Source organism: Myroides sp. C6-3 (genome assembly GCF_050522425.1).
Taxonomy (GTDB): domain Bacteria; phylum Bacteroidota; class Bacteroidia; order Flavobacteriales; family Flavobacteriaceae; genus Flavobacterium.
Genome location: NZ_JBMVQP010000027.1, coordinates 1 through 53,059, shown reverse-complemented (window position 1 = coordinate 53,059; position 53,059 = coordinate 1). Strand labels below are relative to the sequence as shown.

48 protein-coding genes and 1 tRNA gene are annotated in these 53,059 nt (G+C 37.6%); 18 read left to right on the top strand and 31 right to left on the bottom strand.

The window, feature by feature from the left end:
• The 3 genes from ACPDG9_RS11810 to ACPDG9_RS11800 all read right to left on the bottom strand — a co-directional run.
• Positions 1–809: thrombospondin type 3 repeat-containing protein (locus ACPDG9_RS11810; RefSeq protein ID WP_430527949.1), on the bottom strand; the 809-nt coding region annotated here is incomplete at its 3' end.
• A 109-nt stretch (positions 810–918) separates the two neighbouring features.
• Positions 919–2,112, bottom strand: coding sequence for a glycine C-acetyltransferase (kbl, locus tag ACPDG9_RS11805; RefSeq protein ID WP_430527948.1), 1,194 nt, complete (start codon positions 2,110–2,112; stop codon positions 919–921).
• A 32-nt stretch (positions 2,113–2,144) separates the two neighbouring features.
• Positions 2,145–5,297: a UvrD-helicase domain-containing protein gene (locus ACPDG9_RS11800; RefSeq protein WP_430527947.1), complete on the bottom strand. Its 3,153-nt coding sequence runs from the start codon at positions 5,295–5,297 to the stop codon at positions 2,145–2,147.
• A gap of 103 nt (positions 5,298–5,400) precedes the next feature.
• Between ACPDG9_RS11800 and ACPDG9_RS11795 the strand changes: the two genes are divergently transcribed.
• Together ACPDG9_RS11795 and ACPDG9_RS11790 are read left to right on the top strand one after the other, a co-directional pair.
• Positions 5,401–6,006, top strand: a complete 606-nt coding sequence (locus ACPDG9_RS11795; RefSeq protein WP_430527946.1) for a superoxide dismutase — start codon at positions 5,401–5,403, stop codon at positions 6,004–6,006.
• 177 nt (positions 6,007–6,183) lie between these two features.
• Positions 6,184–7,584 (top strand): SLC13 family permease, encoded by a 1,401-nt coding sequence (locus tag ACPDG9_RS11790; protein ID WP_430527945.1) that lies wholly within the window; start codon positions 6,184–6,186, stop codon positions 7,582–7,584.
• Between the two features lie 48 nt (positions 7,585–7,632).
• On the opposite strand, the gene ACPDG9_RS11785 is transcribed toward ACPDG9_RS11790, so the two are convergent.
• The 4 genes from ACPDG9_RS11785 to ACPDG9_RS11770 all read right to left on the bottom strand — a co-directional run bounded on the left by ACPDG9_RS11785 (position 7,633) and on the right by ACPDG9_RS11770 (position 11,896).
• Positions 7,633–9,531, bottom strand: a complete 1,899-nt coding sequence (locus ACPDG9_RS11785; RefSeq protein ID WP_430527944.1) for an amidophosphoribosyltransferase — start codon at positions 9,529–9,531, stop codon at positions 7,633–7,635.
• 64 nt (positions 9,532–9,595) lie between these two features.
• Positions 9,596–10,522, bottom strand: a complete 927-nt coding sequence (locus ACPDG9_RS11780) for a PfkB family carbohydrate kinase (protein WP_430527943.1) — start codon at positions 10,520–10,522, stop codon at positions 9,596–9,598.
• A gap of 327 nt (positions 10,523–10,849) precedes the next feature.
• Entirely contained in the window at positions 10,850–11,326 is a 477-nt protein-coding gene (rnhA, locus tag ACPDG9_RS11775) for a ribonuclease HI (RefSeq protein ID WP_430527942.1), read from the bottom strand.
• A 6-nt stretch (positions 11,327–11,332) separates the two neighbouring features.
• Positions 11,333–11,896 carry a phosphoribosylglycinamide formyltransferase gene (locus tag ACPDG9_RS11770; RefSeq protein WP_430527941.1) on the bottom strand — a complete coding sequence of 188 codons (564 nt, stop codon included), beginning with the start codon at positions 11,894–11,896 and terminating at the stop codon, positions 11,333–11,335.
• 198 nt (positions 11,897–12,094) lie between these two features.
• Between ACPDG9_RS11770 and ACPDG9_RS11765 the strand changes: the two genes are divergently transcribed.
• The 5 genes from ACPDG9_RS11765 (at position 12,095) to pyk (ending at position 16,563) form a co-directional block, all read left to right on the top strand.
• Positions 12,095–12,331: an acyl carrier protein gene (locus tag ACPDG9_RS11765; RefSeq protein WP_002988156.1), complete on the top strand. Its 237-nt coding sequence runs from the start codon at positions 12,095–12,097 to the stop codon at positions 12,329–12,331.
• A 195-nt stretch (positions 12,332–12,526) separates the two neighbouring features.
• Positions 12,527–13,780, top strand: a complete 1,254-nt coding sequence (gene fabF, locus ACPDG9_RS11760; protein ID WP_430527940.1) for a beta-ketoacyl-ACP synthase II — start codon at positions 12,527–12,529, stop codon at positions 13,778–13,780.
• Positions 13,781–13,793: 13 nt separating this feature from the next.
• The gene (gene rnc, locus ACPDG9_RS11755) at positions 13,794–14,540 is read left to right on the top strand and encodes a ribonuclease III (protein ID WP_430527939.1); all 747 of its coding nucleotides are present in this window, start codon (positions 13,794–13,796) and stop codon (positions 14,538–14,540) included.
• Between the two features lie 98 nt (positions 14,541–14,638).
• Positions 14,639–15,127 (top strand): IPExxxVDY family protein, encoded by a 489-nt coding sequence (locus tag ACPDG9_RS11750; protein ID WP_430527938.1) that lies wholly within the window; start codon positions 14,639–14,641, stop codon positions 15,125–15,127.
• Between the two features lie 5 nt (positions 15,128–15,132).
• Positions 15,133–16,563 (top strand): pyruvate kinase, encoded by a 1,431-nt coding sequence (pyk, locus tag ACPDG9_RS11745; protein ID WP_430527937.1) that lies wholly within the window; start codon positions 15,133–15,135, stop codon positions 16,561–16,563.
• A 211-nt stretch (positions 16,564–16,774) separates the two neighbouring features.
• Here pyk and ACPDG9_RS11740 read toward each other — a convergent pair whose 3' ends face one another.
• From ACPDG9_RS11740 to dinB, 9 genes are all read right to left on the bottom strand, one after another.
• Entirely contained in the window at positions 16,775–17,425 is a 651-nt protein-coding gene (locus ACPDG9_RS11740) for an HD domain-containing protein (protein ID WP_430527936.1), read from the bottom strand.
• 34 nt (positions 17,426–17,459) lie between these two features.
• On the bottom strand, positions 17,460–18,458 hold the full coding sequence (locus ACPDG9_RS11735) for an acyl-ACP desaturase (protein WP_430527935.1): 999 nt from the start codon (positions 18,456–18,458) through the stop codon (positions 17,460–17,462).
• Between the two features lie 79 nt (positions 18,459–18,537).
• On the bottom strand, positions 18,538–19,269 hold the full coding sequence (locus tag ACPDG9_RS11730; protein ID WP_430527934.1) for a lysophospholipid acyltransferase family protein: 732 nt from the start codon (positions 19,267–19,269) through the stop codon (positions 18,538–18,540).
• A gap of 69 nt (positions 19,270–19,338) precedes the next feature.
• Positions 19,339–19,749 (bottom strand): BrxA/BrxB family bacilliredoxin, encoded by a 411-nt coding sequence (locus ACPDG9_RS11725; RefSeq protein WP_430527933.1) that lies wholly within the window; start codon positions 19,747–19,749, stop codon positions 19,339–19,341.
• 90 nt (positions 19,750–19,839) lie between these two features.
• Positions 19,840–20,955, bottom strand: a complete 1,116-nt coding sequence (locus tag ACPDG9_RS11720) for a PepSY-associated TM helix domain-containing protein (protein ID WP_430527932.1) — start codon at positions 20,953–20,955, stop codon at positions 19,840–19,842.
• Positions 20,956–21,083: 128 nt separating this feature from the next.
• Positions 21,084–23,522, bottom strand: coding sequence for a TonB-dependent siderophore receptor (locus tag ACPDG9_RS11715; RefSeq protein WP_430527931.1), 2,439 nt, complete (start codon positions 23,520–23,522; stop codon positions 21,084–21,086).
• A 175-nt stretch (positions 23,523–23,697) separates the two neighbouring features.
• Complete coding sequence (locus tag ACPDG9_RS11710; RefSeq protein WP_430527930.1) at positions 23,698–24,057, bottom strand: YraN family protein; 360 nt, start codon at positions 24,055–24,057, stop codon at positions 23,698–23,700.
• 9 nt (positions 24,058–24,066) lie between these two features.
• The gene (locus ACPDG9_RS11705; RefSeq protein WP_430527929.1) at positions 24,067–24,969 is read right to left on the bottom strand and encodes a S66 peptidase family protein; all 903 of its coding nucleotides are present in this window, start codon (positions 24,967–24,969) and stop codon (positions 24,067–24,069) included.
• A gap of 17 nt (positions 24,970–24,986) precedes the next feature.
• Complete coding sequence (gene dinB, locus ACPDG9_RS11700; protein ID WP_430527928.1) at positions 24,987–26,060, bottom strand: DNA polymerase IV; 1,074 nt, start codon at positions 26,058–26,060, stop codon at positions 24,987–24,989.
• 228 nt (positions 26,061–26,288) lie between these two features.
• Between dinB and ACPDG9_RS11695 the strand changes: the two genes are divergently transcribed.
• Positions 26,289–28,145: a monovalent cation:proton antiporter-2 (CPA2) family protein gene (locus tag ACPDG9_RS11695; protein WP_430527927.1), complete on the top strand. Its 1,857-nt coding sequence runs from the start codon at positions 26,289–26,291 to the stop codon at positions 28,143–28,145.
• 57 nt (positions 28,146–28,202) lie between these two features.
• Here ACPDG9_RS11695 and ACPDG9_RS11690 read toward each other — a convergent pair whose 3' ends face one another.
• Positions 28,203–30,278 (bottom strand): site-specific recombinase, encoded by a 2,076-nt coding sequence (locus ACPDG9_RS11690; RefSeq protein ID WP_430527926.1) that lies wholly within the window; start codon positions 30,276–30,278, stop codon positions 28,203–28,205.
• Between the two features lie 80 nt (positions 30,279–30,358).
• Here ACPDG9_RS11690 and ACPDG9_RS11685 point away from each other — a divergent pair, with 80 nt between their 5' ends.
• On the top strand, positions 30,359–30,826 hold the full coding sequence (locus tag ACPDG9_RS11685) for a CYTH domain-containing protein (RefSeq protein ID WP_430527925.1): 468 nt from the start codon (positions 30,359–30,361) through the stop codon (positions 30,824–30,826).
• Positions 30,827–31,102: 276 nt separating this feature from the next.
• Here the strand turns inward: ACPDG9_RS11685 and ACPDG9_RS11680 are convergent, their stop codons facing one another.
• Positions 31,103–31,612 (bottom strand): septal ring lytic transglycosylase RlpA family protein, encoded by a 510-nt coding sequence (locus ACPDG9_RS11680; protein ID WP_430527924.1) that lies wholly within the window; start codon positions 31,610–31,612, stop codon positions 31,103–31,105.
• Positions 31,613–31,714: 102 nt separating this feature from the next.
• Entirely contained in the window at positions 31,715–32,140 is a 426-nt protein-coding gene (locus ACPDG9_RS11675; protein WP_430527923.1) for a hypothetical protein, read from the bottom strand.
• A 510-nt stretch (positions 32,141–32,650) separates the two neighbouring features.
• Here ACPDG9_RS11675 and ACPDG9_RS11670 point away from each other — a divergent pair.
• Entirely contained in the window at positions 32,651–33,016 is a 366-nt protein-coding gene (locus ACPDG9_RS11670) for an ATP-binding cassette domain-containing protein (RefSeq protein WP_430527922.1), read from the top strand.
• Between the two features lie 288 nt (positions 33,017–33,304).
• On the opposite strand, the gene ACPDG9_RS11665 is transcribed toward ACPDG9_RS11670, so the two are convergent.
• The 4 genes from ACPDG9_RS11665 to ACPDG9_RS11650 form a co-directional block, all read right to left on the bottom strand.
• Positions 33,305–35,287: a M56 family metallopeptidase gene (locus ACPDG9_RS11665; RefSeq protein ID WP_430527921.1), complete on the bottom strand. Its 1,983-nt coding sequence runs from the start codon at positions 35,285–35,287 to the stop codon at positions 33,305–33,307.
• 26 nt (positions 35,288–35,313) lie between these two features.
• Positions 35,314–35,676 (bottom strand): BlaI/MecI/CopY family transcriptional regulator, encoded by a 363-nt coding sequence (locus tag ACPDG9_RS11660; protein ID WP_430527920.1) that lies wholly within the window; start codon positions 35,674–35,676, stop codon positions 35,314–35,316.
• Positions 35,677–35,831: 155 nt separating this feature from the next.
• Positions 35,832–36,293 (bottom strand): thioredoxin family protein, encoded by a 462-nt coding sequence (locus ACPDG9_RS11655; RefSeq protein ID WP_430527919.1) that lies wholly within the window; start codon positions 36,291–36,293, stop codon positions 35,832–35,834.
• Positions 36,294–36,305: 12 nt separating this feature from the next.
• Positions 36,306–38,561: a TonB-dependent receptor gene (locus ACPDG9_RS11650; RefSeq protein ID WP_430527918.1), complete on the bottom strand. Its 2,256-nt coding sequence runs from the start codon at positions 38,559–38,561 to the stop codon at positions 36,306–36,308.
• A gap of 102 nt (positions 38,562–38,663) precedes the next feature.
• Here ACPDG9_RS11650 and ACPDG9_RS11645 point away from each other — a divergent pair, with 102 nt between their 5' ends.
• The 4 genes from ACPDG9_RS11645 to aspS all read left to right on the top strand — a co-directional run bounded on the left by ACPDG9_RS11645 (position 38,664) and on the right by aspS (position 43,464).
• Positions 38,664–39,320, top strand: coding sequence for a metal-dependent transcriptional regulator (locus ACPDG9_RS11645; protein ID WP_430527917.1), 657 nt, complete (start codon positions 38,664–38,666; stop codon positions 39,318–39,320).
• Positions 39,321–39,376: 56 nt separating this feature from the next.
• Positions 39,377–40,441: an NADH:flavin oxidoreductase/NADH oxidase gene (locus ACPDG9_RS11640; RefSeq protein WP_430527916.1), complete on the top strand. Its 1,065-nt coding sequence runs from the start codon at positions 39,377–39,379 to the stop codon at positions 40,439–40,441.
• A gap of 22 nt (positions 40,442–40,463) precedes the next feature.
• Complete coding sequence (locus ACPDG9_RS11635; protein WP_430527915.1) at positions 40,464–41,636, top strand: MFS transporter; 1,173 nt, start codon at positions 40,464–40,466, stop codon at positions 41,634–41,636.
• A gap of 76 nt (positions 41,637–41,712) precedes the next feature.
• Positions 41,713–43,464, top strand: coding sequence for an aspartate--tRNA ligase (gene aspS, locus ACPDG9_RS11630; RefSeq protein WP_430527914.1), 1,752 nt, complete (start codon positions 41,713–41,715; stop codon positions 43,462–43,464).
• Positions 43,465–43,498: 34 nt separating this feature from the next.
• Here the strand turns inward: aspS and ACPDG9_RS11625 are convergent, their stop codons facing one another.
• From ACPDG9_RS11625 to ACPDG9_RS11610, 4 genes are all read right to left on the bottom strand, one after another.
• Positions 43,499–43,999 carry a GNAT family N-acetyltransferase gene (locus ACPDG9_RS11625; protein ID WP_430527913.1) on the bottom strand — a complete coding sequence of 167 codons (501 nt, stop codon included), beginning with the start codon at positions 43,997–43,999 and terminating at the stop codon, positions 43,499–43,501.
• Positions 44,000–44,017: 18 nt separating this feature from the next.
• On the bottom strand, positions 44,018–44,584 hold the full coding sequence (gene pth, locus ACPDG9_RS11620) for an aminoacyl-tRNA hydrolase (RefSeq protein WP_430527912.1): 567 nt from the start codon (positions 44,582–44,584) through the stop codon (positions 44,018–44,020).
• A 130-nt stretch (positions 44,585–44,714) separates the two neighbouring features.
• Positions 44,715–45,323, bottom strand: coding sequence for a 50S ribosomal protein L25/general stress protein Ctc (locus ACPDG9_RS11615; protein WP_430527911.1), 609 nt, complete (start codon positions 45,321–45,323; stop codon positions 44,715–44,717).
• Positions 45,324–45,349: 26 nt separating this feature from the next.
• On the bottom strand, positions 45,350–46,291 hold the full coding sequence (locus ACPDG9_RS11610; RefSeq protein WP_430527910.1) for a ribose-phosphate pyrophosphokinase: 942 nt from the start codon (positions 46,289–46,291) through the stop codon (positions 45,350–45,352).
• A 159-nt stretch (positions 46,292–46,450) separates the two neighbouring features.
• On the opposite strand from ACPDG9_RS11610, the gene ACPDG9_RS11605 reads away from it, so the two are divergent.
• Positions 46,451–46,530: transfer RNA gene (locus ACPDG9_RS11605), tRNA-Leu, on the top strand.
• Positions 46,531–46,805: 275 nt separating this feature from the next.
• Here ACPDG9_RS11605 and ACPDG9_RS11600 read toward each other — a convergent pair.
• The 3 genes from ACPDG9_RS11600 to ACPDG9_RS11590 all read right to left on the bottom strand — a co-directional run bounded on the left by ACPDG9_RS11600 (position 46,806) and on the right by ACPDG9_RS11590 (position 49,888).
• Positions 46,806–47,174: a hypothetical protein gene (locus ACPDG9_RS11600; RefSeq protein WP_430527909.1), complete on the bottom strand. Its 369-nt coding sequence runs from the start codon at positions 47,172–47,174 to the stop codon at positions 46,806–46,808.
• A gap of 78 nt (positions 47,175–47,252) precedes the next feature.
• Positions 47,253–47,885, bottom strand: coding sequence for a LuxR C-terminal-related transcriptional regulator (locus tag ACPDG9_RS11595; protein ID WP_430527908.1), 633 nt, complete (start codon positions 47,883–47,885; stop codon positions 47,253–47,255).
• A gap of 47 nt (positions 47,886–47,932) precedes the next feature.
• Complete coding sequence (locus tag ACPDG9_RS11590) at positions 47,933–49,888, bottom strand: tetratricopeptide repeat-containing sensor histidine kinase (RefSeq protein ID WP_430527907.1); 1,956 nt, start codon at positions 49,886–49,888, stop codon at positions 47,933–47,935.
• Between the two features lie 253 nt (positions 49,889–50,141).
• Between ACPDG9_RS11590 and ACPDG9_RS11585 the strand changes: the two genes are divergently transcribed.
• Positions 50,142–50,921: a hypothetical protein gene (locus ACPDG9_RS11585; protein WP_430527906.1), complete on the top strand. Its 780-nt coding sequence runs from the start codon at positions 50,142–50,144 to the stop codon at positions 50,919–50,921.
• Positions 50,922–51,088: 167 nt separating this feature from the next.
• Positions 51,089–51,535: a hypothetical protein gene (locus ACPDG9_RS11580; protein WP_430527905.1), complete on the top strand. Its 447-nt coding sequence runs from the start codon at positions 51,089–51,091 to the stop codon at positions 51,533–51,535.
• 226 nt (positions 51,536–51,761) lie between these two features.
• Here ACPDG9_RS11580 and ACPDG9_RS11575 read toward each other — a convergent pair whose 3' ends face one another.
• Positions 51,762–52,256: a DinB family protein gene (locus ACPDG9_RS11575; RefSeq protein ID WP_430527904.1), complete on the bottom strand. Its 495-nt coding sequence runs from the start codon at positions 52,254–52,256 to the stop codon at positions 51,762–51,764.
• Between the two features lie 150 nt (positions 52,257–52,406).
• On the opposite strand from ACPDG9_RS11575, the gene ACPDG9_RS11570 reads away from it, so the two are divergent.
• Positions 52,407–52,886, top strand: coding sequence for a regulatory protein RecX (locus ACPDG9_RS11570; RefSeq protein WP_430527903.1), 480 nt, complete (start codon positions 52,407–52,409; stop codon positions 52,884–52,886).
• Positions 52,887–53,059 lie beyond the last annotated feature (173 nt).

Sequence of the window (53,059 nt, the reverse complement as noted above, 5' to 3'; positions counted from 1 at the left end):
AAATGATCAGGAATACCATCTCCGTCTGTATCAGGACATCCGTTGAATTCTGGTAAACCAGGTACATCTGGACACTCATCTAAATGATCAGGAATACCATCTCCGTCTGTATCAGGACATCCGTTGAATTCTGGTAAACCAGGTACATCTGGACACTCGTCATATTTGTCTAAGATTCCATCTCCATCTGTGTCTTTTCCACCAAATTGGAAACGTACACCCACGAAGTGTTGCATATGCGAAGCAACGTCAACATCTGGAGTTCTTGTATCGTCGAATGAATGTTTGTACGTAGATTGGAATGTCAATGCGATGTTTTGAGTAAACCAGAAGTTTAATCCTAAACCTCCATTAACTGTTCCTGTACTTGCATCACCCATGAAAGTATATCCCCCACCCACTAATACGAATGGATCAACAACTTTTGAGTTTAAGATTTCTTTGAAGCTATACTTAACTTCTGCATCAATTCCGTAGTAAGATAAATCTCCAGGGTTGTACTTGAAGTATCCATCAGACTCACTTGAAATGAATTTATCAATTTTATTCACTGATCCTACAACACCTAATGAAAATCCATCACCTAAGTATCTTGATACATTTAAGTAAGAAATTGAAGGTAAAATATTCCAATCTGACGTTTGGAAATAACCCCCCATTCTGTGTGAAAACCCTTTAGCTGAACTAACTTTAGTGTTTACAGCATTCGCACCAATAGTTACAGCCCACGGATGGTCAGCATCTTGCGCTTGAGTCGAAAGACCCGCACATAGTATTGCCGCTGCAATTAATTTGTTGAGATGTTTCATAACTTTATTTTTCTATTTATTGTAATGTTAAAACAAAAATACAATTATATGTGTAGTTAACAAATTTTATTCTTAACAATTATTGTGATTTACTAAAAAAAGTTAATTGTTAAATTACTTTTAATTCCTTACCTACTTCAATAAATGCCTGGATCGCATGATCTAAATGAGCTTGTGTGTGCGCTGCCGACAACTGCACGCGAATTCTCGCTTTACCCTGAGGCACAACAGGATAGAAGAATCCAATCACATAAACTCCTTTGGTTAATAAGCGATCTGCCATCTCTTGAGACAACTTTGCATCGTACAACATAACAGGTACAATTGCCGAATCTCCATCAACAAGATCAAACCCTGCTTTTTGCATTCCTTTCTTGAAATAATTGGTATTCCACTCTAATTGATCGCGCAATTTTGTGTCTTTTTTCAATAATTCAAACACTTTCAACGAAGCACCAACAATCATTGGAGCCAATGAATTAGAGAATAAGTAAGGACGTGAACGCTGTCTCAACAACTCGATAATCTCTTTTTTACCTGTTGTATAACCTCCCATAGCGCCTCCTAAAGCTTTTCCTAATGTACCTGTAATGATATCTACACGTCCCATTGCGTTTTTCGCTTCCATCGTTCCTTTTCCTGTTGCTCCGATAAATCCAGCTGCATGGCACTCATCTACCATAACCAAGGCGTCGTATTTATCCGCTAAATCACAAATCTTATCTAGTGGCGCAACTAATCCGTCCATTGAAAACACCCCATCTGTAACGATAATCTTGAAGCGGTGCCCTGCTTCATTCGCTTTAATCAACTGTTGCTCTAAGTAAGCCATATCATTATTTTCATAACGGTAACGAGCGGCTTTACACAAGCGAACACCATCAATAATAGACGCGTGATTTAAACTGTCCGAAATAATGGCATCCTCAGCACCTAATAAAGGTTCGAAAACTCCTCCATTCGCATCAAAAGCTGCTGCGTATAAGATAGTGTCTTCTGTTCCATAGAAATCTGCGATTGTCGCTTCTAATTGTTTGTGAATATCCTGCGTTCCACAAATGAAACGCACCGATGACATTCCAAAACCATGGGTGTCCAAAGCGTCTTTTGCCGCTTGTATCACTTCTGGATGTGAGGATAATCCTAAATAGTTATTCGCACAAAAATTCAATACTTTTTCTCCTGTAGAAACTGTAATCTCTGCTCCTTGTGGCGAAGTAATAATTCTCTCCTTTTTAAATAAACCATTGTCTTCAATCGACTTCAACTCTTGTTGTAAATGGTCTTTAATTTTTCCGTACATACTTACTCTTTTTAAGCGTTAACTATACTCTTTTACAAATGTATTATATTTAAATCATCCACTCCCATGTATAAAATAACTTTTTTAACCACTTCATATCCCATGGCGACAAGTGAATCCTCGTATTTTGTCAATTGCTTGACGTATTTCTCTTCTGGTTTCCCCGTTTTATAATCTAATAAATACGCTTTTTGACCTTTGATAACCACGCGGTCGGGGATTAAATTGTGCTGTGTTTGACCAATAATCATGCGTTCATTGTATACGACTCCTTCTGTAAAGAAGTCGCGTAGGTCAGGGTGAGAAATAATCTGCTGTATAGCTCCTTTAAAGTTATCCTTCTCACTCTCTACAATTAGTCCTTCTTCTAATGCCCGTTCTATCGCAGCCTCCACATCGTTAGAGGTCTGAATAAACGACATAATCTTATGTGTAATATTTCCATAGGCAATAGCCTCTCCTACTTGTGTATCCCACATCAAGGCCTCTCGTTCTGCTATTTTTATCGCGTTAAAATCAAAAAGTCGATCCACACTTTGGATCAACTTATTCTGATCGAAAGCAGATTCACTAGGAGTTGATAAACGCTGAGGACTACCAAACTCATACACTAGTTGATCCTCCTGGTACATCCCTTGTTGACGCAAATAATGAATAAAAAAGCGCGACATATTATTTTTGTATTCCCCATCTATTTTTAGATCTCTAGTTGTAATAATATGCAATTGCTCTTCTGCTCTAGTTAAAGCGACATAAAGCACATTGATATTATCCAGCAGTTCTTCTTGCTCTTTCTCTGCATATAACTTTTCAGCATAAGCACCGTATTCCTTTACCTCTTTCTTTGCATCTACCAAAGCTTTAGGCAAATCAATTCCCACATCTTGCTCATCAAACGCTACCCACAATTTATCGCGATTTGAGCGATCATAATCTTCCTCTGCAAAAGGAAAAATCACAACAGGAAACTCTAATCCCTTCGATTTGTGAATGGTCATCAGCTGAACGGCATTTTTACCTTCTGGTGTCGGAATACTAAATTTGTGGTTGTTCTCTTCCCAATACAAAATAAAATCGCCTATCCCATACTGATTTTTTATCGTGCGTTCTAAAACGATATCCATAAAATACAAGACGTACGAACTTGTCGCCTGTGTAGGAAAGAAAGCGCGAACGATAATTTCAACGGCTTCATACAGCGATTTTTTTCTACATTGATCAAACGAAATGCAAATCTCTTTTGTTGCTAACCACTGTTCTAATGTTGCATCTGACGTATAACTCAACCCTTCTTCAATGAAATCGTGTACAGCCTCTTGTTTTCGTTTATTAGCGATATAATACAACAGTAGCGTTTTTGATTCTTTATCTTCCTTATTTCGAATGTAACGCAACACATCCATAATCAGTCGCACCTCTGTCGCATGGCTAATTAAAAGAGAATCCGAAGATAAAATGGGGATTTCTTGCTCCGTCAAATAATTCGCTAATGCAATTCCATGAGCGCGTTTACGTGTTAGAACCACTATATCACTATAGGAAAACCCCTGTGCGAGTCCGGTTTCAATTACTTTTAACGTCGCTTCGAGATACAAGCGCTCTTTATCAACTTCATTTTCTTTATCTAGCAAGCGTTCATCCAAAAACTGCAAATTTACATACCCTCCCTCTTTGCTATTTACTTCCTGGTGGCTTTGGTTTTCGTAAATATGCTTGTAATCCTCCTGTGTAAAAAAACTTGAAATTCCCTTAAAAAAGCTATTATTGAAGTGAATCACCTCCGCATAGCTCCTATAGTTTTTCCCTAAGACTACAACTTCCTTATCTGGATTTGAAAAGGGATTATCTGTTTTACTCAGCGCAATAAACTGTTCTGCTTTTCCTCCGCGCCAACGATAGATAGACTGTTTAGGGTCTCCTACCAACATCAAAGTTCCTTTCACCCCAAAATCTTCTCCCGCTAATGCGTTGTCAATCAAAGGAACCAAGTTATCCCACTGCATCACAGAAGTATCTTGAAACTCGTCAATAAAGAAGTGACGGTATCGCTCTCCTAATCGCTCATAGATAAAAGGAGCCGGTTGGTGTTGAATCTCATTGTGGATAATCGCGTTAAACTGGCTAATAGACAGCATATTTTTTTCCTCTTGAATATGTTGCATCTCAATACCTAAAATATTCAAGAGTGATAGTGGTGTAATATTTTTCAAAAACGCTTGATAAAACAAACGCTTGGCAAATAACTGGTAGATATCGGCTAATTGTCGCAACACTTCAGGTAACAGCGCCTCAATGGTATCGCGATCTTTCGCTGCCTTAAGCAGGGTCACTTCGTCAAATTCTACGTATTTGCGCTGGGTACTCTTATCTGTATCATTAATAATCGCCAAGAGATGATTGGGAAATGTTCCACGGGAAAAGGATTTCATGTCCACTCCTTTGTCAATCAGCAAGTCCCAAATCGCTTTTCCCTTTTGCTGGGTATCCTTCGTTATTTCCTCTATTTTTTTACGCAAATAATCACGGGTAGACACAAAGTCATGCAGTGATTTCTGATCGAAAAGCGCAATTTCATCGCGATTGTTTTCATTGAGCAACAAGGCTCCCATTTCTTTCAATTCGCGCGTGATATCCCAACTCTTATCGTTATCAGCTTTGTCAATGGAGAAATCAATTAACACTTTAGTAAGCTCTTCATCTGTGCCTGCTTTGGCAATAACTGAGTCCACCGCTTCTTGTAGTAACTCATCCGAATCTAGAGACACCTCAAAACTCATGGGTAAATTTAAATCAAAGGCAAAAGAGCGGATCACTTTATGCGTAAACTTATCAATCGTGGAAATATCAAAGGAGGCATAATTGTGAATAATATGCTTCATAATACGCGCTGATTTCTCCTTCACTACATGCTCTTTCAACCCCGTTTCTTGCACAATTTGCTCTAACATAGGTTGAAATTTCTTTTCAGTCTCTTTTTGCGCAAAAGCATATAGACAAGACAAAATTCGATTTTTCATCTCCGCCACTGCTTTATTGGTAAAAGTAATCGCCAAGATTTTTCGATACGCATCATCTGATCGATCAACAAGTACGATTTTCAAATATTCTTTTACTAAAGTATGTGTTTTTCCTGAACCCGCAGATGCGTTATATACTGAAAATGAAGCTCTTTCCGCTTTAATCATCGAATTATCCCTTAACGTTTATTAACCCTTAAGATTTTTTATATTCCATAGAAAATCCCTAAATTTGAATAAAAATAACACTAATCTTTAAATAATACGAATTATGGCTTTCGAATTACCACAATTACCTTATGCGTATGACGCATTAGAACCACATATTGACGCACGTACAATGGAAATCCACCATACGAAACACCACAATGCTTATACGACTAATTTAAATGCAGCTATCGCTGGTACTGAATTAGAAGGAAAAACAATCGAGGAGATTTTAGCAAACCTTGATATGGCTAATGGTGCAGTTCGCAACAACGGTGGAGGTTTCTATAACCACAATTTATTCTGGACAGTAATGAGCCCGAATGGCGGTGGAGAACCTACAGGAGAATTAGCAGATGCTATCGCTAAAGATTTTGGTTCATTTGCAAACTTCAAAGAAGCTTTTGCAAAAGCAGGTGCTACTCAATTTGGTTCAGGTTGGGCATGGTTATGCGTTAAAAATGGCAAATTAGAAGTATGTGGTACACCAAACCAAGACAACCCGCTTATGCCAGGTGTTGCTTGTGGTGGAACTCCAATCTTAGGAATGGACGTTTGGGAACATGCGTACTACTTAAACTACCAAAACAGACGCCCTGACTATATTTCTGCTTTCTTCAGCGTAATCAACTGGGCTGAAGTTGCTAAGAGATATGCAGCAGTAAAATAAGACATAAAGAGTGAGCTCTTTAGCTATCAAAAAGGGAAGTATCTTCGATACTTCCCTTTTTTTAGTTGAAAACTTCACAAAATCAATAGATTTCCTTCTAATCTTCTACGTCTTTTTACATTCTATCTACTTTATTTTTTTGTACTTTACCTGTCTATTCTTAACACCCATTATTAGATGCAACTCGATTACGAACCGGAAAGTCTCAGACACAAGTCTAAACGAAACTATATCATCATTGGTTTAAACGTATTAATGCTATTTGCTTTGATTCGCTTTTTACCCTATGAACCACAAGTAAACAAAGGACTTGCCCTATTGGCTTTTGTCGCTGTGTTATGGTTAACAGAAGCACTACACGTAACAACCACTGCGGTTTTTGTTCCTGTGTTGGCTATCGGACTAGGACTAACGGACGTTCAGCCCGCTCTTGTATCATTTGCCGATCCGAATATTTTTCTTTTCTTAGGTGGTTTTGTATTGGCTGGGGCGTTACACGTACAAAAACTAGACTTAATCATTGCCAGTAAGATTATGTACTTGGCAAAAGGGCGATTATCACACGCTATCTTCTACTTATTTCTCGCCACGGCTGTACTATCTATGTGGATCAGTAATACGGCAACTGTAGCCATGATGCTTCCCCTCGTAACAGGAATATTAAGCCAATTAGATAAAACTCAACACCGCAATACTTACGTTTTTGTTTTATTGGGTATCGCTTATAGCGCGAGTATTGGTGGAATGGGAACCATTGTTGGAAGTCCTCCCAATGCTATTGTCGCTTCTCAGCTCAACCTGTCTTTTGCGGAATGGCTCAAAATGGGTTTTCCTATGGTAATTATCCTCTTGCCTTTGATGATTGCCGTAATTTATTTTGTCTTTAAACCGAAATTAAACCTCAAGTTTGAGCATCAAATGGAGGCTATTCCCATGAATGCCGATCGCTGGATTACCTTGGGTATTTTCTTGTTAACGGCCATTTGTTGGATTTTGAGCAGTCAAATCAACCCCCTATTTGCAGCGTTGGTCGGTTTTGATGGTTCTTTCAAGAACTTTGATACCTTCATTGCTTTAGGTGCGTTTATTCTCATTTGCGTGAGTCAAGTCTCTCGTTGGAAGGAACTACAACACAACGTCGATTGGGGTGTGCTATTGCTCTTTGGTGGGGGATTAACCCTGAGTATGGTGCTCAAAGACTCTGGCGCAAGTAAAGTCATGGCCGATGTGTTGGTCTCTCTTATTCACGGTAGTTCTTTCTTTATCATTAGCTTAATCGTCGCTTTTTTTATTGTTTTCTTGACAGAATTCACTTCGAATACCGCTAGTGCAGCGCTGTTGGTTCCCATTTTCTTTTCGATTTCACAAGAATTAGGCATGCATCCCTTGGGACTTTCCATGATTATCGGACTCGGGGCTTCTTGTGCGTTTATGCTTCCAGTTGCCACTCCTCCCAATGCTATCGTATTCGGTACGGGCGATATTCAACAAAAGGAAATGATGAAAGCAGGGATTATCTTGAATATTTTCTGTGCGGTTATTATCGCAACGGTGGCTTACTTTTTTTGGTTGGGATAACAAAAAAGCACCGATCTCTCGGTGCTTCTATATCATTCTTAATTCCTATTAATACGGTTTCTCATCTCTACCTTCGTAGTAGTTGATGAAGGCGCGGTTAACTACGCGATTTCCACCTTTAGTAGGATAATCTCCGGTGAAGTACCAATCTCCTAGATTTTTCGGACAGGCTTTGTGTAAGTTGTCGATCGATTGGAAGACGATTTTAATTTCCGATTTGATTCCCTCTTCCGTTACCATTTGAGCGATTTTTGCAGAGACCTCCTCATCCGTAAAAGGAGCGTAAATCTCTTTTACATAGTTAACTACCTCATCATCTTTCAAGCCTACCTGTGCTTTTGACTTTTGATACACCTCTTCTACAATGTGATACATATTGCGTTCTTTCAGCATCTCGATTGCCGCTTGGAAAGCGATCAATCCTTCTAATTTCGCCATATCAATTCCGTAGCAATCTGGGTAACGCACTTGAGGCGCCGCAGAAACAACCACTATCTTTTTCGGATTCAAGCGATCCAACATGCGGATGATGCTCTTCTTTAACGTCGTTCCACGTACAATACTGTCGTCGATAATCACCAAGTTATCCGTTGGTTTTATCACGCCATACGTTACGTCGTAAACGTGTGCTACTAGATCGTCACGACTACTGTCGTCTGTAATAAACGTACGCAATTTCGCATCTTTAATCGCAATCTTCTCTGTACGCAATTTTACCGATAAAATCTCTTGTAGTTTTGCTTCAGAAAGCGATTCTTTATTCTTTAATATATCTGAAATCTTACGTTGATTCAAGAAATCCTGCGCCCCTTCAATCATTCCAAAGAAAGAGGTTTCTGATGTATTGGGAATATAAGAGAATACCGAATTATCCGTATCATTGTCAATCACGTCTAACACTTGAGGAAAGATTAACTTTCCTAGATCTTTGCGCTCTTGGTAGATATCCGCGTCATTTCCTCTTGAGAAATACACGCGCTCGAAGGAACACGCTTTCAACGGAAGTGGATCTAAGATTTGCTCAAAGTGTACACTTGCATCTTTCTTAACGATAATCGCCTGACCTGGTGTTAGTTCTTTAATATCGTCAAAAGGCACATTCAATGCCGTTTGAATTACAGGACGCTCACTTGCCACAACGACAATTTCATCATTTTCATAGTAGAACGCTGGGCGGATTCCCGCAGGATCTCTAAATACAAAGGCATCTCCATGACCTAACATCCCTGCCATAGTAAAACCACCGTCCCAGTTTTTAGAAGCCCTACGCAAGATACGAGCAATATCTAAACGCTCTCCTATTATTGGCGAAGCGGCTCTTTTAGAAAAACCTTCTTGTTTTATTTTATAGTATAAATCATCAATTTCATCATCTAAGAAATGGCCGATTTTCTCCATTACCGTAATGGTATCTGACATTTCTTTTGGGTGTTGCCCCAAGCGCACTAAGTCGTCAAATAATTCTCTAACATTGGTTAGGTTGAAGTTTCCAGCAACGATTAAGTTTCTGTGCATCCAATTGTTTTGACGTAAAAAAGGATGAACGCTTTCGATGCTATTTTTTCCAAACGTTCCATAACGCACGTGACCTAAGAACACTTCTCCTAAGTAAGGGATGTGTTTTTTTTGCAATTCAGCACTATCCGCATATTCTGGGTGTTCTTCCATTTCTGCATTAATGCGTCCATTGATTTGGGCAAAAATATCCTGAATAGGCTGTGATTTGTTTGAACGCACACGACTAATATAGCGTTCTCCTGGTTCCATATCGAGTTTAATACTCGCTAAACCAGCTCCATCTTGTCCTCTATTATGTTGTTTTTCTAATAACAAGTACATTTTTTGAATTGGATAAAATGCACTCCCATATTTTTCTTTATAATAGGATAGAGGCTTTTTTAATCGTAAAAAAGCAATTCCACATTCGTGTTGTAGTGCGTCGCTCATAGTTAGTTGTGTTGTGTGTTATCATTAAAAAAAGCCCCACGACGAGGCTTAGTATGTTGCATGTTTACGTGAGTTCAATGTCGAACTGGGTTAACATTTTAAATTGCATTAATCTTTTTTTCATTTCGGCTTCTTCTAACTGCTCCATGCGTTGTGTTCCGAATTCTTCTACACAGAAGGAGGCTAAATTAGATCCAAAAATAATGGCATTTTTCATACATTGAAAGGATACATTTCCTCTTTCCGTTAAATATCCTGCAAATCCACCTGCAAAGGTATCTCCTGCTCCCGTTGGATCAAACACTTCCTTTAGCGGTAATGCTGGTGCAAAGAAAACATCTTTCCCAGAAAACAACAAGGCTCCATGTTCTCCCTTTTTAATTACGACATATTGAGGTCCCATCTCGTGAATCACCTCTGCCGCCTTTACTAAAGAGTATTCCCCAGATAATTGACGAGCCTCTTCATCGTTAATGGTAATCACATCTACGTGTTTCAATACCGACTTTAGCTCCTCTAATGCACAATTCATCCAAAAATTCATCGTATCAAGTACCACTAATTTTGGTTTTTGTTCCAATTGATCCAATACCGATTGCTGAATGGCAGGATGTAAATTCCCTAACATCACAACATCTGCGTTTTTAAAATCAGCCGGAACGACAGGATTGAAATTCTCTAATACATTTAATTGTGTATCCAAAGTGTCCCTTGCATTCAAGTCGTTGTGGTATCTACCACTCCAAAAGAAGGTTTTACCGCCTGGGACAACTTCAATACCTGTTGTATTGATATTTTTACTTTCTAATAATTCAATATATTCTTTCGGAAAGTCATCCCCTACTACAGATACTATAGCTGATTCAACTTCAAAATGAGAAGCAGACAGTCCTATATATGTAGCAGCACCTCCTAATACTTTGTCCGTTTTCCCGAATGGTGTTTCTATGGTGTCAAACGCCACTGTTCCGACGATCAATAACTTGTTCATATTTTTGGAAAAGAAATAAGGTGCAAATATATAGCATTCCTTTTTTTTGAACAAAAATTAATCTCTTTTATTCGAAAATTAACTTATAGTCAAGTCTTTACAAACAAGCCTCTTATTAATTTCAACCGATCTTTTTTAGATAAACGATCTTTTTTTATGAGATTGCACACTACGATAGAACAATACCTCCATCGATCGTATCCTCGTTCTCTTTTTATAAAAGTCAGAATGCTAGTTACTTTAACTTCATCGATTGATCATTTTCTCACCAAAATAAAAAGGCTCGATCATAAATCGAACCTTTTTAGGGCTATCCCTTTATATATTTTACTCGCGATTTTGCTCATAATACTCATCCACCAACAAATCCTTTTGTTTCCCTGCCTGAACAGCCAAAAAGTCACAGCGTTCGTTCATCGGATGGTTGTTGTGTCCTTTGACCCATTGAAACGACACTTGATGTTGTCGGTAGATGCGCAAAAAACGCATCCACAAATCGGGGTTTTTTTTGTCCTTGAAGTTTTTTTTCTCCCAGCCGAATACCCAACCTTTGCTTACGGCATCCACTACATATTTAGAATCGGAAACAACCAATACACGGGTTTGTGGGTTTTTTAGTTTTTCTAACCCCACAATGACAGCCAGTAACTCCATGCGGTTATTAGTTGTTAGTCTATACCCTTGTGCAAATTCCTTAAACACCTGACGACCGGCCCACTCCAACACCAATCCGTAACCTCCCGGCCCAGGATTACCTTGTGCAGATCCGTCGGTATATAAAATAACTTGATACGCTTGACTCATTTACTTTTATTTAAATAACAATTGTTCTATGACAATTGGAAAGTGTTTGTATTCTAAAGCCTGTACAGCTTTAGCAATATCTTCAGCGGTATAATTCGGTTCCACAGCCGTTTTAGCCTGTAAAATAGTCGCCCCTTCATCGTAATTTTCATTGACGAAGTGAATCGTAATTCCCGTTTCTTTCTCTTTATTGGCTAAAACCGCTTCATGTACAAAATGTCCATACATTCCCTTTCCTCCGTATTGAGGTAATAACGCTGGATGGATATTGATTACTTGGTTGTGGTATTTTTTTACCAAATCCTCAGGAAACTTCCACAAGAAGCCCGCCAAAACGATCAAATCCGGATCAAATGTTGCTAATTTTTCCGCTAACTCGCCGTTATTCAGCTGGTTTTTGTCAAAAATATAAACCGGAACGTTTCTTTTTTCCGCTTTTTCTATTACTTTAGCATGAGGGTTATTGACCAAAACCAGGTATTGGTTCACAATTGAATTATTCTCAAAGTAATTGATAATATTCTCCACATTAGTCCCTGAACCAGAAGCGAATAGCGCTATTTTTCTCATGATATAAACCGAATTTAAGGTTAAAAAACACTTTATTGAAGTACAAAAAAAAGAATAATTACTGACAATAAACAGAAAAATAGTATTAAGTATTAATTATTTTTATAATTTCGCACTGACAATTAACATGTATAATCAGGATATAAAATAAAGTTTTTTATTTTTGCCCTAGGAAATTAAATTTTAAAATTAAAGATTATGTCAGACATTGCATCAAGAGTAAAAGCGATTATCGTTGACAAATTAGGAGTTGACGAGAACGAAGTTGTAGCAGAAGCAAGCTTCACTAATGATTTAGGAGCTGATTCACTAGACACTGTTGAGCTTATCATGGAGTTCGAAAAAGAATTCGATATTCAAATTCCAGACGATCAAGCAGAGAACATCGCTACAGTTGGTCAAGCTATCTCTTACATCGAAGAAGCTAAGAAGTAATAACTAATAACCCACGTGTTGTTTACAGCACGTGGGCGTTATTATTTTTTGACATACCTACTTATTTTTAGAATAGAAAAAGGACAGATTCACAAGATAGTGATCTGATAAACAAATATAAAGCTACCCAATGTTTCCTTTTACAAAAGTGAAAAATTGGGTTTTTTTAACTTATTAAACCATAATATTTACTTTATGAAATTAAGGCGAGTTGTTGTAACAGGTTTAGGTGCTCTTACCCCCATAGGGAATAACATCCAAGAGTATTGGAACGGTCTTATTAATGGCGTAAGTGGAGCAGCTCCGATTACACATTTTGATGCTACCAATTTCAAAACCCAATTTGCGTGCGAAGTAAAGAATTTCAATGTAGAAGATTTTATTGATCGTAAAGAGGCACGTAAAATGGATCGATACGCTCAATTAGCCATGGTTAGTGCTGATGAGGCCGTTGTCGATTCAAAATTAGACTTAGAGAAAATAGATAAAGATAGAGCTGGAGTTATTTGGGGTTCAGGTATCGGTGGATTAGAAACGTTTCAAAATGAGGTAACAGACTTCGTTAATGGAAATGGAACTCCTCGATTCAATCCTTTCTTCATTCCAAAAATGATTGCAGATATCGCTGGAGGTCACATTTCAATTAAATATGGCTTAAGAGGTCCAAACTTTACTACTGTATCGGCTTGTGCTTCTTCTACCAATGCGATTATTGACGCGTTCAACTACATTCGTTTAGGTATGGCAGACATCATGGTAACAGGAGGTTCTGAAGCAGCGGTAACGATTGCAGGTGTGGGAGGATTCAACGCTATGCACGCTTTATCTACAAGAAATGATAACCCAGAATCAGCGTCTAGACCTATGGACAAAGACCGCGATGGTTTTGTACTTGGAGAAGGTGCTGGGGCTTTAGTATTGGAAGAATACGAACACGCTGTTGCACGTGGAGCTAGAATCTACTGTGAAATCGGCGGTGGAGGTATGTCAGCAGATGCCCATCACTTAACTGCTCCACATCCTGATGGATTAGGGGCTACCAATGTGATGAAAAACTGCCTGAGAGATGCAGGTCTTGAACCTTCTGATGTAGACGTTGTAAACCTACACGGAACATCTACTCCTCTAGGGGATATCGCAGAATCAAAAGCAATTTTAAACGTTTTTGGTGATCATGCGTATGCTATGAACTTAAACTCTACTAAATCTATGACTGGTCACCTTTTAGGGGCTGCTGGAGTGATAGAGGCAATCTCGGTAATTTTATCTATCGAACATGGTATTGTACCTCCTACAATCAACCACTTTACGGATGATGATCAAATCGATGCTAAATTAAACTTTACCTTCAACAAAGCTCAAAAAAGAGAAGTGAAAGTAGGGATGAGCAATACATTTGGTTTTGGAGGACACAACGCTTGCGTACTCGTTAAGAAATTAGACATTTAAGTACAACAACGTAATGTTGAGTAATGTATTAAATAAAATATTTAAAAATTCCCGTTCAAGTCAAAAGGACGGGAATTTTTGTCGTAAGATATCTCAGATCACCAAAGCAAAACCTTTAGATATCAACTATTACAAATTGGCGTTCACACACCGTTCAATGAATATTGTTGATACTCAAGGAAATCCCATTAATTACGAGCGATTAGAGTTTCTAGGCGACGCGATGTTGAATGCTGTTATTGCATCCCATCTCTATTTAGAGGTACCCAGCGGAGACGAGGGATACTTAACTAAAATGAGATCCAAAATTGTAAGTAGAGAAAACTTAAACTCCATTGGCAAAAGCCTCAATCTAATCGATATCGTAGAGAGCAAAATGGGCAATCAACAATTTGGTGAGAATATTCACGGCAATATTCTAGAAGCCTTAATTGGTGCTATTTATTTAGATCAAGGGTATCCCGCTTGTGAGAAATTTATTCACCAACGCTTAATTTCTACGATCACCGACATACACGTCTTAGAAACCAAAATCACGAGCTATAAAAGTTTACTGATCGAATGGTGCCAAAAGACAAAACATACGTTCAAATTTGATGCGTATGAAGACACCTCCAATGAGGATGTAAAATATTTTGGAGTTAAACTATTCATAGACAACAAATTAGTATCTAAAGGAAGGGCTACTTCTAAGAAAAAAGCCGAAGAAAAAGCTTCACAACGAGCTTATTTCGCGTTGCAAGAAAAAATAAACCATTAATTTGGGGAATCAATTAACATTTACTTAATGTTTCTTCTAAATAACTACATATTGTTTGAATTATAAAAGTCGTATCTTTGTATCTAACGAATAAACAAATGGGACCAGTAGTTCTAAGATTAGAAGATTTTGAAGCTGAAAACTATAGTCTGATCGCGATCCACTCTTCGCGCAAAGAGGATTTTAAAGTTACCTATCTTATTAACACTATTCTAGGCCTTTATTTAGAACGTACAACGCATGATGTTGAAATAGAAACGGATCAAGGCTTAGCTTCCTTTTCTTTATTTGAATACGACGATCCAGATTACCATGTGCTATGGAAGCTTGTATCGAATAAAGCCTTTATACTTCCTGAGTCTCAAATGGCTTCTCCCCTTTTTCAATATGTTGTTTCAACCATTAGTAAACAAGGGTATCTCCTACCGGAACACAAAACGGTGGACTACTTTCTAAAAGTTGAAAATACAGATGAACAATTTGAAATTGGTACAGTCATTGAAAAGTTAAAATCAATAAAAGTAATTTCTACTGCATACGAAATTCGAGTAGAAGCGATTAAATCGAAAAACAACCTAATTTTTTAAAAAATATGGTAGCAAAAAAAAGAACAAAAATTGTAGCAACACTAGGTCCTGCATCAGGAACAAAAGAAGTGTTACACGACATGATTAAAGCGGGTGTCAATGTATTTAGAATTAACTTCTCTCATGCTGACTACGCTGATGTACAAGAGAAAATAGATATTATCCGAGAATTAAATAAAGAATACGGTTATACAACTTCTATTCTAGGAGATCTTCAAGGACCAAAACTACGCGTAGGAATTATGGCTGAAGACGTTGTTGTAAACCCAGGTGACACGATTACCTTTTCAACAAAAGAAGAGTTTAAAGGAGACGCAAAACGCGTGTACATGAACTACAAACAGTTTCCAAATGACGTCAATACGGGAGAAACTATTTTGTTAGATGATGGTAAGTTAATTTTTGAAGTTGTTTCTACAAACAACACAGATGAAGTTGTTGCTAAAGTTATACAAGGTGGACCTCTAAAATCTAAAAAAGGGGTAAACTTACCGATGACTAAGGTATCACTACCTGCCTTAACAGAAAAAGACATCAATGATGCTATTTTTGCTATTAAAGCGCAAGTCGATTGGTTGGCCTTATCTTTCGTTAGAACTCCAGAAGATTTACTGGACTTACAAGAAATCGTCAAACAACATTCAGAACACAAAATTCCAATTGTTGCAAAAATTGAAAAACCTGAAGCGGTAAAAAACATCCATAAATTAGTTGCATACTGTGATGGTTTAATGGTTGCTCGTGGCGATCTAGGGGTGGAGATTCCTGCACAAGAGGTTCCTTTGATTCAAAAACAATTGGTTCAAGTTGCAAAAAATGCCCGAATTCCAGTAATCATTGCAACGCAAATGATGGAAACGATGATTTCAAGCTTAACACCAACAAGAGCTGAAGTAAACGACGTAGCAAACTCAGTAATGGATGGTGCAGATGCGGTTATGTTATCAGGAGAAACTTCTGTAGGAAGTTATCCTGTACAAGTAATTGAGAAAATGACACAAATTATCCAAAGTGTAGAAGATTCTCCATTAATCAATGTACCTCAAAGTCCTCCTACAATTAAAACAAATCGCTATATCACAAAAAATATTTGTTATCACGCTGCATTAATGGCGAATGATATCGAAGCAAAAGCAATTTGTACGTTAACGAATAGTGGATATACGGCTTTCCAAATTTCTGCTTGGCGTCCAAACAGTGATATTCTCGTTTTTACGTCAAATAAGCGCATTTTAACGCAATTAAACTTACTTTGGGGGGTTCAGGCTTACTACTATGACAAATACGTAAGCACAGACGAAACAATTGAAGATATCAACAATATGGTGGTAGAAAAGAAACACGCGGTAAAAGGGGATATGGTGATCAACTTAGCCGCCATGCCAATCGTTGAAAAAGGAATGGTGAATACGCTGAGAATTTCAGAGATTAAATAGTGATCGGTGATCAGTTATGAGAAATCAGTTATGAGGGATCAGAATTGAAAAACACGCATCCGAAAATATAAACGAAAAAAGGAAATCAATTCGAATTGATTTCCTTTTTTTATGACCTATTTTGCTTTTTCGCTTCTTTGCTTTTTCAACTTTTCGATTAAGGAGCTCTTGAACTAGTCTGGAAATTCAACTGCTAACAGACAACCCTTAACTATCTATCTCCTTGCCATTCTGCATAAAATTGAGCTAAAAAACCTTCCATATATCGGTGTCTTTCTTCTGCCATGCGTTTTCCTGCTTCCGTATTCATTAAATCTTTCAACAACAATAATTTCTCGTAAAAATGATTAATTGACGTTCCTTTATGCGCCTTGTACTCTTCTTTGGTCATACCAAAGCGAGGTGCTTGTTCAGGATCGTGAATCCCATTGTTTTTAAAACCTCCGTAATTGAAAACACGGGCAATCCCAATTGCTCCAATTGCATCTAATCGATCGGCATCTTGAACGATTTCCAACTCTTTTGACGTAAACTTTTGATCGAAATTCCCACCTTTATACGAGATATTTTCAATGCCTTTGACCACATGGTCTACTACGCTAGCCTCGTACTCCAATGACTCTAACCATTCCTTTGCTTTACGAGGTCCGACTGTCTCATCTCCTAGGTGAAATTTACTATCCGCAATGTCGTGCAATAAAGCGATTAATTGCACCACTTCTGCATGGGCTTCGGGTTCGAATTTTAAAATATTGAGTGCATTATTGTATACACGTTCGATGTGAAACCAATCGTGTCCTCCTTCTGCATCCTTCAGCTCTTCCCTTACATAGGCGATAGTTGCTTCAATTCTTTTTGTCATGTTTTACTGTAAACGGTTCACCGCCAACTATAAACTATTTAATAATAGCAGGTTGTACCCATTTAAAAATATGTTCCTCCTTACCAACACTCATTCTCTCAGCAATACGCAACATACGTGCAGGTAATTTCATTAAATATTCTCTTGCTTTTTCTGCTTCATCATTTAATCCTGTAAGTTTAGCAACTTCCCAACGATCAATTAATTTTTGCATGATCTCCACATAATCAATCGCAGTATATACACCAATGCGCTGTGCGGAATCAGAAAACTGTTCAAATGCATCTCCCATCTTTCCTCCTGATTCGCGAATTAAGTTAGCTGGCATGGTAATCTTGCGTTTCATCATATCGACAAAAGCCAATAACATTTCGCTTGGATCTACTTTAAAGATGCGATCAACGAATTCTGAATAGGCATGGTGGTGACGCATTTCATCTCCAGCAATAAGACGACAAATTTTAGCCAATTTGTGGTCACCATATTGTTTGGCTAATTTCCCTACTCTATTGTGTGAGATATAGGTAGCTAGCTCTTGAAAACTCGTGAATACAAAGTTTTTATAGGGATCTCTATCCGTTCCTGGATCAAAACCATCATTTAATAAATACTGTGTTGTAATTTCTACTTCACGCATGTTAACGCGACCAGACAAATACAAGTATTTGTTTAGCAAATCTCCGTGTCTATTTTCCTCTCCCGTCCAATGGCGAATCCATTTTGCCCATCCATTTCCACTTTCACCTTCGCGTTGATTAACGCCATCGACATCCATTAACCACGATTCGTACGTCGGCAAAGCCTCTTCCGTAATCGTATCTCCTACCAAAACAACCCAAAAATCATAGGGCAATTCTTTGGCAAATTCTCTTAATTCTCTGACTTCTTCTAAAAAATTTTCACTTTCCGAGTTAGGCAGTAAGTCAGAAGGTTGCCAAATTTTCTCCACCGGTATTAGATAATCATCAACGAAGCTATCTATATTTTTTTCCAAGAAGTGCATCACTTCTAGACGAACATTGTGTGTTGACATTTCAATTTGTTTTTGCTTCGCAACTAGCTCTTGGGTTTGGTTTAGTTTGTTTGGGAGTAACTGCGAGAATTAGTATTCATTATTCTATTTTAGACTTCACTAGTTCCTCTGTTTTAGCAAATAAATCTTCAAAAGAGTAATCGCTAATTTTCATTGGTTTATGCGCGTAAAGGCTAATTTTGGCTCCTAATCCTAGTGGAAATTTCCCAAATCGGAATAATTTCCAAGAATTATTAATCGTCAAGGGAACAAGATAAGCATCTGGCGAAAACTTACATAACATTTTAACCCCATTTTCGGAAAAACGTTTAGGATGTCCATCGCGACTTCTCGTTCCTTCAGGGAAAATAACGGCGGCCCTGTTGTATTTTGTTATATATTGGCCTAATCCGCGAATAACGGTTAGTGCCTGTTTAGCATCTTTTCTGTCAATGAGAACAGATCCTCCGTGTTTTAAATTATAAGACACACTAGGGATTCCTTGTCCCAGTTCTTTTTTACTGACAAATTTGGGGTGATTTTGTTTAAAAAACCAAATGATCATTGGTATATCAAACATACTTTGATGATTGGCAACAAAGACAATCGGTTTATCTGTAGGCAATTCCTCTTCTTTGGAAACACGATAAGAAGTTCCTAAAATACCGGTACACAACATGATCCACCAGACCATACAATCGACCACTTTTTTATGTGCTTTATATCCAAACAGGGTAAAGGCCAACCATTGTACACCGTGAAAGACCAAGAGTACAAGTAATAAACAGATAACAAATAGTACTGATAAAGGATATGAAATTATTTTTTGCATTAGCTCCAAGTATATCTTGAGCAAATATACACTTTAAAAAAAAACCACCTTATAGAAGGTGGTCTCTTTTTAGCAATATTCTTTGTATGCGTCGATCAAATTCTCCGCAATCATCTCTGCAGGATGTCCCTCGATGTGATGTCTCTCCAACATGTGAACTAATTCACCGTCTTTAAACAAAGCCATCGAAGGCGATGATGGTGGAAACGGAAACATATGTTGACGAGCTGCATCAACAGCATCTTTATCAACACCTGCAAATACTGTTACGATTTGCGTTGGTTTTTTCTCACCGTTTAGGCTCATGATTGCTCCTGGACGTGCATTACGCGCTGCACAACCACAAACTGAATTTACAACTACTAATGTAGTTCCTTCTTTACTCAAAGCAGCTTCAACTTCTTCTGCTGTATATAAGGCTGAAAATCCTGCATCAACTAACTCTTGACGCATTGGTTTTACTATTTCTTCTGGATACATACTATTACCTTTAATTAAAATTGCAATAACAAAGTTACACTTTTTCTCCTATTTTGTCCACTTTGAATGCTAAAGTATTCCCAAGATATCCTAGAGTTTCTTTTTGGGTTTCTTTTTCATTTTATTCAACCAAATAAAGATACCTGTAATAGGTAAGGACGTTGCAATTAAACACGTTATAAAATAGATCACCTTAGAGAACAGGCCATAAATATCACCAAAGTGCAACGCTCGAATTGAAGCAGCGATCTTCTCTCCAACAGATTTATCTGTAAAAATTTCTTTCTTGATAACCTCACCCGAGTATTGATCAATAAACACGCGATCATTAACCGTTTCATTCCATCGCGCCAATTCATTTTTATTGATTTCATAAGTTCCGAGAGAATCCTTTGGCAAGCTTACAGTTAAGGTACGGTACTCGTATGCCATTTCTTTATCGGCCATAGCTAGCGCATCTTCTAAACTAATGGTTTTTTTATCTTGTACGACAGATTGTGGTTTTACTTCATCGCGTCCTCCAAAAACCTTAGCTCCCAATACACTACTTAGCCCATTTCTATACCATTCAAATGACCAACACAGTCCTGTTAGAGACATGATCAATACAAGTAACAAAGTATAAAACCCAAGTGTATTGTGTAAGTCGTGATTGATGCGTTTCCAATTGGCATTCAACTTAATTTTGAATCCTGGCTTTATACTTTTCCATCCCTTAATTTTTTTGGGAAACCACAAAATTAATCCTGAAATAGAAAGGAAACAGAAAATAATTGTCGCAATGCCCACGATAGGGCGTCCAATAGACGAATCAAGCAATAGCCAACGGTGCAATTTAAAAACCGTCATAAAAAACTCATCTGCAGGTCCTTTTCCTGTACCTAGAATCTCTCCCGTATAGGGGTTAACGTGAACAGCCTCTCCTCTTTTCCCTTCTTCTCCTTTACTCACGGTAAAAACAAAAGGTTTCCCTTCTTTACTTACCAAGGTAACACGTTGTACTTTTCCCTGCGTTGATGCCTCAACTACTTGTACCAACTCCTCCACGGACTTAACTTCACCAGCAAGGGGAGCGACAAATGCATAGCGATTGGGCGCAAGCCATTCTTGAATTTCTGTCTTAAACGTGTAAATGGTTCCTGTTAAACAAACCACAAATAGTACAAGAGAACTGGCAATACCCAACCAAAGGTGTAGGTCATTCATCAGTTTTCGAAAGGGTGATGTCTTTTTTGTTTTCATGAGGATTCAAAAACGAACAAACACGATTTTATACATAAAACCGTGTTTGCACTTACTATTTCAATTATTAGAACACTAATTAAAGGATAACACTAAAATCTATAGGTCAATTGAGCCGCAAAATTTCTTGGTGCAATTTCATTGATATATCCACCTCTGAAGTAAGAGGTATAACCTCTTTCATTGAATAGATTATTCATAAATACACTTAGTGTTGCGTTTTTGTAAGTATAAGCTGCCTGTGCATTCACCGTAGTATAGCTTGGCATGTCAAAGGGTCTTACGTTTACGTTTGTATTGTGGCTATTATCTAAGGTTCTGCTGTATTCATTCACCGGGCGTTTACCTACAAAATAAACTCCAGCACTTACTGATAAGCCGTTTAAGGTACCTTGATCAAACTTGTAGCTTACCCACCCATTTGCCGTGTGCTCTGGTGCATTCATCGGCGCTGAACCATCTACATATTGTGGACTATCTTGGTATCTAGCATATAAGTTAGCATAACCTAACATTACTTCTAAATTGTTCGTGATTTTACCGTTGATTTCCAACTCAAACCCGTTGCGTTTTAAATCTCCAGCTAAAATGCTTTCCGTTTTAGATTGCTCGTTCGTTTCAGGGTTGATATAAGGCGCAACTAAATTATTTTGGTTGATGAAAAAGTAAGTGAAGTTCACCCCTAAATGATCGTTATACCAGTTTGATTTGAAACCAAATTCAAATTGTTTAATATCTGATGCTCCAGCGTATCCACCTCCGTGTAGTAATTTATTTGATTGTCTCAAACTACTCGTTGTCGTATAAGAAGCGAATGTACTAATGTTTTCTTGTGGTTTGAAGATTAATCCCAACATTGGATTCCAACGTTCAACGGTTGCATTTTCTGTTGTATTTCCATTTAATCGACTGTATCGAATACCTAACATAGCGCTTAATTTATCACCAATAGCGATATAATCTTGTGCCATGAAACCGATAGTTGGTGACATCGTTCTTGTCGTTGCAATATCTCCGTAGATAATATTCTCTGGCAAAGTGTTATCAATAGCGTCTAATACGTTGATATCACTTCTGAAGTCAACTAGTACGTCATTTCCATCTTTATCTTTTCCCCAAACTTTACCTGTAGCAGATCCTCCAATTGTTTTCGTTTGTCTGTAATCAAACCCTATTTGGAAGGTGTGTTTTAACACCCCAGTAAAGATGTCTTTTCCTATTAAATCCGCCTGGAATACCGAGTTATAATCATCTGATTGTCCCATTGAAACCGTGCGTTTAATATTGCCATATTGGCTCCAATCCTCTCCAATTTCTTTTTTCGGTTTTACCGTTGTTACGTTTGTAGAACGACCATGTTCATTGTAGATTGACGCTGTATACGAAGTTCTTAAGCTCAATTTTTCTGTTAATTGTCTTTCAAAACGCGCGACGTAATTTTGCATAGTAATCTTTTTAGAGTCTCCTTTGAAACCTAAAAACTTATTATGCGGCATTTTATACAATTCGTTTGCGTAGTCTGGTCCTAAGTTTACCGTTCCTTTATCCGTAACATAGTCCCCATTTAAGTAGTCCATTTCAACCGTCAACTTGGTTTTATTGTCTATCTTCCACGTTAACGATGGATTGATATAAAAGTGTTCGTTATTAACATAGGTTCTCCATCCGTCGTTTCTTTCATAAGCTCCATTAAAGCGGAAAGAAACCGTTTCTTTTTTATCTAACACTTGTTCGAAGTCCACAGTTGGTCTTACTTGACCATAACTACCAACGCGGAATCCCACTTCTCTGTGATTTTTAAAGTTTGGGGTTTTAGTAACCATGTTAATTACTCCACCTGCAGCACCAAGGCCATTTCCAATTCCCTGTAATACAGCAGCTGATCCTTTAATTACCTCAACGCTTTCTATTCCTTGCATGTCAGCAATCGCAGAAGCCGTTCTAAAGTCAGAATCCATCCCAACTCCATTTCTCAATACAGGCGTTCCTCTAAATCCGCGAATTGACATACTTTCTGCAGGTCCACCATACGTTGAAAACTGAGTTACCCCAGCGACGTTGCGCGCTGCATCTGTAATAGTCAAAGCTCCCTGTTCTTTAATCACGTGTTCAGAAACAATACTAATCGATTGAACCTGATCTTGTAATCCAAGTGGCAAACGCGTGATATATTGAAGATTTTTTACGTTTTTATTACTTCTACCATACACGGTGATATTTTCCAATTGGCTATCAGCCACTAGTAGAAAGTTCACAATTTCTTCATTTTTTGCTAGCGTAATTTCTCTTTGAGAGGTTGAGTATCCAACAAAAGAAGCTTTCATTATGTGCTTTCCTTTTTGAACGTTATTCAACTTAAACTCTCCATTTTCATTGGTTTGAACAGCAGTTTGTCCTTCACCAAGAACAACCGTAGCGAAAGGCAAAGGCTTGTTCACCTCATCCACAACTCTTCCTTTAATTGTGATGTCTTGAGCGAAACTTAGCATCACTCCACAAATGGTAACCAACAAGGTCGTATACGTCTTCATTCTGAAATTGTATTATTTAGACTTATTAAAAACGCTACAAATGTAAAGTGATTCTAAATAACCCACAAACTTTATTTAGACTTTTTTTATATAAGAATTTTACAAGAAACACAGCAAAAGCCCCCAGATATTTTAAAAAACACATAATACTCTTTAAATACCGAAGATATTCTATTCAAAACCAATAAAAAGCTCGTTCGATATGCTCAATTTTAGGTTTAGACTTTTTTATACCAATAGCTACTATATCAAATCGAACCTCTTCTTTTCTGTTAAATTTTGTAGTAAAAGCATTTGCGGCAGTAATTAAGCGTTTGATTTGCGGGGGCTTCAAAAAATCTTGAGGTCGACCAAAATGTGTTGAACTTCTCGTTTTTACTTCTACAAATACTAAAAAAGAATCCACCTCTGCAATGATATCCACCTCTGCTTTTTTATGCACCCAATTTCTCTCTATAATGCGATACCCTTTCTCTTGTAAAAAGTCTGCCGCTAAATTTTCGCCTAACCTTCCTAGTTCTTTCGATTTACTCATCCTTTTGTTCTAACTAAAAGCGACAGTCACCTGATTGTCATCTGCTTTTAGTTCAACAATAGTGCCCATTTTTAAGGCCCAATTGGAAGCACCATGTCCGGCTGGAAAATTAAATACCACTGGGTAATCATACTCTTTTACGACGTCGAGAATAATTTCCTGTGCATTATAACCAAAGGGAATAGAGTTATCGTGCATATCCGTCATACCACCAACAATAAGTCCAGCTAAGTCTTTTAAAATTCCATTTCGCTTGAGGTTTTGCATCATGCGATCGACGTGGTATAAGTATTCATCCAGATCTTCTATAAACAAAATTTTTCCTTTGGTATCCATGCTTGAAGCAGAGCCGAGTAAGCTATATAGGATAGATAAATTCCCTCCTACTAGCTGACCTGAGACCTGTCCGTTTCTATTTTTAGTATGGTGATTAATCACATAGTGCAACGATTCACCAAACAGCGCTTTATAAAGGGATTCTTTCGATTCTGCTTTTGCTAACGGAACACTAAAGGCCATAATACCATGGAGCGTAGCTACGCCTAAATTATGCACATGACTGTGTAAGGTAGTGACATCACTAAACCCAATAATCCACTTGGGGTGCTGCAAGAATGACGTAAAGTCAATCGCATCAATGATACGCACAGTCCCATACCCCCCTCGGGCACACCAAATTGCCTTAATTGTAGGATCGTTTAGTTGCGCATTGAAATCGTCTGCACGTTCTTGATCCGTTCCTCCAAGTTGAAAATTATCCAATCCGATCGTTTTTCCCAGCACTACTTGTAATCCCCAAGTTTGGAGTAATGCAATAGCCGGTTGAGCTTCTTCGACAGCAAACTTCCTAGCCGTACAAACGATGGCCACTTTGTCTCCTTTTTTCAAATAAGGCGGTATAATATGCTTCATAACAGGGTTTTTTACACTTAAAAATCAAACCGCAGCTGTACAGCTACGGGTTTTTTCGCAACTTTTTTATTGTTTAAATTCGTTAAAGATACGCCAATCAATCGGACTGAGTTTTGCAAGTTATCTTGGTATAATAATTCTTTAGCACAAGCAAGTATAATTCCTGCATCTGCTACAAAATAAGGGAATGTCATACTTCTAGTTTGTTGTACAAAATCGGCGTATTTTATTTTCAACGTAATTGTTTTTCCCGCTAGCCCTTGTTTTTTTAATCGAAGGCTTAATTCCTCAACGATATGTGTCAGCTTATTTTCGAGATACACTTCAGAGCTTAAATTTTCATCGAAAGTTCGTTCTGTTCCGACAGATTTGACAAGCCGATCTGGACTAACAGGTGAGTTGTGTATCCCGCGAACAATGAAGTAATACGATTTACCTGCCTTTCCAAAGTGTTCTTCTAGAAATTCCAGTGATTTTTCTTTTAAGTCTCTTCCCGTGAAAATACCAAAATGATACATTCGATCTGCGGTTTTCTTTCCAATGCCAAAAAACTTTTTGATTTCCAAGGCTTCTAAAAAGGCTTCTACCTCTTCGGGGTTAATCGTCTTTTGTCCGTTGGGCTTGTTGTAATCGCTAGCGACTTTGGCTAGAAATTTATTAATTGAGATTCCAGCAGAAGCTGTAAGATGTGTGCGTTCGAATATCTTTTGTCGAATTTCTTGAGCGATTAAAGTCGCACTCGGACACCCCTTTTTATTTTCTGTTACATCTAAAAAAGCTTCATCAAGAGCAAGAGGTTCGACTAAATCAGTATATTCATAAAACACGGCGCGGATTTGTTTGGAAATTTCCTTGTACCGGTCAAAACGCGGAGGTACAAAAATCAAATGAGGACATTTTTTGTGAGCTAAAACACCACTCATCGCACTTCGCACCCCATATTGACGAGCTTCATAACTCGCAGCAGCTACAACTCCACGTTCGCTACTTCCACCAACGACAAGGGCTTTCCCCCTTAGTTCGGGATTATCTAGCTGCTCTACCGAAGCGTAAAACGCATCCATATCAATATGTATTATCTTTCGACTCATCTTCCCATTTAATACCTCAAAATAACCGAAAAAAAACAGTTTTTACAACCCCAAAAAAGCGTGTTTTTTTTTACTTTTTTATATCTATATCCAACTGCTATTCCTTAAATTTGTACATATTTCAAATACTTTTTTGAGCAAGCATACCATATTTATGCTAAAAAATGTTAGTTGCTCTTTTAAATTAGATTTGATTTTGTTGTTTTAATGTAAAAATCACATCATAAAATGAATGAATTTTTAGCACAAGCCTTTATTTTTCTATTTGCTGCAGTAATTTGTGTGCTTATCTCAAAAAAACTGGGAATGGGTTCCGTCTTAGGCTATCTCTTTGCAGGAGTCTTAATTGGTCCTTTTGTTTTGGGATTCGTAGGAAAAGATGGAGCAGATATTATGCATGCCACAGAGTTTGGAGTAGTTATGATGTTATTTCTTGTGGGATTAGAACTAGACCCTAAAGAGTTTTGGAAAATTCGAAAAGAAATAATCGGATTGGGCACCGCTCAAGCTTTGGGTACTACACTCATAACATCCGCAGTTTGTTACTTTGCTATTGGCCTAAATATGGGCACTTCCATTACGATCGGATTTGTTGTAACTATGTCATCCACAGCGATTATTCTTCAAACGATATCAGAAAAAGGATTAAACAAATCCAATGTAGGAAAGTCGAGTTTTGCAGTATTACTCTTTCAAGATATCATGGTCATACCCGTTATGGCACTGATTCCACTATTGGCTGTTTCTAAAAAAATACCGATTTCAACAACCAATAGCAGTATGCTAGATGGACAGCCGGTATTGATGAAAACCATGGCTATTTTAGGTGCTATCACCGTTATTTTCTTAGTGGGAAATTATATTGTCAATCCCCTCTTTAAATCGGTAGGGCGTTTACAAATACGCGAAATTTACACCGCTTCAGCTTTACTCTTAGTCATTGGCGTTTCTCTTTTGATGCAAGAAGTAGGCTTGAGTCCGGCATTAGGGGCATTTATTGCAGGTGTAGTTTTGGCCAACAACCCTTATAAACATCAATTGGAAAGCGATATCGAACCCTTTAAAGCCTTGTTGCTCGGTATTTTCTTTATTGCCGTGGGATCAACTATTAATTTCGAAATTATCGCAAAAGAACCTTTGATTATCCTTTCTCTATTAGTGGGGTCAATGGCGATAAAAGCGATTGTACTATTTGCTATCGGAAAATGGAAGAAATTCCCTAAAGATCAATCTTTCCTCTTCGCCATTTTGCTTTCTCAAATTGGTGAATTTGCCTTTGTAATTTTAGCTTTAGGAAAAACCATTAATATTATTGATCAAACTTGGTATGACTACTTATTGGCAACAACAGCCTTATCCATGGTGGTTACTCCAATCTTAATGCTATTAAACGAAAAGTGGATTAGCCCATACCTCGGATTGACCTCTTCACCTACACAGAATCAACCTTATGACGATTTATCCCATATCAGCGCAGACAAAAAAATCATCATCGCTGGATTTGGAGATTTCGGAAATACCATCGGTCGTTTATTACAAGCAAACGATATTCCGATCTTGGTCTTAGACAATGATGCAGAACGCGTGGATCATTTGAGAAAATTAGGTTTTAACGTGTATTATGGTGATGCAACCTCGATCAATATCCTAAAATCTATTGGGGTTGAAAAAGCAGACTACGTAATTGCAGCGATGGATCCGCCAGATGTCAATCAGCACCTGGTAGAAGTTCTACACAAAAACTTTCCAGATGTTGAAGTAATCATTCGAGCCAAAAACAGAAAGAATGCATACGAATACCTACAAGATGGTTTTACAGAAGTATACCGAGAAAATTTCTTTACTGCGGTTTATGTGGGAACTATTATGCTAGAAAAACTAGGATTAAGTCATGAGGAAGCGAGAACACAGAGTGAACTATTCATTAGTAGTGACCGTGCTTCTTTGCGCAAGCTAGCGAAGAACATTCACAACCTAGAAGATTATATCACAGTATCCCGACTCGAATTTGAACAGCAATCGAACTTATTAAAAGACAGTTTGCGTCACAAGAGAGAAACAAAAGACAATTCAACAACAGAATAAAAAAGGAGGTTTATAACCTCCTTTTTTATTTAGCGCTCTTATTATTTAGCGCTCTTATTATTTTTTATCCTGTGATTTATCCGTCGTTTGTTCCACTACGGTTCCTCCTGTAGGAATAAAGAATTCCATTGGAAAACTTTTGAAGTACTTAAAAGCAGCTAGAGCAAGTTCTCTCGTTTCTTTGAACGGAATATTTCTCGATCGGAAGGCCAATAAGATAGACAAACCAAAACTTACGATAAAGTTCATAAATCCAATTAACCACATCCCAATAAAGGCCCAAACTAACAAAGAAGTTGGTGCTTCAAATCCTGAACCATAAAACCCAATAGCAATATTACCACTCACAAAAGTAATGTGTCGAATATCGATATCTAAACCTATAAAGGTACCAATAGCCCCACATGTACCCATAAACAGACCAAAACAGATATTCGATGCTATTCCTGGCCACTTGGTATCGACCCAATTGGCGATTTTTGTAGAGCGTTGTATACCAAAATTGTGTTTCAACCAGGGGTGTTCTTGGATGCGATAAAACACGCGATTGTGTTTATTTCTGTTTGATACATTACCGGAAATAATACCTGATAAAAACAAGAAAATACCAGCAATCCCTGCGTGAAACAAAGCTTTAGATTCAATAGGATCAGCATCGATTAACATGCCTTTCCACTCCTTTTGAGCTAAATTGATATCGAAAGCAGAATCAACCCCCCACATCAGTAAAAGAGCGATAGGGAAAGCCAAGATTACGTTACCGATAAAAGCGATAAATTGAGAGCGCACTAGTCTTGCAAAAAGCTTAGCAAACCCAATGTGTTTATCAACGCTATCCACATGTTGCTTCTGTCCATCTTCAATGGCTTTAATAATCGCTGCTGCGGTCATAGCAGGTTGCTTTGTTGCTAGGGTAAAGCCCAATAAATAAATCAAACAGAATCCCAAAGCATAATTCAAACTATACAACATCGCGTGACCAAAGATGCTCGCATCCAATTTATGCGCTAATAGCTTGAGAATACACATAAATCCTACCACAATACCGGCTCCCATTGACCCTCTAAACATATGCCAATACTCACCAGCTGTTTTGGTGATATAGTGTTCTCCCGTTTTGGCCGTATGTTGTGTGATTTCATACGAAATCAATTGCGTACTCTCTTTGATTAATCCCGATACATTGTACTTATAACAGTTGTAATCAATTAATTTACGAGCCAATCGAATGGTCTTGGATTTCTTCTCGATCTCAACCTCTTCTCCTTCAATGATAATCAACGACAACAAGACATCTATCCGTTGAAGCTGCTGTCTTAACCGAAGTAAACTCTGGTTAACTTTAATAGATATTCCGTATTTGGAACTATTTTTAAAGGCTTGATTGACAAAATCAATACATTGCTTGTGGAAGATCTTAATTTGCTTACAATTAATATCACTAGGTGTAAGATATACTGTATTTCCTTTTAAAATACTTGAGGCCACTTCCATAAACTCTTTTTCTAAAGCCAGAAAGGGGCTTTCAAAATGAGAATATTCAGGCACCATACTGATAATGGAGCTTTCCATTGCTCTTCCACTCATGCGTTGGGTAATCAAACCAATAGAGTTCAACAGTTCACCCATAACGGATTCATCTGATATTTTAGCAAAAATATCTTGAAAATTGAGTTGATCAAAGAGTTCAAGCAATTGCTCTTCGGGAATTAAATCTACCCATGCCGCATCCGTATGCTTGTAAAACACTTGGTTTAACACATACTCATAAGTGTCCTTTTCCGGTTGATAAGGAAGAACCTTTGCCCACAGTCGTTTTTTTACTTCATAAAAGAAATCGGAATCTTGTAAAATACCCGCATCTGAAATCATTCGGCTAAACCGTCTATTCGAAAGTATATCTTTCAAATACTCCACTAAAGCCAAGCGTTCAACTTCATGTGTTTTTAAATAGGAGGTAAAAGAGTCTATGGAAACTCGATTAATTTTCTTTATATTTCGAGGTCGAAAAATATGTACAAGATCAACTAAAAATGAAATATCTTCACTTGTATATATTTTACCGTCAACTACATATTTATTAAAAAGCTCTTCAATTCCTTGAGGGGATTGTAGTATATATCTTAATTTCATTTAAAAATATATTTTTTTCTTAACAGTTAGGATGAAATGAGACTAACTTGGCATAAATTTACACCTTTATTTTATATCCTATGATTGAAATCGAAAGAAAATTTCTTACCCAAAGAACAAACTTTGAAACCTTAGCACATACTAAAAACACAATTGCTCAAGGGTACCTCAACAGCCATGCGGATAGAACGGTACGTATTCGCATTAAGAACGACAAAGGCTTTCTGACGATTAAGGGCAAAAGTAATGCAACGGGAACCTCTCGATTCGAGTGGGAAAAAGAAATCGATTTAAAAGAGGCAGAAGCACTGCTAAACTTATGTGAAGAGCACATCATTGCGAAAACCAGATATGTTATTCCTGTCGGGTCGCATCTTTTTGAAGTCGATGTTTTCCACGGTCAAAACGAAGGACTCATCCTAGCAGAAGTAGAACTACAAGACGAGAATGAAGCTTTTGAGAAACCCCTGTGGTTAGGAGAGGAAGTAACAGGTAAAATCGAGTATTACAACTCCTATTTATCCAGTCATCCTTTTACGACCTGGTAGAGAAAACAAAAGCCTCATTATAGCGTTTCACTGAGGTATAATGCTTTTACTCCTTTGCAGCTAAAAAAAGCCCTCCATAAACGCGGAGTCTATGGAGGACGATTTTAATTTAGAATTATTTCATCTTTTTTCTTACCCTAAAAACAGGGTAAGAAGAATTTCATATTCATGCGGTCCACATCCTCGAATTGTAGAAAATTTCCCCAACTACCACCACAACTTTACTGTTCGTTCCATTAAGTAACACCTAGTTGTATTCAAGAATAATCCGACAACTTAAATTTCTTCCACAATACGCTCGATCTTAACATCTAAAACGCCTCGGCCGATATTATCCGTTAGATCCATGAAAGCGCGTTTAGAAACATCTACCGCTCTCCCTTTTACGAAAGGTCCACGATCCGTTACCGTAAGCACTACAGAGCGTTTGTTTTTCAAATTAGTCACCTTTATTTTAGTTCCAAAAGGCAGGGATTTGTGTGCAGCTGTATACTTTGTATTATCAAATATCTCACCGCTTGCTGTCTTTCTACCAGAGAATTTATCGTGGTAGTAGGATGCTTTTGTTTCATCACTAACTACCTCGTAGCTATCCTCTTCTACTTCTGCCATAACGATAGAATCTGTCTCGTCAACAACAGGCAAATCCAATATTGCTACTGTATCCATAACTTGACCCAATTGCATCGCAATCGGTCTCGATTTTTCTTTTATTTTACCCGCCTCTTCAAAACTTGATAGCGTGAAGATCACTAAAGCAAAAAGGATATATTGAATGTATTTCATACGATTCCTATTTAAAAAATAGACAGTATAGCTAAACAAGAAGTGTACCAAAATAAAAAAAGAGAGCTTGAGGCTCTCTTTAAATGATTTTATGTGTTTTGATTATGCAAACCAAACTTTCCAAGGAATTCTAGACAAGATTAAAACTAATCCGATCGTGTAAAAAACAGCAAACATTTTAAATTTCTTATTGCTCTCTGTTGCTTTTTTGTGCTTAGACCATCCAATCGTAATCAAGGCAATAGCGATGATATTGATTAATGGGTGTTCTAATGCATACAATCTCAAAGTTGAGTCTTTCATTGCTACACCAAAGTTTTGTACTAATGGCGAAACGAAATATAGGATTAAACCTAACAATAATTGGATATGAGAGAAGATTAACCCAATCAAACCTAATTTGTAGTCTTTATCTGTAAACTCTTTTTTAGAGCTTAAACCTACAAAAGCATTAATCACTACGATTACCAAGAAAATCAATGCTAAATATGCAACGCCTGAATGCGCTGGTTGTAACATCTTATACATATTGTTGTTATTAGTTTATAGACAAATATAAATAAAACAATTGAAATTAAACGCTTTGCTATTTGATTTGCATTCTACTGTTTTAATTGCTTTTTTCAATACGAAAACCTCAGCATATTCCGTTAATCTGAAGGAAAATATGCAAATAGAAAGCACGTAGACCTGCCATTTCTCTACTTAAAAATAGCAGCGAAAAAGAATTTATCTCGATAAAAACAAATACCTTAGGTTCAAATATGTTTTGCATGACAAAAGCGAGTAAAATTCTTTATCCCTATTACCAGTATCCTTTGTCGTTACGGCATCTCTTGCTTGGACAACCGTTATTTGGTGGTGGATACCGGCTACGCTAGGTACGTTTTTAGCCTTACTCTATTTTTGGATGTTTCGTCCCTATGAATTATTCTTTTTTAAGAACAAAGGATGGCAACCCCTCCATTTGATCCTCGCTTTATTAGGTAGTAACTTACTACTCGCTTTCTTGATTTCCTCTTTCAAAACACCCTAACCATGTCAACGCTTTATTTAGACAGCCTTGTTTATCAAGTCAACAACAAGGTCATACTCCATAATATGTACTTCCAGATGCAGACAGGAGAGCTCATTGAGCTAACTGGATCAAATGGAGCAGGAAAGTCAACCTTCCTCGAGGTGTTGTTTGGCACTAAGAAACCACAGCATATCCACCTCAAAGTGGATCAAAAGTTCATTCAAAACTCCAATCACTTTCAGCGCTATTTTGCATTGAAACCACAGTTTAGCTTTTTCCCAAAACAACTACGGCTCAAAGATGTGTTACCTAAATTATATTGGAATTGGGCTGAATTTGAGGCTCATCTGAACCATCCCATCGCTCATTTTTCAACAGGCATTTAACAACTTATACAAACGCTATTTGTACTTAAGTTACCTCAACCGTTTATTTTATTAGATGAACCTTTCGCTGGATTATCCCCCCTGCTGCAAGAACAGCTTCTTGCTGTCTTACAACAAAAAGTCAAAACGAAAGGGATTCTCCTTGTCAATCACATCCCCCATCTTTTGACTCCCATCCGCACAAGATACATACAGCTGCAAAATGGAAATCTTCAAACCCTATAAAAAAGACCCTCAACGAAGTTGAAGGTCTTTGCTAACTAACGCATTCAATTTAAAAGTGATACTCTATTTCTTTTTAAAAATCTCAATTACTCCTTTTTCAGCTTCTTTTCCATATTTTTCCGTTGCCATCTCTCCTTTTAGAACATTCACATGATCAATATCCTCGGATTTAATTGCACTCACCTCACTCGGTTTAATTCTTTTGCCATCGATAACGTAAAGAAATTCTCCTTCACCTTCTTGCATAGAAGTAATACTAAATGACTGCTTCGTGGCTTTATTCCCGCTATTCGAGCCAGAAGTCACAACGATAACACCCTTTTTGCCCTTCTCTCCATATTTCTCAATACTCTCTTCTGTACTATAAATCTTAATCGTTCCCCCTCCCAATCCATTAGGACTTATTTTTTCCAATTCTTCCAAGGACATTTCTTTTCCGTTGTAGATAATTAATTTATCCTTTATTCCCTCCAACTGTTGCATTCTCGATTTTTCCAGCTTTTTTCTTGACCGTTCCATTTCTTTTCGAGAGGCCTCCATGTACTTTCGCGACTTTTCCATTTCTTGTCGAGAAGCTTCTACTTCTTTTCGCGAGGCTTCCATCTGCTTTCTCGATTCTTCCATTTTTTTTCGAGCGTCTTCTTTTTCCTTTCTTGATTGCTCTTTCTTGTTGTCTACTATTTCTTTCATTCTTTGAGCATCTCCCAACAGTGTTTCTTTATCTATAGTGTATGAATACGAGATTTCATCTTCACTGACTTCCAGACCTAATTTGGCAAGCTCCTCCAACGAATAATCTTTACCATTGATATAAATACGTCCCTTTGTTGTACCGTTTTCCGATGTAACAATTTTAAATTGTTTTAAAGATCCCTTACCATTATCCATTCGAACTATATTGTACTTGACCAATTCTTCATCCGTTGCATCATCCGTTTGATATACCACGTTACCATCCGCATCCCTTTTTATAATTTGCACGGAACCCGCTTTTTTCTCAGCAGATTTTTCGACTTGAGACTTGTCCTCTTCTTTCTTTTTTACTGCTGCCGTTTCTTGTTGTTCTAGGGGAAGGCTTTCTCCACTCTCCTCTGTTACTTCACCCGTATGCTTTGTCTTTTCGGGCTCTTGTTCTGTATTACTACCCATTTGTTCTTGATCTACAAAAACGACTTCTGCTTTGGTTTTCACTTGAAAAAGCAAAAAGAATCCCACCACCAAGGGTAGACATAAAACAAACTTTGATTTTTTCATATTTTTAGATTTAGGTTGGTTGAGTTTAATGATTCTTTTTTTGAGATCAGAAGATCCAAAAGAATTGACCAAAGGCATCGCAGATCCTTTCGTTTGTTCAAAACGCACTAAGGTCATTTGATACTCATAGCTATTTTGTACAGCAGAGACCTTTTGGTCCACACTATATTCAAGGTTTAATCGAATGACTTGTTCCAACAAAATCAACAGGGGATTAAACCAAAAAATACGTCGTATGCCGGAAATCAAAAGAAGATCTATAGAGTGCTTTTCTTCTACGTGTACTTGTTCATGTTGGATAATGGTTGCTAGTGTTTCACTTTCTCCATATTGCTTGGGTAAAACAATCCAATTCCAAAACGAATACGCCTCTTGTGTTGTTCCGTCTATTTTGATCTTCGCGTGGTCAGTCCAACGAGGCAATTGCATAACATAACGCGTTAATCGCATCACTTTCGAAACGAAAATCAAACCAAGCACACTACTTATCGTTAGTACTAAATAGGCAAGAATCGTTTGCCAGTTTAAGGCAGCTAGCCAACTCAATTGCTCTTCCACCAGTACATCTTCATTTCCCTGTTGGAGCAAAGCCGACCAATCGATATGCTGTTTTACATATACCGTTTGGGTAAAACGCAAGAGTGGTAGTATAAAACTCAATCCAATTCCCACTAAAAAATAGTAGCGAATAGCAGAAAAGAACGTTTCTTTTCTCAAAACCAAATAATAAAAAGCTAAGACTACAACGAGTAGGCCGTTTACTTTCAATAGATATTCAACGAATGAATGCATAAACTACAGGTTTTGGGCGTTAAAGATTACTTTTTATTGCGTTCTATAATAGACAATATCTCCTCCAATTCTTCTTGGGAAACCTGTTTGTCTTTGACAAAAAAGTTGACCAAATTGCTAAATGAATTATCGAAATACTTATGCATCGTTTCTTCCATGAACATAGCGCGATACGCTTCCATCGTTACAACAGGATAATACTGATGTGATTTGCCATAAGCATGATGAGACACTACTCCTTTTTCTTCTAAAATACGCACTAACGTAGATAAAGTATTATAATGAGGTTTTGGCTCTGGCATTTCTGCCAATATATCATTGATAAAACCTTTTTGCAACTTCCAAAGGATGTGCATGATTTCTTCTTCCTTGTTGGTTAATTTTTCCATTTTTTCTCTTTTGACTCAAACAAACATATAACTAAAAATTTAGTTATCAAACTAATTTTTTAGTTATATGCGTAATTTTAGTTGAATAAAATAAAAAAAGCACCGTAAATCCGTTTGATTTACAGTGCTTTTAAAGAAAAATAACACGTAGTCTCCTACAATGCATTCAAGAGTTGAAGCATTTCTTTTGGACCAACATAAGCATACTGTTGGTGTATGATTTCATAGTTTTCATTTAAAAACACCAAGGCGGGATAAGCATTTTGAGCCGTTAAAGCCTCAGCTAATTCATGCACACCCGATTGGAGTCCTTTCTTCTTAAAGACAAAATCTCTATTTCTAAAGCGAATGTTTTCCTTTGATTCTGCATCAAACGAAATAAAATAGACTTTTTCCTCTAAGGCTTCTTGTACCTTTTCATTGGCAAACGTTTTTTTCTTCATCAACGCACAATAAGTACACCAATTGGTATGGAGAAACACCACAATAGGCTTTGTTTTTGCCTCCTTATGCTTCTCCAAGGTGGAAAAGGTTACTTCTTGTGCTTTCATTCCACTGGTGAATAACAAGATCAACCCGCTTAAAACGAGGATTTTTTTGCTGCTTATCCCTCTCATGGACTAACTAATTTAAAAAATACTATATCGAACACCGATAAAACCTCTAATTCCCTGCAAAGCGGTATAGCTATAATCATTGGGTTCAAAAATAACATCCGTTCTACCAGGAGGCGGAGTAACCCCATTACCTGGCTCCCCGAATGGATCCCACCATCTTGCAATTGTATCTTCTTTTGGAAGTGTATTGAAAAGGTTCTTCACTCCTCCATATACTTGAAATTTATCACCAAATTTTTTCGTTACTTGTACGTTGGCGATAACGGTCCAAGGTGAATATTCAGGTCGATAATCATCTTCTACTCTCGGCAAGCGCATAGGTCCTTTCCAATCACCTGTTAAATCTGCCGTGAAACCACTACCAAAATTATAGCTCGCTAACACATTCCCAGACCATTTTGGCGAGTGATAAATTTGTTCGCGCTGCCCATCTTCCTTTCGATACACATCCATATACGTAACCCCAGCCATTAACTTCAATGGAAAGTCAAAAGCGACATCCATATTCAACGAAATACCTTTTGAAATGGCATGTCCATCTAAGTTCGCGTAAATAATTTTGTATTGATCCGTATCGGTATCCGCGTCAATTTTATTCGTAAAATAGGTATAAAACCCATTGACATCAAAATTAAAAGCTCCAAAATTGGTTGGTACCTTAACCGTATAATTCAAATTGACATTGTAGGATTTTTCAGGATCTAAGGCTTCCGCAAATACAACCTCCCTTGCTCCAGTTAAGGCACGGTGATCTTCGGTAAACACGTTAACTACCCTAAATCCTGTTCCAAAGCTCGCGCGCAACGCGTGGTTGGAATTCGGTGCAAATTTATATCCTACACGAGGCGAGTGAATACCTCCATGTGTTTTGTCATAGTCAAAACGGTACCCAAGCAATAGTTTGTTTTGCTTGTTCAACGACCATTCATCCTGAATAAATAATCCAGGAATTGGCGTTTCTTGGGGTTGGTTTTTAACTAACCCGTTTTCATCGTAAATTCCCGTTGCACGTGTATTGTCATCGTAATACGTATACTTAAATGAACCACCAACTAACAAGCTGTGATCTCCAATCGTTTTATCCCAATAAGCTTGTGCAAAAGCTACTTGTTGTTTCGCATCGTACGACTCGGGGCCATACATCGAATTTTGATTGTGATAGATATAGGAAAACTGGGTGTAAATATTTTCTGTCGTTGGCAATTGATACATTCCTATTGCCTCAAATCGATTGGTAAAAATACTCTCAGCATATACTTCCTCTCCTCCCCTGTGCTTCTTGCGATCCCAGTTGGTTTCACCTCCCCAACGATCTTCATATACATAGCGCAACGCCAAACTCGCTATGCGATTTTCTGGACGTTGCAAACTAAATTTATTAAACAACGAAACGCGTTCTTGTTGGGTTACATCTGTAAATCCATCGCCGTTTTTGTCTTTTCGCTCACCGAACTTAAAGTAATTCCCTCCAAATAGCCCATTGACCTTTTTGCCTAATTTGTATCCAGCCCCTACATCGAGGTTATTTTCTAACCATGTTGTACTGAAAGCATCCACACTTAATCTAGCTGCATGTTCTGGGTCTTTGGTAATTACGTTAATAATTCCTCCCATCGCTTCTGTTCCATATAGCGAAGAAGCAGGACCTTTCACGACTTCTACACGTTCAATCATATTAGTGGGAATTCCAAACAATCCATAAACCGTAGAAAGAGAAGAGACAATTGGCATTCCATCAATCAAAATCATGGTATAGGGCCCTTCCATTCCATTGATGTGGATATCGCCCGTATTACACACGTTACAATTCAATTGAGGCTGTACTCCATTAATCATTTGTACAGCATCAAATAAATTTGACGTTGGATTCTTCTCAAAAAAAGCTGGCGTATAAATCTCAACTGGCGTAACTGCATCAGATTTTAAAACGGGTTTTAATGAACCTGAAATTACGATTTCCTCTAAACTAGAATCTTCTTGTAGCTCAAAGTTTAATGTAACAACTTCTTGATTCTCTTTCACTATGATTCTTTTCGAAGCTTTCTTAAAACCCACAAACTCCGCATTTACAAGATAAGTACCTGGTTGAACTCCTTCAATTTTATATTTTCCTTGATCATTTACTGTTGTTCCTTTTGAAGTGCCTTCGATAGAAACACTAGCGTACGACAAGGCTTCTCCTTGAGAAGTAACTTTCCCTTGAATAGTTTGAGCTTCAACTGAGCCACCAATGACAAGAAGAAACACAAAACTTATTAATACTCGCATAAAAAAATATTTACTGTTATATTAAATTAAAATTTAGACAAAGCTAAAAATATTATTTAAATAAAAAAAGATGTAAATTTGTATTTCATAAAAAACAACTCCATGCTTACGTATTCAGAAGAAAACTATTTGAAAACTATTTTCCATTTATCACAAGGCGAAGAGAATGGAATTTCTACGAATGCAATTGCTGCACGAATAGAGACCAAAGCCTCTTCGGTAACGGATATGATCAAGAAATTGAATGAGAAGAAACTAGTTACTTACCAAAAGTATCAAGGAGTTCGCTTGACATCAGAAGGGCTTCTAGCAGCTAAGATGATTGTGAGAAAACACCGTTTATGGGAGGTTTTCTTAGTGGATAAACTAGGCTTTAGTTGGGATGAAGTTCACGATGTAGCAGAAGAACTAGAGCATATTAAGTCGGAAAAGTTAATTAACAAATTAGAAGCGTATCTTGGTTTTCCGACAGAAGATCCACATGGAGACCCTATTCCTAATGCAAAAGGGGAGATTAAGCAGATCAAGAAGAAAATTCTAGCTGAAATAAAAGTTCAACAAGCAGTCATTTGCGTTGGAGTAAAAGATTCATCAGCAGAATTCTTACAGTATTTAGACAAGCAAAAAATTGCCTTAGGCAGTGAGATTGTAATTTTGGAAATTGAGCCTTTTGATCAATCGTACTTAGTAGAAATTAACGGTACAAAAATTACGATTACTAAAAAGATTGCCAACAATCTTTTTGTTCAACTGAAATAACTATAAGGCTTACTGATCAGTAAGCTTTTTTTTTTCAACCACTCAAAAACAACAGTATGCATTTATTATTTCGTTCACTTCGATTAAAAAATCACACCTTAAAAAATAGAATTATTGTTTCACCGATGTGTCAATACACTGCTACGGATGGTTTTGCGACCGATTGGCATTTAGTCCACCTCGGTCAATTTGCTACAGGCCAAGCGGCGGCGATCATACAAGAAGCAACAGCGGTTGTTCCTGAAGGGAGAATCACGTATGGTGATTTGGGCATTTGGTCTGATGACCATATCCCTAAATTACAACAGATTACACAATTCATTCGAGAACAGCATTGTATTCCAGGTATTCAGCTCGCCCATGCAGGTCGCAAAGCAAGTTGCGAAAAGCCGTGGATTACGAGAGATCAGATTTTACCTCATCAACACAATGGATGGCAAACGGTAGCGCCCTCAACCCTCCCATTTAACGATCACGATCACCCTCCAGTTGCTTTAACAAAAGTGGAGATTCAACAAACGATAGAAGCCTTTAAACAGGCAGCCATTCGCTCAATTAAAGCCGGTTATGAGATTATTGAACTCCATGGTGCTCACGGCTATCTCATTCATCAATTTTTCTCTCCCTTAATTAACAACAGAACAGATGAATACGGAGGAAGCTTTGAAAATAGAATCCGATTTTTGGTAGAGCTAGTCGATGCGGTTCAACAGGTGCTTACGACACAGAGTTTATGGGTTAGAATTTCGGCTACAGATTGGGCTGAAGGCGGTTGGACCCTTGAAGAAAGCGTTGCACTTACTAAAATACTACAAGATAAAGGCGTAGAAGTGATTGATGTAAGCACAGGCGGTGGTGTAAGGCAGCAGAAAATCACAACGGGACCAAATTATCAAGTCCCTTATGCAGCAGCAATCAAAGCCAATACAACCGGAATTATTGGAACTGTAGGAGAAATTAAGACAGGTCCACAAGCAGAGGCCATTTTACAGCAAAATGAAGCAGATTTAATTTTCGTTGGACGCGAATTTTTACGAGACCCACACTTTGCTATGACCGCCGCTCGCCAATTAGGAGTAGAAATTCCGTGGGCCCCTCAATACGAAAGAGGAAAAGAATAATTTAAATTTTACACTATATTCAATGAATAAAAGCTTATTAGCACTTGCTGTTGGTGGATTAGCCATCGGTATGACCGAATTTTCGATGATGGGACTTCTTCCTGAAATCGCGAAAGACTTACAGATATCTATTCCAAAAGCAGGAAATTTTATATCAACTTACGCCCTTGGTGTGGTTGTTGGAGCTCCTTTACTTGTGATGTCTTCCAACAAATTTGCTCCACATAAGGTTTTAATGGCTTTAATGCTGTTATTCTCCGTTTTTCACGTTCTTTTTGTACTATCTCCTTCTTATCCCATCTTAATCGCAACGCGCTTTATGTCGGGATTACCTCATGGTGCTTTCTTTGGGGTAGGATCAGTTGTTGCAACGCAACTAGCGCAAAAAGGAAAAGAAGCTCAAGCTGTTTCGATTATGTTTGCGGGATTAACCACAGCCAACTTAGTAGGGGTTCCGCTTAGTACGTGGATCGGTCAACACTTTTCGTGGCGTGAAGCCTATATGTTAATCGCCTCTCTTGGGGTAGTAACGACCTTGTCTATTTACTTTTGGATTCCAAAACTACAAGCAGATACCACGACCAACACCAAAAAACAAATGGCCTTTTTCAAAACGCCTATTGCTTGGATTTTAGTCGCTCTAATTTCTATTGGAACAGGAGGGCTATTTGCTTGGATCAGTTATATTGCACCGATGATGACGAATATTGCTTTGATTCCTGATGCGAATATTCCCATTATTATGACTTTGGTCGGACTAGGGATGTTTCTCGGTAATTTTGTAGGTGGAAAAATTGCAGATACGTTTTCACCAGCGAAGGCCGTTATTTTTTCATTCTCCTTAATGGCCCTGTGTTTACTCATTGTTTATTATACAGTTCATATTCAATGGATGGCTTATGCGATGTCCTTAGTAACAGGATTAGTTGCCTTTACGATAGGATCACCGTTACAAATGTTATTAATTAAAAATGCCAAAGGATCCGAAATGCTAGCCGCATCAGCAGGACAAGCGTGTTTTAATATTGGTAATGCCTTGGGTGCCTTTCTAGGAGGTATTCCCATTACAATGGGGTTCGGTTACAATTCGCCTGAATGGGTAGGCGCAGGTATGGCACTCTGTGGTGCAATGTTAGCCTATCTATTTATCCAATTCAAAAAAAGAGAGGAAGCTTTGCCACAAGAAATTCAGTAGTTTACAACTACATTCTTCAAGCAAATGACCTCCGATTCACAATAAGTTTATAAATTTGCAGAAATAATTTTTTACCATGTATAGAACTCATACTTGTGGAGCTTTAAGCGCTTCTGATATAAATACAACTGTTACCCTTTCAGGTTGGGTGAGTAAACACCGTGACAAAGGTTTTATGATTTGGGTTGATTTACGCGATCGTTATGGTATTACACAATTGATCTTTGATGCAGAGCGAACAGATAAAACCGTTTTCGAAACTGCAAAAAACTTAGGTCGTGAGTATGTAATCCAAGTAACGGGAACTGTAATCGAACGCGCATCTAAAAATCCAAATATGCCAACTGGGGATATTGAAATTTTAGTTGAGTCACTAACGATTTTGAACGAATCAAGTGTTCCTCCTTTTACTATTGAGGATGAAACCGATGGTGGAGAAGATATTCGAATGAAATATCGCTACTTGGATATTCGTAGAAATCCCGTAAAAAACAGTTTACTTTTCAGACATAAAGTAGCACAGGAGGTTAGAAATTATCTTTCAGCACAAGATTTTTGTGAGGTAGAAACCCCTTACTTAATCAGTTCTACACCTGAAGGAGCGCGTGATTTTATCGTGCCTTCTCGTATGAATCCAGGACAATTTTATGCTTTGCCACAATCCCCACAAACGTTCAAACAATTGTTGATGGTTGGGGGTATGGATCGCTACTTCCAAATCGTGAGATGTTTCCGCGATGAGGACTTACGTGCAGATAGACAACCCGAGTTTACTCAAATCGACTGTGAAATGGCGTTTGTTGATCAAGAGGATGTTATGGATACATTCGAAGGAATGACAAAACACTTATTGAAATCGATTCACGGTGTTGAAATTGACAAATTCCCACGCATGACCTTCGAAGAAGCGATGCGTACGTATGGTAATGACAAACCAGATATTCGTTTCGGAATGAAGTTTGGGGAGTTAAACGCTGTAGCGCAACACAAAGATTTTGGTGTTTTCAACAGTGCTGAATTGGTAGTGGGTATTGCTGTACCAGGCGGAGCTGCTTATACGAGAAAAGAAATTGACGCTTTAATCGACTGGGTAAAACGCCCTCAAGTTGGAGCTTCGGGAATGGTGTATTGTAAATGCGAGGCGGATGGTTCATTCAAATCTTCAGTAGACAAATTCTATGACCAAGAAGATTTAAAACAATGGGCAGCTGTTACAGGTGCACAAGCTGGAGATATTATTTTCGTTCTTTCAGGACCTGCAAATAAAACAAGAGCACAATTAAGTGCCTTGCGCATGGAATTAGGAAACCGTTTGGGCTTGAGAAAACCAGACGAATTTGCTCCGTTATGGGTAATTGATTTCCCTTTATTTGAATGGGATGAAGAATCAGGGCGTTATTTCGCGATGCACCATCCATTTACTTCCCCAAAGCAAGAGGATATTGCCTTGTTAGATACGGATCCAGGAAAAGTTCGTGCCAATGCATACGATATGGTTTTAAACGGGAACGAAATTGGAGGAGGTTCTATTCGTATCCACGATAAAACAACGCAAGAATTAATGTTTAAACACTTAGGTTTCTCGAAAGAAGAAGCAGAAAAACAATTCGGATTCTTGATGAATGCCTTCCAATACGGAGCACCGCCACACGGAGGATTAGCCTTCGGATTAGACCGTCTAGTAGCTATTTTAGGAGGACAAGAAACGATTCGCGATTTCATTGCTTTCCCTAAAAACAATTCAGGAAGAGACGTTATGATTGACGCGCCAAGTGCGATTCGCCCTGAACAATTAGAAGAATTACACATTGCTATCAAAGCAGAATAAGAACAAAAAACGGGAATCCAAAGATTCCCGTTTTTTATTTTTCTATTTTATATAAGACCGCAGCTACGCCATCTAATTCTATATCCTTCTCATAGGTAAGTCCTACTTTTTCCAGAACGCGTATAGAAGCGATATTCGCTTTCATCGCTCGACCAATGATGTAGTTCAATTCAAACACATCAAATCCCATTTTTAAACAGGCTTCCGCACTTTCCGTTGCATATCCCTTTCCCCATTCTTCTTCAAAAAAGCGAAAGCCGATATCTGTTTGTTGAGTATCTCCATCAAACTTCAATCCACACCAACCTATAAATCGCCCTGAATCCTTTAAAATCACGGCCCATCGTCCATATCCATTCACTTGATAATCGCAGTAATGTGCTAGAAATTCTTGAGCTTCCGCCACATCGCGAAACGCAGTATTTCCCGTATAGCAAATCACATTGGGATTCGCATTCAAATCATAAAATGCCTGTGCATCATTGGGATGAAGTTCCCTTAAAATGAGACGCGAGGTGGTTATAATTTGTTTCATTGAATCAAAGACTAACTTCTATTTAGCATTGTACATATTCATGGCATTGTTCAAACCACCTAGAGCAAACTCCTGAATAGCCTTAGAAGAGGTTTCTAGACGCTCTACGAGCTTTTCTTTCTCTTCCTCAGTCCAATCCCCTAACACGTAGTCGATCTGCTGCCCTTTCTTAAATTCATCGCTAATACCAAATCGAAAACGCGGATAATTCGTATGGTTTAAAACCGCCTGAATATTCTTTAATCCGTTGTGTCCACCATCAGATCCCTTGGCTTTGATTCGAATTGTTCCGAAGGGAATATTCAAATCATCTGTTACGACCAAAATATTTTCTAAGGGGATATTTTCTTTTTGCATCCAATATTGAACGGCCTTACCACTTAGATTCATAAAGGTATTGGGCTTGAGCAATAACAGTGTTCTTCCCTTAATTTTCACTTCTGCTAAGCTTCCTAATTTTACCGTTTGCCAGTCTCCTCCTAAATCACGGGCCACCTGATCTACAATTTTGAATCCTATATTATGACGGGTATGAATATATTCAACACCAATATTTCCTAAACCAACAATTAAAAACTTTTTCATTGTACTATGTTACTTATTTTCAGCGTACAAAAATAACGCAAAGCCAAGCCATTCCAAAAGTTATTTTGGACAAATAAAAAAAGCGCCCGTAAAAATACAGGCGCTTTGCAATAATTTATATAAGCTGAAATTATTTTTTCTTTGCAGGAGTTTTTGCTGCTTTCGCTGCTTCTTGAGCTGCTTTCATTGCTGCACGAGAAATTCTCACTTGACAAACTACTGTGTTATCTGGGTGTAATAATTTATAGTTATCAGTTGTAACATCTGTAACATATAATTTATTACCCATTTCTAAGTTAGAAATGTTTACTTCTACGAAGTCAGGTAAGTTAGCTGGTAAAGCTCTAACTTTTAATTTACGGTTGTTGATGTTTAATACACCCCCAGCCATAACTCCTTTAGAGTTACCTGAAATTTTGATAGGCACTTCTAAAGTGATCTCTTTATCGTCGAATAATTGGTAGAAATCGATGTGTAAGATTTTATCAGATACCGGGTGGAACTGAATATCTTGTAAAATTGCATTGATTTTTTTACCACCTTCTAATTCAATCACAACAGTGTGTACATTAGGAGTGTAAACTAAACTTTTGAATGCTTTCTCTTCTGCTGTGAAGTGGATTGCTGATTGTTCTCCTCCGTATACTACGCAAGGAACCATTCCAGCATTACGTAAGGCTTTAGTAGAAACTTTACCTACGCTTTCTCTTTCTGATCCTTTAATTGTAATTGATTTCATTACTTTAAATATTTAGTATTAATAATTTACATTACGAATGTTTTGCTAATCGATAAGTTCGACTGCACGTTGTGCATTGTTTCTGCAAACAAGGGCGCACAACTAAGTACTTTAATTTTGTCACATGGCTTTTTCAACGGAATTGAATCTGTAACGATTAATTCAGTTAACGAAGATTCTTCAATCTTCTCATAAGCACTTCCTGATAAGATTGCATGTGTACAAATAGCACGTACACTCAACGCTCCTCTTTCCAACATCATATCAGCCGCTTTTGCCAATGTTCCTCCTGTATCGATCATATCGTCAACCAAAATAATGTTACGTCCTTTTACGTCTCCAATAAGCTCCATCTTCTCGATTACGTTTGCTTCTTTTCTTTGTTTGTAACAGATTACAACATCTGAATTTAAAAACTTAGAATATGCATAGGCTCTTTTTGAACCTCCCATATCTGGCGATGCAATGGTAAGATTTTCTATATTTAAACTCTTTACATAGGGTAAAAATATAGTAGAAGCATATAAATGATCTACTGGTTTTTCAAAGAATCCTTGGATTTGATCTGCGTGTAAATCCATCGTCATGATTCTCGTTGCACCAGCTGATTCTAATAATTTTGCAACTAACTTCGCTCCAATTGGAACCCTTGGTTTGTCTTTTCTATCCTGTCTAGCCCATCCAAAATAAGGGATTACTGCAGTAATGTGGCGCGCAGATGCTCTCTTAGCTGCGTCACACATCAACAATAATTCCATTAGGTTATCTGATGAGGGGAATGTAGAACAAACAAGGAAAACTCGTCTTCCTCGAATTGATTCTTCAAAAGAGGGTTGGAATTCCCCATCACTATAATGTGATAAGGTTGCTTTACCCAATTCTACACCATATTCCTTTGCGATCTTCTCCGCTAACTCAACGCTTTGCGAGCAAGCAAAAATTTTTGCTTCTGATTCAGGATTTAACATTTTTTCTAATTAGTTGTTATGTTGTTAGTTAGTACCTCCTTATTGTAATTCAGCGATGCAAATTTATAAAATATTAATTGACTAGAACGATTTTTTTGCTTTTTTTCTTTGCTAGCTTATTTTTTTCTGTAAATTTGCACTCACAATTCAACACCAAATGCCCGGATGGCGGAATTGGTAGACGCGCACGACTCAAACTCGTGTTCCTAGGAGTGTGGGTTCGATTCCCACTCCGGGCACTAAAAACCCTGATTACTACGTAGTCAGGGTTTTTTATTTGTGTTTTAGCCGACAATTTGAAAAAAGGGACTAATCAAAAGACAAGCCCTATACTTTTTAAATTTCCCTAATTTGATTCATTTTTGTTTCTTAAACAATCATTAAGCTGAGTAATAATACGTGGTCACACCAACCTAGGAACAATACATCGTTATATTGAAACACATTCTTATTATATAGATTACAGGTTTATTATCTTAATTATCTATCAAAAGTTAAAAAAGAAAGAAACATATTACCTTAAATAACTGACCTTTTCCTTTGTAAATGTTGCACATTCTAAAGTTTGAAAATCTTTTTCAGCAATCGTTTGACTAGTGTTGTCCGTACTTAAATCCAAAATATACAAATAATTAAGCTCATTAATTTTTGTAAGTGTTGCAGTACGTCTTTTTAATTTTTCACACATAAAAGTTCCTGAAGCTAAATAAACATTCCATTTTTTAGCTTGTTTTTGGTTTTCTTGATTGAACACCTTTTCAGTATTTTGAATAAAATAGTTTTTAATTGGTAAAAACTCCTCACTTGAAACGGACTTTAAATAAGAAACAACTCCTCCCTTATTTAAATCTTCAAAAATACCAATCAGGCTATAGCAAGGCAAAAAAAGGAACTACTTATTGCGGGTTCTATTTCTACGCTATACACTAGAATCCCCTTCTTCTATATAGGCAAGATTTTTTTATTTTAACCCATAATACTTAATCACTGCTTCTGTTCTATTATTTACATGTAATTTACCGTAAATATTTTTGATGTGTTTTTTAATCGTTTCTGTACTCACACATAATAGTGCACCAATTTCTTTGTATTGTGCTCCTTTCGAAAGATAATCAAGGATTTCTTTTTCTCTTTCCGTTAAATTGTAACTCTCTTGTATAGCCTTATAATCTTTGAACGAGAGCACCACTTTTTTGGCAATAGCTGCGCTCATTGGAGCTCCTCCATCATATATATCCTGCAAGGCTTCGAGGTACTTTTTGTTGTGTTCTCCTTTGAGTAAATAACCATCAGCACCGTTTTTTAAAGCCTTGAAGATAATATCCTCACAGTCAAAAAAACTACATACCATACACAGGGCACTGGGTCTATTTTTTTTGATGAAGCGAATCACATCAATACCAGATCCATCTTGTAGATGTAAATCAATCCAAAAAACATCAGGATCTATCGAATCAAAGGCCCGATAAAATTGCTTCACGGTCTCGAAGGTTTGAAGACAAGTAAACGAATCCGAATAATCGAGCAGCAATCGTATAGATTCCCTATAATTCTTATCGTCTTCTAAAATCACAACTGTTCTCTTCTCTTTCATAGTACTTTTATTTGAATGAGGTAAGTTGAACTAAAATACCGAAAGAATCAATCCCCTTTTTGGGGAATATCTTTAGAAAAAATCACGCAGGTACCCTGTGCGTTGGATTGTATTTCAAATCTTCCTTCTATGCTTTGCATTCTATTTTTCATATTCTCCATCCCATTTTTAAATCCTTTCATCGCATTTTTATCCAATCCTTTTCCGTTATCTCGAACCTCAATGCTAAAAGAAGACTGTTCATACCGAAAAATCAACTCTACTTGAGAGGCCTTGGCGTGTTTTAAAATATTGTTTAATGCCTCCTTAAGACAGAGGAAAAAACTCTTCCGAATATCATCATTTATTTTCACTACGGGGATTGTACCTTCAGTTCTCGTTTTAATTTTTATTGGAAAGTTTTCTAGTATCTTTCCGGTATAACTCTTACAATACCACGCAAGTTTATCTAGGGTATTATTCTCATAATTCAGCATCCAAATAATATCGCGAACTTTTTCGGTTACTTCCGTTTGCATCAGGAGTAATTTGGCGTGACTCTGTTTTAAATTCGGATCAGTTGTTTGATCAAAAATAAGCTCACTGAGCATTTTAATCCCCGAAATACTCGAACCCAAATCGTCGTGTACATCCCTAGCTATGCGCTTTCGCTCTTCATAAACCCCTAAGATCGTCTGTTTTTCAGCCTCTGTTTCTAACTGTTTGATTTGATATTCAAACTTTCTTTTGTTTCTCGCTTTTAAGCGCAAAAAATAAATCGTGAGAGCCAGAGCGATTCCACTTAATGCGAAACTGAGTAAAAACAAGTTGTTTTTTTGCTTGATATAGCTCAACTTAAGCGCATTTGTCTCTTTTTCTATGCGAATCTCCGTATTAAAATCTTCTATTTTTTGATTTTTATCCACAGAAAACAAACTGTCATTTAATTGTTTTCTCTCTTTTTGAAAGACCAATGCCTGTTGGTATTGTTGCTGTATCTCGTACAAGTCGGCTAATAGTTCTACGGCAAGATACTGTCCTTTTAAAAAGTCTGTTTGTTGGGCGAGTTCTCTAGCTTTAAAAGCATGCATAATGGCTTTATCGAAATGCTGTGTAGCTTGATATAAACGAGCTAAATCCAGATGTGAAAGAGCCATTTCCAAAGGATAGCTGGCTTTTTCACGCACCTCTAATCCCTGTATAAAATACTCCTCTGCTTCTTTATACTGTTGCTGATCAAAATAAATTGTCCCTATTCGATGTTGACTATATGAGACTAGCAGTTCATCGCCTACTTGTTGTCCGATTTCAAGCGCTAAATCAAAATAATCAAGAGCTGCAGCAGGCTGCTTTAAGAGATACTTTATTTCACCTATATCAAAGTAGTTCCTTCCCATACCTGCACTGTCTTTAGCCAGGGTATAGTTCACCGTTGCTTCAGAGAAGTATTCGAGTGCCTCCTCGTATTTTTTTTGATCCGAAAGAACAATCCCAATTCCATTCAGTGCAAGAGCTATACAGGTCTTATCATTAATCCGATGTGCAGCCTCAAGTGCTTCTTTATAAGCGTTAATCGCTTGAACATAATCACCCATATCATAGAAAACCTTACCCAAATTAGAAAGCGTATAGTTCAATACTAAATCTTCTCCCGTCTTTCGTCTCAGCTCAGCACTCTTGAGATAATCTTCCGTTGCCTGTCTGTTTTTTCGTTGACGTGCATGATTATAGCCATGAACATGATAGAGCGTACCTTTTCTCGATTGGTTGTCTTGAGCAAAAGTAAAGAGAAAAGTCAGCAGTTTGTTGCAATCGTCAAATTGCATCTGATCACTATAGTCATACGAGAGATCAATGAGAGACGAAAAAGCATCGGAAGTCATTGCGGCTGGATCAGTAGTATATCGAAACACGATAGAGTCAACTGCTGATGGGGAACTAACGAGAGAAGCTCGAACCGAAGAAGGAGAAAGCAACACCACTAGCAAGAAGCAGGTTACACAAGATTTGATAGATACGTTCATGTAGTAAGGTCAATTATCAATTAGTTGAAAGGTGTTTTTCTTACGAAAAAACAAAATAAGAGGTTTAGATAACAAAGGGGGTGAAATCAATAAACAACCTAAACATATATCAATAATACTGTTTTTTTTGAGACTTAAGCCAATTTTTTAACAAAAAACAAAATATAACAGGGAAATATACCGACTAATGGGTATGTTTTCACCTTGCTTTAGTTCGTAGTATTGCCTAAACAAAAACCTAAAATGTCCATTCATGAAGTATTGTGTTATTCTTTTTTTGTTCTTCGCCGGCCCTGTACTATATGCCCAAGATTCTCTCCCTCTTTCAACGGATAGTGTGCGGTTAACCAAGAACAACATGATCAAAGCAAATCTTGTTCCCTTAACTTGGGGAATGGGTTCCTTGAGCTATGAACGCAAGGTAATTGGGCGTTTGACAATAGGGGTTACGGCAAATTACCGTCCCGAAAATCAAGCTCCGTTTAAAAACACCCTGCAAAAAATAATAGGAAACGAAAACGGCGATCAAGAGGATGGAGGAACTTTTGATATCAACCATTTGAAATACGCTAATCTTTCTTTGGCTCCAGAGCTCAAGCTCTACTTGGGAAAAAAAGGTGTTTTTCACGGTTTTTACATTGCTGCTTTTGCAAAGACGGAAAAAACAACATTGAATTATGAGTATCAGTTCCCAGAATTGCTCTTGCTGGGAGAAGATCCCAATTTACCACTTAAAGGAGATATTAAGGCGCTTTCAGCTGGACTTTACTTCGGCATTCAATGGCATTTAGGCAGTCATATTTATTTAGATTGGCAAATTATAGGTGGAAATTTTGGGTCTGCAACTGTTGATCTAGCTGCGCAAAGAAACATAAGTAAGGAAGAACAAGCCGAACTACTCCATTTTGCTGAAGATTTGAAAGAGAGCTTTGATAAAATAGACTATGAAATAAGTGATAATGGAATCAAACTGAAAGGCAAAATGCCGTGGGTAGGATTGCGTACAGGGTTGAGTATAAGCTATCGATTTTAACGACAACCTAACCTAAACAACTGCAAAAGAAGATAAAAGCAAAACAACTTTCACTATGAAGACTTTCAGGAGGAAAGGGTGTATTGTGAATTGCAGAATTTTAGATGAAATGCCTGCAGATTCATTTTAAAAAGAATACAAAATAAAATTAAATAACCTAAAATAAAATGAGAAAAGTACTTTTTATTATGAGCTTACTTGCAAGCGCAATATTCCTTTTTGTTGCTTGTAGTTCAGATGATTCGAACGACAAACAATCCCAAGAAAACGATTCGGGTAGCACTTTTAACGCAAAGGGCAATTGGCAACTCACTGTAGAGGATGAGGAAGACGAGGATTTTAGTGGTACTTATCGGTTTTCAACTGATACCAATGGTCTTTCCCACGATAAGTATGGAGAGATTAGTGTAACGCAATTGGCGTATAAGGATCAAAAATTACAGCTGAATTTTATTGACCTCTATAATGAAGTTGTACCGTCTATTATATTTGATGCCCCAGATCCAAAGGCAACTAAATTTGTCACAGTAGAAAAACACATTGAAACAGATGACAACGACAATGAAATTAGAACATTTACAACAACGATCACGTTGGAAAGATTATCGAAGTAGTACCCAAAGCTACTGAACTCCAACCACGGATTGTTTCCCTTTGTTTCTACCGATAAAAGAGAACAAAGTCAAGGTTTTATTCCTATTTAAATTGATTACCGTTAGACTATAGCGCACAGTACAAAGTGACTGGTATAGTGCACTAAAGTAAAAGGCCGATAACAAATGAGTTATCAGCCTTTTTGTATTTAATCATTATTGCTCTCTAAATCTTGACGATACAACGCTATTTGGCATCATCAGCAGAAGGTCCGTACATTCCAGGAATCGGAACATCTAGCAAACGTAAATAAACAGATAATTGTCCTCTATGGTGGTAGATATGGTTATTTACAACAAAGCGATTGGCGCCAACCTTTGGCATTTCCATAATGGTATGTTCTCCTGCTTTTAATGCCCACATCTTCCCCCAATCTTCTTCTGCCATAGATTCTACAGCCTTTACCACGCGTTTCTCGTACTCGTCGATTAACTGTAACAATTCCGCTGTCGTTTTAGCCTCCAATGGCTTGTAATCAGTATGAAAATTTAAGCTCTCTTGTTGCGTGATTAGCTCGGTCCAAAGGATCAATTCAACAATATGTTTGGATAGATCACCTAAGCTCATCGATTTAGCATGAGGCTTCCAATCCCATTTATCGGTAGGTACACAAGCAATAATCTTCCTGGTACTTCCTATTTCGTGTTGTAGTTCTACTAAAAAACTTCTATTAATACTCATAGTCTTTGTTGTTATTTTTCTAAAAGGAAAACTACAAAACGAAACGCACATATTCAATTTATTTACTAAATAAAATTTCATCCCCCTTTAACCAAGTAAGACCTTGTCAACTTTGCACGGGGTTGAGTATCTTTGTAAAAAAATACAACATTGAATCAAGAATCCAACTACCTTTCATTTGAAGATGCTAAACGCAAATTAGAGCACTATTGCGCTTACCAAGATCGTTGTCACTCAGAAGTAGTCAACAAACTATTTTCGTTGCGTATAACGCCCCAAATACACGACGAAATCATCGTACACCTAATCGAACACAACTTCTTGAATGAAGAACGCTTTGCAAAGAGTTTTGTAAGAGGCAAACACAGATTAAGTGCCTGGGGCAAAAACAGGATTACCTCCGAATTAAAATTCAGAAATATCAATAGTCGATTAATCACAATTGCTCTAACTGAAATTAACGATGAAGAATACTACGAAACGTTTGATCGCATTAGCGAAAATAAATGGGAGCAATTAACGGATTCGGATCTACAGAAGAAAAAACAAAAATTTCAAGCTTATTTATTTCGCAAGGGATATGCGATGTCTGATATCATTGCTAAAACAAACGAATTAGACAACCTTTGAGGAATTGTGGGTTGTGCGTCGTTGGTTGTCCCGATTATCGTTTAAAGAAAGGGCTTTCTATTTCTAGACAATCTACCGATCCCTGATAACAGATCACTGATAACAGATCACTGATAACAGATCACTGATAACAGATCACTGATAACAGATCACTGATAACAGATCACTGATAA

Coding starts and splice junctions, on each gene's coding strand:
- kbl (WP_430527948.1), bottom strand. CDS start 2,112: ATGTACGGAAAAATTAAAGACCATTTACAACAAGAGTTGAAGTCGATT.
- ACPDG9_RS11800 (WP_430527947.1), bottom strand. CDS start 5,297: ATGATTAAAGCGGAAAGAGCTTCATTTTCAGTATATAACGCATCTGCG.
- ACPDG9_RS11795 (WP_430527946.1), top strand. CDS start 5,401: ATGGCTTTCGAATTACCACAATTACCTTATGCGTATGACGCATTAGAA.
- ACPDG9_RS11790 (WP_430527945.1), top strand. CDS start 6,184: ATGCAACTCGATTACGAACCGGAAAGTCTCAGACACAAGTCTAAACGA.
- ACPDG9_RS11785 (WP_430527944.1), bottom strand. CDS start 9,531: ATGAGCGACGCACTACAACACGAATGTGGAATTGCTTTTTTACGATTA.
- ACPDG9_RS11780 (WP_430527943.1), bottom strand. CDS start 10,522: ATGAACAAGTTATTGATCGTCGGAACAGTGGCGTTTGACACCATAGAA.
- rnhA (WP_430527942.1), bottom strand. CDS start 11,326: ATGAGTCAAGCGTATCAAGTTATTTTATATACCGACGGATCTGCACAA.
- ACPDG9_RS11770 (WP_430527941.1), bottom strand. CDS start 11,896: ATGAGAAAAATAGCGCTATTCGCTTCTGGTTCAGGGACTAATGTGGAG.
- ACPDG9_RS11765 (WP_002988156.1), top strand. CDS start 12,095: ATGTCAGACATTGCATCAAGAGTAAAAGCGATTATCGTTGACAAATTA.
- fabF (WP_430527940.1), top strand. CDS start 12,527: ATGAAATTAAGGCGAGTTGTTGTAACAGGTTTAGGTGCTCTTACCCCC.
- rnc (WP_430527939.1), top strand. CDS start 13,794: ATGTTGAGTAATGTATTAAATAAAATATTTAAAAATTCCCGTTCAAGT.
- ACPDG9_RS11750 (WP_430527938.1), top strand. CDS start 14,639: ATGGGACCAGTAGTTCTAAGATTAGAAGATTTTGAAGCTGAAAACTAT.
- pyk (WP_430527937.1), top strand. CDS start 15,133: ATGGTAGCAAAAAAAAGAACAAAAATTGTAGCAACACTAGGTCCTGCA.
- ACPDG9_RS11740 (WP_430527936.1), bottom strand. CDS start 17,425: ATGACAAAAAGAATTGAAGCAACTATCGCCTATGTAAGGGAAGAGCTG.
- ACPDG9_RS11735 (WP_430527935.1), bottom strand. CDS start 18,458: ATGTCAACACACAATGTTCGTCTAGAAGTGATGCACTTCTTGGAAAAA.
- ACPDG9_RS11730 (WP_430527934.1), bottom strand. CDS start 19,269: ATGCAAAAAATAATTTCATATCCTTTATCAGTACTATTTGTTATCTGT.
- ACPDG9_RS11725 (WP_430527933.1), bottom strand. CDS start 19,749: ATGTATCCAGAAGAAATAGTAAAACCAATGCGTCAAGAGTTAGTTGAT.
- ACPDG9_RS11720 (WP_430527932.1), bottom strand. CDS start 20,955: ATGAATGACCTACACCTTTGGTTGGGTATTGCCAGTTCTCTTGTACTA.
- ACPDG9_RS11715 (WP_430527931.1), bottom strand. CDS start 23,522: ATGAAGACGTATACGACCTTGTTGGTTACCATTTGTGGAGTGATGCTA.
- ACPDG9_RS11710 (WP_430527930.1), bottom strand. CDS start 24,057: ATGAGTAAATCGAAAGAACTAGGAAGGTTAGGCGAAAATTTAGCGGCA.
- ACPDG9_RS11705 (WP_430527929.1), bottom strand. CDS start 24,969: ATGAAGCATATTATACCGCCTTATTTGAAAAAAGGAGACAAAGTGGCC.
- dinB (WP_430527928.1), bottom strand. CDS start 26,060: ATGAGTCGAAAGATAATACATATTGATATGGATGCGTTTTACGCTTCG.
- ACPDG9_RS11695 (WP_430527927.1), top strand. CDS start 26,289: ATGAATGAATTTTTAGCACAAGCCTTTATTTTTCTATTTGCTGCAGTA.
- ACPDG9_RS11690 (WP_430527926.1), bottom strand. CDS start 30,278: ATGAAATTAAGATATATACTACAATCCCCTCAAGGAATTGAAGAGCTT.
- ACPDG9_RS11685 (WP_430527925.1), top strand. CDS start 30,359: ATGATTGAAATCGAAAGAAAATTTCTTACCCAAAGAACAAACTTTGAA.
- ACPDG9_RS11680 (WP_430527924.1), bottom strand. CDS start 31,612: ATGAAATACATTCAATATATCCTTTTTGCTTTAGTGATCTTCACGCTA.
- ACPDG9_RS11675 (WP_430527923.1), bottom strand. CDS start 32,140: ATGTATAAGATGTTACAACCAGCGCATTCAGGCGTTGCATATTTAGCA.
- ACPDG9_RS11670 (WP_430527922.1), top strand. CDS start 32,651: ATGTCAACGCTTTATTTAGACAGCCTTGTTTATCAAGTCAACAACAAG.
- ACPDG9_RS11665 (WP_430527921.1), bottom strand. CDS start 35,287: ATGCATTCATTCGTTGAATATCTATTGAAAGTAAACGGCCTACTCGTT.
- ACPDG9_RS11660 (WP_430527920.1), bottom strand. CDS start 35,676: ATGGAAAAATTAACCAACAAGGAAGAAGAAATCATGCACATCCTTTGG.
- ACPDG9_RS11655 (WP_430527919.1), bottom strand. CDS start 36,293: ATGAGAGGGATAAGCAGCAAAAAAATCCTCGTTTTAAGCGGGTTGATC.
- ACPDG9_RS11650 (WP_430527918.1), bottom strand. CDS start 38,561: ATGCGAGTATTAATAAGTTTTGTGTTTCTTCTTGTCATTGGTGGCTCA.
- ACPDG9_RS11645 (WP_430527917.1), top strand. CDS start 38,664: ATGCTTACGTATTCAGAAGAAAACTATTTGAAAACTATTTTCCATTTA.
- ACPDG9_RS11640 (WP_430527916.1), top strand. CDS start 39,377: ATGCATTTATTATTTCGTTCACTTCGATTAAAAAATCACACCTTAAAA.
- ACPDG9_RS11635 (WP_430527915.1), top strand. CDS start 40,464: ATGAATAAAAGCTTATTAGCACTTGCTGTTGGTGGATTAGCCATCGGT.
- aspS (WP_430527914.1), top strand. CDS start 41,713: ATGTATAGAACTCATACTTGTGGAGCTTTAAGCGCTTCTGATATAAAT.
- ACPDG9_RS11625 (WP_430527913.1), bottom strand. CDS start 43,999: ATGAAACAAATTATAACCACCTCGCGTCTCATTTTAAGGGAACTTCAT.
- pth (WP_430527912.1), bottom strand. CDS start 44,584: ATGAAAAAGTTTTTAATTGTTGGTTTAGGAAATATTGGTGTTGAATAT.
- ACPDG9_RS11615 (WP_430527911.1), bottom strand. CDS start 45,323: ATGAAATCAATTACAATTAAAGGATCAGAAAGAGAAAGCGTAGGTAAA.
- ACPDG9_RS11610 (WP_430527910.1), bottom strand. CDS start 46,291: ATGTTAAATCCTGAATCAGAAGCAAAAATTTTTGCTTGCTCGCAAAGC.
- ACPDG9_RS11595 (WP_430527908.1), bottom strand. CDS start 47,885: ATGAAAGAGAAGAGAACAGTTGTGATTTTAGAAGACGATAAGAATTAT.
- ACPDG9_RS11590 (WP_430527907.1), bottom strand. CDS start 49,888: ATGAACGTATCTATCAAATCTTGTGTAACCTGCTTCTTGCTAGTGGTG.
- ACPDG9_RS11585 (WP_430527906.1), top strand. CDS start 50,142: ATGAAGTATTGTGTTATTCTTTTTTTGTTCTTCGCCGGCCCTGTACTA.
- ACPDG9_RS11580 (WP_430527905.1), top strand. CDS start 51,089: ATGAGAAAAGTACTTTTTATTATGAGCTTACTTGCAAGCGCAATATTC.
- ACPDG9_RS11575 (WP_430527904.1), bottom strand. CDS start 52,256: ATGAGTATTAATAGAAGTTTTTTAGTAGAACTACAACACGAAATAGGA.